At 70.3% G+C, this 57366-nt stretch carries 50 protein-coding genes and 1 pseudogene (2 of these 51 only partly in view); 21 read left to right on the forward strand and 30 right to left on the reverse strand.

Features of this window, described 5'->3' with window-relative positions:
* Positions 1-1030 carry the 3' portion of a trypsin-like serine peptidase gene (locus tag ACFPQ9_RS43025; protein ID WP_380865575.1) on the forward strand. 191 nt of this gene lie to the left of the window's left edge, so 1030 of the gene's 1221 nt are visible here — the last part of the coding sequence; its start codon lies beyond the left edge, outside the window; it ends in the stop codon at positions 1028-1030.
* A 283-nt stretch (positions 1031-1313) separates the two neighbouring features.
* Positions 1314-2534 carry a trypsin-like serine peptidase gene (locus ACFPQ9_RS43030; protein WP_380865578.1) on the forward strand — a complete coding sequence of 407 codons (1221 nt, stop codon included), beginning with the start codon at positions 1314-1316 and terminating at the stop codon, positions 2532-2534.
* Between the two features lie 84 nt (positions 2535-2618).
* Here the strand turns inward: ACFPQ9_RS43030 and hflX are convergent, their stop codons facing one another.
* The 6 genes from hflX to miaA form a co-directional block, all read right to left on the reverse strand.
* On the reverse strand, positions 2619-4112 hold the full coding sequence (gene hflX / locus ACFPQ9_RS43035; RefSeq protein WP_380865581.1) for a GTPase HflX: 1494 nt from the start codon (positions 4110-4112) through the stop codon (positions 2619-2621).
* Positions 4113-4385: 273 nt separating this feature from the next.
* Positions 4386-6005 carry a M1 family metallopeptidase gene (locus ACFPQ9_RS43040; protein WP_380865583.1) on the reverse strand — a complete coding sequence of 540 codons (1620 nt, stop codon included), beginning with the start codon at positions 6003-6005 and terminating at the stop codon, positions 4386-4388.
* A gap of 128 nt (positions 6006-6133) precedes the next feature.
* Complete coding sequence (locus tag ACFPQ9_RS43045; RefSeq protein WP_380865586.1) at positions 6134-8305, reverse strand: RelA/SpoT family protein; 2172 nt, start codon at positions 8303-8305, stop codon at positions 6134-6136.
* Positions 8306-8603: 298 nt separating this feature from the next.
* Positions 8604-9479, reverse strand: a complete 876-nt coding sequence (gene dapF / locus ACFPQ9_RS43050; RefSeq protein ID WP_380865589.1) for a diaminopimelate epimerase — start codon at positions 9477-9479, stop codon at positions 8604-8606.
* Positions 9480-9604: 125 nt separating this feature from the next.
* Entirely contained in the window at positions 9605-10108 is a 504-nt protein-coding gene (locus ACFPQ9_RS43055) for a hypothetical protein (protein ID WP_380865701.1), read from the reverse strand.
* A gap of 108 nt (positions 10109-10216) precedes the next feature.
* The gene (miaA, locus tag ACFPQ9_RS43060; RefSeq protein ID WP_380865591.1) at positions 10217-11155 is read right to left on the reverse strand and encodes a tRNA (adenosine(37)-N6)-dimethylallyltransferase MiaA; all 939 of its coding nucleotides are present in this window, start codon (positions 11153-11155) and stop codon (positions 10217-10219) included.
* A 182-nt stretch (positions 11156-11337) separates the two neighbouring features.
* Between miaA and ACFPQ9_RS43065 the strand changes: the two genes are divergently transcribed.
* Together ACFPQ9_RS43065 and ACFPQ9_RS43070 are read left to right on the forward strand one after the other, a co-directional pair.
* A complete protein-coding gene (locus tag ACFPQ9_RS43065; protein ID WP_380865594.1) occupies positions 11338-11607 on the forward strand; it encodes a hypothetical protein in 270 nt (89 codons plus the stop codon).
* A gap of 24 nt (positions 11608-11631) precedes the next feature.
* Complete coding sequence (locus tag ACFPQ9_RS43070; RefSeq protein ID WP_380865597.1) at positions 11632-11904, forward strand: antitoxin; 273 nt, start codon at positions 11632-11634, stop codon at positions 11902-11904.
* A gap of 102 nt (positions 11905-12006) precedes the next feature.
* Here the strand turns inward: ACFPQ9_RS43070 and ACFPQ9_RS43075 are convergent, their stop codons facing one another.
* From ACFPQ9_RS43075 to ACFPQ9_RS43090, 4 genes are all read right to left on the reverse strand, one after another.
* Positions 12007-12735, reverse strand: coding sequence for a class III extradiol dioxygenase subunit B-like domain-containing protein (locus ACFPQ9_RS43075; RefSeq protein WP_380865600.1), 729 nt, complete (start codon positions 12733-12735; stop codon positions 12007-12009).
* A 34-nt stretch (positions 12736-12769) separates the two neighbouring features.
* Entirely contained in the window at positions 12770-13039 is a 270-nt protein-coding gene (locus tag ACFPQ9_RS43080) for a hypothetical protein (RefSeq protein WP_380865603.1), read from the reverse strand.
* A 36-nt stretch (positions 13040-13075) separates the two neighbouring features.
* Positions 13076-14605, reverse strand: coding sequence for a tRNA (N6-isopentenyl adenosine(37)-C2)-methylthiotransferase MiaB (gene miaB, locus ACFPQ9_RS43085; protein ID WP_380865606.1), 1530 nt, complete (start codon positions 14603-14605; stop codon positions 13076-13078).
* 110 nt (positions 14606-14715) lie between these two features.
* Positions 14716-15192, reverse strand: a complete 477-nt coding sequence (locus tag ACFPQ9_RS43090; RefSeq protein WP_380865609.1) for a MarR family winged helix-turn-helix transcriptional regulator — start codon at positions 15190-15192, stop codon at positions 14716-14718.
* A gap of 165 nt (positions 15193-15357) precedes the next feature.
* Between ACFPQ9_RS43090 and ACFPQ9_RS43095 the strand changes: the two genes are divergently transcribed.
* Together ACFPQ9_RS43095 and ACFPQ9_RS43100 are read left to right on the forward strand one after the other, a co-directional pair.
* Positions 15358-16053: a GTP cyclohydrolase II gene (locus tag ACFPQ9_RS43095; protein WP_380865612.1), complete on the forward strand. Its 696-nt coding sequence runs from the start codon at positions 15358-15360 to the stop codon at positions 16051-16053.
* Between the two features lie 50 nt (positions 16054-16103).
* Positions 16104-16418, forward strand: coding sequence for a DUF2218 domain-containing protein (locus tag ACFPQ9_RS43100; protein WP_380865615.1), 315 nt, complete (start codon positions 16104-16106; stop codon positions 16416-16418).
* A 236-nt stretch (positions 16419-16654) separates the two neighbouring features.
* Here ACFPQ9_RS43100 and ACFPQ9_RS43105 read toward each other — a convergent pair whose 3' ends face one another.
* Positions 16655-17059, reverse strand: coding sequence for a pyrophosphohydrolase domain-containing protein (locus ACFPQ9_RS43105; protein WP_380865617.1), 405 nt, complete (start codon positions 17057-17059; stop codon positions 16655-16657).
* Positions 17060-17190: 131 nt separating this feature from the next.
* Here ACFPQ9_RS43105 and ACFPQ9_RS43110 point away from each other — a divergent pair, with 131 nt between their 5' ends.
* Positions 17191-18186, forward strand: coding sequence for a TAXI family TRAP transporter solute-binding subunit (locus ACFPQ9_RS43110; protein WP_380865620.1), 996 nt, complete (start codon positions 17191-17193; stop codon positions 18184-18186).
* Positions 18187-18210: 24 nt separating this feature from the next.
* On the opposite strand, the gene ACFPQ9_RS43115 is transcribed toward ACFPQ9_RS43110, so the two are convergent.
* Positions 18211-19602 (reverse strand): sensor histidine kinase, encoded by a 1392-nt coding sequence (locus ACFPQ9_RS43115; RefSeq protein WP_380865622.1) that lies wholly within the window; start codon positions 19600-19602, stop codon positions 18211-18213.
* A gap of 8 nt (positions 19603-19610) precedes the next feature.
* On the reverse strand, positions 19611-20297 hold the full coding sequence (locus ACFPQ9_RS43120; protein WP_380865625.1) for a response regulator transcription factor: 687 nt from the start codon (positions 20295-20297) through the stop codon (positions 19611-19613).
* Positions 20298-20585: 288 nt separating this feature from the next.
* On the opposite strand from ACFPQ9_RS43120, the gene ACFPQ9_RS43125 reads away from it, so the two are divergent.
* The 8 genes from ACFPQ9_RS43125 (at position 20586) to ACFPQ9_RS43160 (ending at position 27814) form a co-directional block, all read left to right on the forward strand.
* Positions 20586-21362: an amino acid ABC transporter ATP-binding protein gene (locus ACFPQ9_RS43125; protein WP_380865628.1), complete on the forward strand. Its 777-nt coding sequence runs from the start codon at positions 20586-20588 to the stop codon at positions 21360-21362.
* Positions 21363-21508: 146 nt separating this feature from the next.
* Complete coding sequence (locus ACFPQ9_RS43130) at positions 21509-22351, forward strand: glutamate ABC transporter substrate-binding protein (protein ID WP_380865631.1); 843 nt, start codon at positions 21509-21511, stop codon at positions 22349-22351.
* A 96-nt stretch (positions 22352-22447) separates the two neighbouring features.
* Positions 22448-23122 (forward strand): amino acid ABC transporter permease, encoded by a 675-nt coding sequence (locus ACFPQ9_RS43135; RefSeq protein WP_380865634.1) that lies wholly within the window; start codon positions 22448-22450, stop codon positions 23120-23122.
* Positions 23119-24051 carry an amino acid ABC transporter permease gene (locus ACFPQ9_RS43140; RefSeq protein WP_380865635.1) on the forward strand — a complete coding sequence of 311 codons (933 nt, stop codon included), beginning with the start codon at positions 23119-23121 and terminating at the stop codon, positions 24049-24051. Before ACFPQ9_RS43135 ends, ACFPQ9_RS43140 begins: the two co-directional genes overlap by 4 nt.
* A 177-nt stretch (positions 24052-24228) precedes the next feature.
* A complete protein-coding gene (locus ACFPQ9_RS43145; RefSeq protein ID WP_380865638.1) occupies positions 24229-25869 on the forward strand; it encodes an FAD-dependent monooxygenase in 1641 nt (546 codons plus the stop codon).
* Positions 25870-26444: 575 nt separating this feature from the next.
* Positions 26445-26516 (forward strand): putative leader peptide, encoded by a 72-nt coding sequence (locus ACFPQ9_RS43150; protein ID WP_309544753.1) that lies wholly within the window; start codon positions 26445-26447, stop codon positions 26514-26516.
* 90 nt (positions 26517-26606) lie between these two features.
* Positions 26607-27203, forward strand: coding sequence for a cupin domain-containing protein (locus tag ACFPQ9_RS43155; RefSeq protein WP_380865641.1), 597 nt, complete (start codon positions 26607-26609; stop codon positions 27201-27203).
* Between the two features lie 122 nt (positions 27204-27325).
* On the forward strand, positions 27326-27814 hold the full coding sequence (locus ACFPQ9_RS43160; protein ID WP_380865705.1) for a rhodanese-like domain-containing protein: 489 nt from the start codon (positions 27326-27328) through the stop codon (positions 27812-27814).
* Between the two features lie 137 nt (positions 27815-27951).
* Here the strand turns inward: ACFPQ9_RS43160 and recX are convergent, their stop codons facing one another.
* The 3 genes from recX to ACFPQ9_RS43175 all read right to left on the reverse strand — a co-directional run bounded on the left by recX (position 27952) and on the right by ACFPQ9_RS43175 (position 30909).
* Positions 27952-28875, reverse strand: a complete 924-nt coding sequence (recX, locus tag ACFPQ9_RS43165; protein WP_380865644.1) for a recombination regulator RecX — start codon at positions 28873-28875, stop codon at positions 27952-27954.
* 3 nt (positions 28876-28878) lie between these two features.
* A complete protein-coding gene (gene recA / locus ACFPQ9_RS43170; RefSeq protein ID WP_380865647.1) occupies positions 28879-30006 on the reverse strand; it encodes a recombinase RecA in 1128 nt (375 codons plus the stop codon).
* 381 nt (positions 30007-30387) lie between these two features.
* Entirely contained in the window at positions 30388-30909 is a 522-nt protein-coding gene (locus ACFPQ9_RS43175) for a GNAT family N-acetyltransferase (RefSeq protein WP_380865649.1), read from the reverse strand.
* On the opposite strand from ACFPQ9_RS43175, the gene ACFPQ9_RS43180 reads away from it, so the two are divergent.
* Complete coding sequence (locus ACFPQ9_RS43180; RefSeq protein ID WP_380865652.1) at positions 30908-31498, forward strand: helix-turn-helix domain-containing protein; 591 nt, start codon at positions 30908-30910, stop codon at positions 31496-31498. The two genes, ACFPQ9_RS43175 and ACFPQ9_RS43180, sit on opposite strands and share 2 nt — an antisense overlap.
* Positions 31495-32661, forward strand: coding sequence for an MFS transporter (locus ACFPQ9_RS43185; RefSeq protein WP_380865655.1), 1167 nt, complete (start codon positions 31495-31497; stop codon positions 32659-32661). The genes ACFPQ9_RS43180 and ACFPQ9_RS43185 overlap by 4 nt, the downstream gene beginning before the upstream one ends.
* Here ACFPQ9_RS43185 and ACFPQ9_RS43190 read toward each other — a convergent pair.
* Both ACFPQ9_RS43190 and ACFPQ9_RS43195 read right to left on the reverse strand, forming a co-directional pair.
* Positions 32656-33957 carry an AI-2E family transporter gene (locus ACFPQ9_RS43190; protein ID WP_380865658.1) on the reverse strand — a complete coding sequence of 434 codons (1302 nt, stop codon included), beginning with the start codon at positions 33955-33957 and terminating at the stop codon, positions 32656-32658. The two genes, ACFPQ9_RS43185 and ACFPQ9_RS43190, sit on opposite strands and share 6 nt — an antisense overlap.
* Positions 33958-34017: 60 nt before the next feature.
* Positions 34018-34212 carry a DUF3046 domain-containing protein gene (locus tag ACFPQ9_RS43195; protein WP_380865660.1) on the reverse strand — a complete coding sequence of 65 codons (195 nt, stop codon included), beginning with the start codon at positions 34210-34212 and terminating at the stop codon, positions 34018-34020.
* Between the two features lie 80 nt (positions 34213-34292).
* Here ACFPQ9_RS43195 and ACFPQ9_RS43200 point away from each other — a divergent pair, with 80 nt between their 5' ends.
* Positions 34293-35237 carry a hypothetical protein gene (locus ACFPQ9_RS43200; protein WP_380865663.1) on the forward strand — a complete coding sequence of 315 codons (945 nt, stop codon included), beginning with the start codon at positions 34293-34295 and terminating at the stop codon, positions 35235-35237.
* 6 nt (positions 35238-35243) lie between these two features.
* Here ACFPQ9_RS43200 and ACFPQ9_RS43205 read toward each other — a convergent pair whose 3' ends face one another.
* The 3 genes and pseudogenes from ACFPQ9_RS43205 to ACFPQ9_RS43215 form a co-directional block, all read right to left on the reverse strand.
* Entirely contained in the window at positions 35244-35552 is a 309-nt protein-coding gene (locus ACFPQ9_RS43205; RefSeq protein WP_380865665.1) for an AzlD domain-containing protein, read from the reverse strand.
* Complete coding sequence (locus tag ACFPQ9_RS43210) at positions 35549-36268, reverse strand: AzlC family ABC transporter permease (RefSeq protein ID WP_380865666.1); 720 nt, start codon at positions 36266-36268, stop codon at positions 35549-35551. The genes ACFPQ9_RS43205 and ACFPQ9_RS43210 overlap by 4 nt, the downstream gene beginning before the upstream one ends.
* A gap of 31 nt (positions 36269-36299) precedes the next feature.
* Positions 36300-37127, reverse strand: a pseudogene (locus tag ACFPQ9_RS43215) (AraC family transcriptional regulator); the annotation flags it as partial.
* Between the two features lie 436 nt (positions 37128-37563).
* Here ACFPQ9_RS43215 and ACFPQ9_RS43220 point away from each other — a divergent pair.
* From ACFPQ9_RS43220 to ACFPQ9_RS43230, 3 genes are all read left to right on the forward strand, one after another.
* A complete protein-coding gene (locus tag ACFPQ9_RS43220; protein WP_380865669.1) occupies positions 37564-42534 on the forward strand; it encodes an ATP-dependent helicase in 4971 nt (1656 codons plus the stop codon).
* A gap of 205 nt (positions 42535-42739) precedes the next feature.
* The gene (locus ACFPQ9_RS43225) at positions 42740-43654 is read left to right on the forward strand and encodes a DNA-formamidopyrimidine glycosylase family protein (protein ID WP_380865672.1); all 915 of its coding nucleotides are present in this window, start codon (positions 42740-42742) and stop codon (positions 43652-43654) included.
* Positions 43655-43686: 32 nt separating this feature from the next.
* A complete protein-coding gene (locus ACFPQ9_RS43230; protein WP_380865674.1) occupies positions 43687-44451 on the forward strand; it encodes an SDR family NAD(P)-dependent oxidoreductase in 765 nt (254 codons plus the stop codon).
* On the opposite strand, the gene ACFPQ9_RS43235 is transcribed toward ACFPQ9_RS43230, so the two are convergent.
* From ACFPQ9_RS43235 to ACFPQ9_RS43275, 9 genes are all read right to left on the reverse strand, one after another.
* Complete coding sequence (locus ACFPQ9_RS43235) at positions 44399-44686, reverse strand: hypothetical protein (RefSeq protein WP_380865677.1); 288 nt, start codon at positions 44684-44686, stop codon at positions 44399-44401. The two genes, ACFPQ9_RS43230 and ACFPQ9_RS43235, sit on opposite strands and share 53 nt — an antisense overlap.
* Before the next feature lie 332 nt (positions 44687-45018).
* Positions 45019-45399 (reverse strand): helix-turn-helix domain-containing protein, encoded by a 381-nt coding sequence (locus ACFPQ9_RS43240; protein ID WP_030046881.1) that lies wholly within the window; start codon positions 45397-45399, stop codon positions 45019-45021.
* Positions 45400-45508: 109 nt separating this feature from the next.
* Complete coding sequence (locus ACFPQ9_RS43245; protein ID WP_380865680.1) at positions 45509-46054, reverse strand: CinA family protein; 546 nt, start codon at positions 46052-46054, stop codon at positions 45509-45511.
* Positions 46051-46842 carry a CDP-diacylglycerol--glycerol-3-phosphate 3-phosphatidyltransferase gene (gene pgsA, locus ACFPQ9_RS43250; protein ID WP_380865682.1) on the reverse strand — a complete coding sequence of 264 codons (792 nt, stop codon included), beginning with the start codon at positions 46840-46842 and terminating at the stop codon, positions 46051-46053. The genes ACFPQ9_RS43245 and pgsA overlap by 4 nt, the downstream gene beginning before the upstream one ends.
* Complete coding sequence (gene rimO, locus ACFPQ9_RS43255; protein ID WP_380865685.1) at positions 46839-48320, reverse strand: 30S ribosomal protein S12 methylthiotransferase RimO; 1482 nt, start codon at positions 48318-48320, stop codon at positions 46839-46841. The genes pgsA and rimO overlap by 4 nt, the downstream gene beginning before the upstream one ends.
* A gap of 94 nt (positions 48321-48414) precedes the next feature.
* Entirely contained in the window at positions 48415-49248 is an 834-nt protein-coding gene (locus ACFPQ9_RS43260) for a helix-turn-helix domain-containing protein (protein WP_380865687.1), read from the reverse strand.
* Between the two features lie 281 nt (positions 49249-49529).
* Positions 49530-52268, reverse strand: a complete 2739-nt coding sequence (locus ACFPQ9_RS43265; RefSeq protein ID WP_380865690.1) for a DNA translocase FtsK — start codon at positions 52266-52268, stop codon at positions 49530-49532.
* Between the two features lie 161 nt (positions 52269-52429).
* Positions 52430-53113, reverse strand: a complete 684-nt coding sequence (locus ACFPQ9_RS43270; RefSeq protein WP_380865692.1) for a response regulator — start codon at positions 53111-53113, stop codon at positions 52430-52432.
* Positions 53114-53357: 244 nt separating this feature from the next.
* Positions 53358-57366 carry the 3' portion of a HAMP domain-containing protein gene (locus ACFPQ9_RS43275; protein ID WP_380865695.1) on the reverse strand. 1466 nt of this gene lie beyond the right edge of the window, so only the last 4009 of its 5475 coding nucleotides appear in the window; the start codon falls outside the window, past its right edge — the gene reads right to left on this strand; the stop codon is at positions 53358-53360.

A 57366-nucleotide genomic window follows, 5' to 3' on the forward strand; every position in this document is an offset into this window, starting at 1 on the left:
CCCGGACGACATCAAGGACCAGCTCAAGGAACACGGGATCGATCTCGACAAGTGGAAGGACGGCGCCTGGAAGAACTGGGACCGGGACGACTGGCTGCGCGAGGCCAAGGACTACATCAACCCGATCATCGAAGGTCTGTGGGACCCGGACCGCATGCGCGACGCTGAGGACCCGGACCGGGGCGTCGACGACAACGACCTCTCCGGTGACCAGGGTGTGACCGACCCGACGCCAGAGCCAGTGGACGCGAAGGCCGTGTCGCCCACGTACCACGCCAACGCGCCCGAGGCCGGCAAGGTGTTCTTCGACTCCCCCGAAGGCACGATGGTCTGCTCGGCGACGGTCGTACAGGATCCGGCCAATCCCGGTAAGTCCAACATGGTGTGGACGGCGGGCCACTGTGTGCATGCCGGCAAGAGCGGCGGCTGGTACCGCAACATCGCGTTCGTCCCGTCGTACAACGACAAGGCCCTGGGGGCGGCCGCGATGGAGAACGCCACCAAGGAGCAGGCCGCGCCGTACGGCGTCTGGTGGGCGGACTGGGCGCAGACCTCGGACCAGTGGATCGCGCAGGGCGGTCCGACGGGCGGGGACGGCGCGCCGTACGACTTCGCCGTGCTCCATGTGAAGCCGGAGGCGGGCGGCAGCGGTAAGTCCCTGGAGGAGACGGTCGGTTCGGCCCTCCCTGTGGACTTCAACGTGCCGGCCGTCCCCGACGTGGACAGCATCAAGGCCGTCGGCTACCCGGCTGCCGCGCCGTTCGACGGCCAGAAGCTGTACCAGTGCGAGGACCAGCCGGGTCGGCTGTCTCTCAGGGCGTCCGACCCGACCATGTACCGCATCGGTTGCACGATGACCGGCGGTTCGTCCGGTGGCGGCTGGATCGCGGCGGGCTCGGACGGCAAGCCGGCGCTGGTGTCCAACACCTCGATCGGGCCGGTGGACGCGGGCTGGCTGGCGGGTCCGCGGCTGGGCAAGGAGGCCAAGGCCGTGTTCGACGGGGTGAGCGAGAAGTTCACCGGTCAGTGATGCGCACGGAAACTCGGAGTTGACAGCGACGACGGCGGTGGGACGGTAGGGGACCTCAACGGTGGAACCACGGCTCCCCGGGGAACCCGGCGCCTGGAAGCAGGCGTCACCAGGGTGAAACCTTCACCTTCTCACCGCCGTTCGATCTCAACTCCACGGGCATAGTGGGTTGTCGCGTCCGGGGGGCCGCGCAGAAATGGCAGAGGGCCCCCTGCGGGGCGAGCAAGCATCCGCCATCAAGGCGCCCATCGCAGCACCACGCTTCAACGGGGGTTACAGCACCATGCGTTCCACGCGTTCCGTACCATCGCCTGCCGCTCCACATCGCGGGCGGCGTTCCCTCCTCGCCGCCACCGGCCTGGTCGCCGCGCTGGCGCTGACCGCGACCGCCTGTGGCGGCTCGGCCGGGGACTCCACGAGCGACCGGGCCGGCGCCGCCGCCTCGCGGGCCGCCGGGGCCGAAGACGCCGGTGGCGGCATCCAGATCCCGTCCGAGATCGCGGACAAGCTCAAGGAGCACGGGATCGACGTCGACGAGTGGAAGGACGGCGCCTGGAAGGACTGGGACAAGGACAAGTGGCTCAGTGAGGCCGAGGACTTCGTCAACCCGGTCATCGAGGGCCTGTGGAAGCCTGAGCGGATGCAGTCCGCGAAGGAGGCCAACAAGACGGTCACCACGCAGGACGACGCCGCCGATCAGGGCGTGAGCGATCCGGAGCCGGCGCCCGTCCAGGCCACGGCCGAGAAGACGCCGTACCACGAGAACGCCGCGCCCGTCGGCAAGGTCTTCTTCGACACCCCCGACGGCCCGGCCGTCTGCTCGGGCACCGTCGTCAAGGACGTCAACCACCCCGGCAAGTCCAACCTCGTCTGGACGGCGGGCCACTGTGTGCACGCCGGCCAGGGCGGTGGCTGGTACCGCAACATCGCCTTCGTCCCGGCGTACAACGACCTCGGCAAGTCCGAGGCGGAGCTGGGCAATGCCACGACCACGGAGATCGCCCCCTACGGCAACTGGTGGGCCGACTGGGTCTCGACCTCCAGCGAGTGGATCCAGGGCGGCTCGGAGACGGGCGGCGCGGGGGCCGCGTACGACTACGCGGTGCTGCATGTGAAGCCGGAGTCCGGCGCGAAGTCCCTGGAGGAGACCACCGGCGCCCTGGACGTCGACTTCACCGCCCCGTCCGCGACGGAGGTCGACACGATGGGTGCCTGGGGCTACCCGGCGGCGCCGCCGTTCAACGGGCTGAAGATGTTCAAGTGCGTCGACCGTCCGGGCCGTCTCTCGCTGAGCCCGGCCCTGCCGACGATGTACCGCATCGGCTGCACCATGACCGGCGGTTCCTCGGGCGGCGGCTGGTTCCGGGTCGTCAATGGCGACACCAAGCTGGTGTCGAACACCTCGATCGGCCCGGAGGACAACACCTGGCTCGCGGGCCCCCAGCTCGGAGCGGGAGCCGAGACGCTGTACCAGAACATGAGCAGGACATACGGCGGCCGGTGACCAGCGCGCACTGAGCACACACGGAAGGCCCGCCCCCCTGCGACAGGGGGCGGGCCTTCCTCAGTTCTGGCGGTTGTGGCCGGCTCAGGCAGTCGGCGCCGGAACGTACGGTGCGAGATCCGCCGCCAGTTCCTCGTGCACCCGGACCTTGAGCAGTGTGCCCTCCGGGGTGTGCTCCTCGGAGATCACCTCGCCCTCGGTGTGGGCGCGGGCGACCAGCTTGCCGTGGGTGTACGGCACCAGGGCCTCGATCTCGACGGACGGCCGCGGCAGCTCGTTGTCGATCAGGGCCAGCAGTTCGTCGATGCCCTGGCCGGTGCGTGCCGAGACCGCGATGGAGCGCGTCTCGATCCGCATCAGGCGCTGAAGGGTCAGCGGGTCGGCCGCGTCCGCCTTGTTGATCACGACGATCTCCGGTACGTCGACCGCACCGACGTCCCTGATCACCTCGCGCACGGCGGCCAGCTGCTCCTCCGGGTTCGGGTGCGAGCCGTCCACCACGTGCAGGATCAGGTCGGACTCGCCGACCTCCTCCATGGTGGAGCGGAACGCCTCGACCAGGTGGTGCGGCAGGTGCCGTACAAAACCGACCGTGTCCGCCAGCGTGTACAGGCGGCCGCTCGGGGTCTCGGCCCGGCGCACGGTCGGGTCCAGGGTCGCGAACAGGGCGTTCTCGACCAGGACGCCGGCGCCGGTGAGACGGTTGAGCAGGGAGGACTTGCCGGCGTTGGTGTAGCCGGCGATGGCGACCGAGGGCACCTTGTGGCGCTTGCGCTCCTGGCGCTTGATCTCGCGGCCGGTCTTCATGTCCGCGATCTCCCGGCGCATCTTGGCCATCTTTTCGCGGATCCGTCGCCGGTCCGTCTCGATCTTGGTCTCACCGGGACCACGGGTGGCGAGGCCGCCGCCCTTGCCGCCGCCCATCTGCCGGGACAGCGACTGGCCCCAGCCGCGCAGCCTCGGCAGCATGTACTGCATCTGCGCGAGCGCGACCTGCGCCTTGCCCTCTCGGGACTTGGCGTGCTGGGCGAAGATGTCGAGGATCAGCGCCGTGCGGTCGATGACCTTGACCTTGACGACGTCCTCGAGGTGGATGAGCTGGCCCGGGCTGAGCTCACCGTCGCAGATGACGGTGTCGGCGCCGGACTCCAGCACGATGTCCCTGAGCTCGTAGGCCTTGCCGGAGCCGATGTAGGTGGCCGCGTCGGGCTTGTCGCGGCGCTGGATCACGCCGTCGAGCACGAGCGCGCCCGCGGTCTCGGCGAGGGCGGCGAGCTCCGTCAGTGAGTTCTCCGCGTCCTGCGCGGTCCCCGAGGTCCAGACACCGACGAGCACGACCCGCTCCAGTCGGAGCTGGCGGTACTCGACCTCGGTGACGTCCTCGAGCTCGGTGGAGAGGCCCGCCACGCGGCGCAGAGCCGCACGCTCGGAGCGGTCGAACTGATCGCCGTCCCGCTCTCCGTCGATCTCGTGGCTCCAGGCGACGTCCTCTTCCATCAGGGCATCGGCCCGACGGCCGTCGGCATAGGTGTGCGCGAAACGCTGCGTGTCCTGGGAAAAGGAAGAAGAGGAGGTCATTGGGTCCTTACGTCGATCGGGAATCCATTTACGGCGGCGGTGGCAGCGGCACCGCGGTACGAATCCGAGGCACCCGGAGATCTGATCCGTCACTGCTCACAACGCACGAGCGCCCCGGGAGATTCCCGCGGGCCGTGCCGCGCCGACCCGATGATGGTCGCACGGCACGGCCCGTCTCGTCACCGCCTTATTTCCCGGCCGAACCGGTCCCACTCCCCGGCCGCCTGACCGGCCACCGGTCCTACTTCCCGACCGCCTTCCGGGCCACCGGTCCTACTTCCCGGCCGCCTTCCCGGCCGCCTTCCCGGCCGTCTTGCCCGCCGCCTTGCCGATCGCTTTCCCGGCGGTCTTCCCGGCGGTCTTCCCTGCCGTCTCCTTCGCCGCCTTCTTGACCGCCTTCTTGACCGCCTCCGAGGGGTCCACGGACTTCCACTCGGGCCGGCCGGGCATCGGCGGGGTCTTCTCGCCGTACAGCCAGGCGTTCATGAACCCGTCGAGGTGGCGTCCGGAGACCTCCTCCGCGAGCGCGACGAAGTCCGCGGTCGAGGCGGAGTCGTCGCGGAAGCGGCTCACCCAGAGGCGTTCCAGCCGCTCGAAGGCCGGTGCGCCGATCTCCTGGCGCAGGGCGTACAGGACCAGGGCCGCGCCGTCGTAGACGTTGGGCCGGAAGATCCCGTTCTTCTTGCCCGGCGCGGGCACCTTGGGCGCCGCGGGGGGTCCGCCGGCAGCGCGCCAGCGGTCGGACGCGGCGTACGCGGCCTTCATCCGGGCCTCGAACGGGCGGTCCGCCTTCTCCGCCGAGTACAAAGCCTCGTACCAGGTGGCGTGCCCCTCGCTGAGCCACAGATCGGACCAGGTGCGCGGGCTGACGCTGTCGCCGAACCACTGGTGCGCCAGCTCATGCACCATGATCGACTCGACGTACCACCGGGGGAACGCGGTCTGTGTGAAGAGTTCCCGCTCGAACAGCGACAGGGTCTGCGTCTCCAGCTCGAAGCCCGTGTTGGCATGGGCCATGAGCAGGCCGTACGTCTCGAACGGGTATCGCCCGACCTTCTTCTCCATCCAGGCGATCTGACCGGGGGTCTTCTTCAGCCACGGTTCGAGCCGCTCGCGGTCCTCGGCGGCCACGACGTCCCGTACGGGCAGTCCGTGCGGTCCGTCGCGATGCACCACCTTGGAGCGGCCGATGGACACCTGGGCGAGCTCGGTGGCCATGGGGTGCCGGGTCCGGTACGTCCAGGTCGTCGAGCCGCCCGCGCGGTCCACGTCGGTCGGCAGACCGTTGGCGACGGCGGTGTAGCCGTTGGGCGCGGTGACCCGGATGGTGAACAGCGCCTTGTCGGAGGGGTGGTCGTTGCACGGGAACACCACGTGCGCGGCGTCGGCCTGGTTGGCCATGGCCAGCCCGTCCGTCGTCCGAACCCAGCCTCCCTCGCGCTCCTTGCCGTAGACGGGGTCGCTGGTGTGCTTCACGGTGATCCGCATCCAGCTGCCGTCGGGCAGCGGCTGTCCGGGTGTGACCACGAGGTCCTCACCGGCGCTGCGGAACGACGCGGGCTCTCCGTCGACCTCGACGGAGTGGACCTTGCCGTGAGCGAAGTCCAGATTGACCCGCTCCAGATCCTCGGTCGTCCAGGCGTCGATGGTGGTGACGGCCTGAAGGGGCTTGTCGTTGGCGCCTGGATAGGTGAAGGACAGGTCGTACGACGCCACGTCGTAGCCGGGGTTGCCCAGATGCGGGTAGAGACGGTCACCGACGCCCAGGGGCGCGGCCGGAGCACTGGCGGCGAGCAGGCTGAGGGAGACAGCACCGGCGAGCATCGCGGGCACCTTGAGACGCCGGCGAGGACGGGCGGCGCGCTGAGCCTTGTTGCGGGGGTTGTGCAGCATGGACCAGGGCTATCAGCGCACAAGCACAGGACGTCGACGACGCGCAACCGCCCCACTCGAACGGGTATGTCAGGTGGGTGCACATCCGAACGCGCATGTCAGTGCGCCGCACTCCCGGCTGCGCGCCTTCACGCCCCCTGTGTCTGCGGCTGGGCCCTGCTGACGTCGTACACACCGGCCACATTGCGCATGGCACGCATGAGTCCCGGAAGCAGTGCGGCGTCCGGGAGTTGGACCGTGTAGGTGTGACGCACCCGCTGCTGCGACGGGGGTTCGACGGTCGCCGAGACGATTTCCGCGCCCTCCTGGGCCATCGCTTCGGTGAGGTCGGCCAGGAGATGCGGGCGAACGAACGATTCGGCGACCAGGGTGACCCGGCATTCCGCGGTCTCTCCCCAGCGCACTCCGATCTCCGCGCGCCCCGCACCCTTCATACGCTCCACCGCTGCGCACTCGACGCGATGAACCGTCACCACTCCCCCGCGGACGGAGAACCCGGTGACCTCGTCGGGTGGCACGGGCGTACAGCAGCCGGCGAGACGCACACTCGCGCCGGGCCGGTCGACAAGTGCGTTGGCGGCGGAGCGGCCGACTGAGGGCACGGGCGAGCCCTCCGCGGCGGCCGCCGGGCTCGCGTGCCCGTCCGCCTCGCCCCGGAAGGCCACGTCGGCGTCCTTGGCCCCCGCGGTCGCGTGCGTGGGATGCGCGGCCAGCCACCGCTGGATGGCGATCCGGGCGGCGGGCGTGTGGGCGTGCTCCAGCCACTCCCTGGAGGGCTCCGAGGCCGGATCCTGCCCCATGAGCAGCTGAACGGTGTCGCCGTCCCGCAGCACGGTGCTGAGGGTCGCCAGCCGCCCGTTGACCCGGGCCCCGATGCACGCGTGCGCGTCCTCGCCGTACTGCGCGTACGCGGCGTCCACACAGGTCGCGCCCTCGGGCAGCCCCAGGGTGCCGCCGTCGGGCCGGAAGACGGCGATCTCGCGGTCCTGGGCGAGGTCCTCGCGCAGCGTGGACCAGAAGGTGTCCGGATCCGGCGCCGCCTCCTGCCAGTCGAGGAGGCGCGACAGCCAGCCGGGCCGCGTCGGGTCGGCGCGCTCACCGTCGCCGGCGACGGCCTGCTCCTCCCCGGAGGGCGCGTAGGGGTTGCCGAGCGCGACGACACCGGCCTCGGCGACCTTGTGCATCTGGTGGGTGCGGATGAGGACTTCGGTGACTTGTCCGTCCTCGCGGGCGACCGCTGTGTGCAGCGACTGGTACAGGTTGAACTTGGGGACCGCGATGAAGTCCTTGAACTCCGAGACGACGGGGGTCATACAGGTGTGCAACTCGCCCAGTACGCCGTAGCAGTCGGCGTCCTCGTTCACCAGCACCAGCAGCCGTCCGAAGTCGGCCCCGCGCAGCCGTCCGCGCTTGCGGGACACACGGTGCACGGAGACGAAGTGCCGTGGCCGGATGAGGACTTCGGCCTGGATGTCGGCCTCGCGCAGGACACCGCGCATCTGTTCGGCCATCTCCGCGAGCGGGTCGTCGTCGCGGGAGGCGTTCTCGACGATCAGCTCCCTGGTGTGCTCGTACTCCTCGGGATGCAGGATCGCGAAGACGAGGTCTTCCAGCTCCGTCTTGAGCGCCTGGACGCCGAGCCGTTCGGCGAGCGGGATGAGCACGTCACGGGTGACCTTGGCGATGCGCGCCTGTTTCTCGGGGCGCATCACGCCGAGCGTGCGCATGTTGTGCAGCCGGTCGGCGAGTTTGATCGACATCACGCGGACGTCGTTGCCGGTGGCGACGAGCATCTTGCGGAAAGTCTCGGGCTCGGCGGCGGCGCCGTAGTCGACCTTCTCCAGTTTCGTGACGCCGTCGACGAGGAAGCGCACCTCCGCGCCGAACTCGGCACCGACCTGATCGAGTGTCACATCGGTGTCCTCGACGGTGTCGTGCAGCAGAGAGGCCGTCAAGGTCGTGGTCTCGGCACCGAGTTCGGCGAGGATCAGGGTCACCGCGAGGGGATGCGTGATGTACGGCTCGCCGCTCTTGCGCATCTGGCCGCGGTGCGAGGACTCGGCCAGCACATAGGCGCGGCGCAGTGGTTCGAGGTCCGCGTCGGCGTGGTGCGCGCGGTGGGCGTCGACGACATGGCCGATCGCGTCGGGCAGCCGGTCGCGTGAGGCGGGGCCGAGCAGCGCCGCCCGGCCGAGGCGGCGCAGGTCGAGGCGGGCGCGGGCCTTCCTGCGGGGCACGGCAGGCGGGACAGGGCCTGCTACCGGGCCTGGCGTCGCGGAATTCGTTGCCTCCGCACTCATGGGCACCTCCGGCTGCGTTAACCGGCGGACGGGGTACCCCATGGCGGACACGGCTCAGGGGATGGCGGCTTGTCCCCCGTCCGGGCCGGTGCTTGATGCTACCGAGCCCACCACGCGCGACCGACCGCCTCTGGCCGAGCGTGAAACGGATCACCCATTCGAGCGAGGGTTTGCAGGTTTACGATTTTGCGCCACGCAACCAGCCGGAGTTCGCATTTTCCAACGCTGTCAGGGCGTCAGAACCCCTACTCCCCAACCACAGATGCCTCAAGGCCGCACTTCCCGGCCCCGCGACCACTCAGCGAGCGATCGTTTCCAGCCACTCCGGGTCGAGCTCGCCCTCGGCCACGATCACCGCGGGACCGGTCATCTCGATCTCGCCGTCGGGCCGCTCGGTGATCACCAGGGTGCCGCCGGGCACCTCGACGGTGTACGTGACGGGTGCACCGGTCACTGCCGGGTCGGTGCCGTCCCGGCGCGCGGTGGCCACGGCGACGGCGCACGCGCCCGTGCCGCACGACCGGGTCTCACCGGAGCCGCGCTCGTGCACGCGCAGGGCGACATGCCGGGGTCCGCGGTCGACGACGAACTCGACGTTGACCCCGTCCGGGTAGGCCGAGGCCGGGCTGAACGGCGGCGGGGAGTACAGGTCGCCGGCGTGCGCGAGGTCGTCCACGAAGGCGACGGCGTGCGGGTTGCCCATGTTCACGTTCCGTGCGGGCCAGCTGCGCTCGCCGACACTCACCGTCACGTCGCCCTCGGGAAGACGCGCCTTGCCCATACCGACGGTGACGTCGCCGTCCTTCGCGATGTGCACGCTCTTCACGCCCCCGCGCGTGGCGATCGCGAGGTCGCCCTCGGTGGTGTGACCGGCGTGCTGGAGGTAGCGCGCGAAGACGCGTACGCCGTTTCCGCACATCTCCGCGATCGAGCCGTCGCTGTTGCGGTAGTCCATGAACCACTCCGCCTCGGCCGCCATGTCCTTGGCCTCGGGGTGCGCCGCGGACCGCACCACGTGCAGCAGTCCGTCACCGCCGATACCGGCGCGGCGGTCGCACAGGGCGGCGACGGCGGCCGGGGACAGGTCGATGACGTTGTCCGGGTCCGGGACGATCACGAAGTCGTTCTCGGTGCCGTGGCCCTTGAGGAAGGCGATGCGCGTGCGCGTGCTCATGCATCGATCGTAAGTGAAGGCGGTTCCTCGCTGCGGGCCGGTCACGCCCACCTCGCTGCGGGCCGGTCGCGCCCACGCGGTGGAGCCGCACATCGGCACGGCCCCGCACCCCGTCCGGGGACGCCTCAGCGCAGCCTTGCCACCCGCCACACCGCGAGAACCACCACTGCGGCGACGACCAGGACGTATGCCAGCACCACGCGCCAGTCGGGTCTGCGCCCGGAGCCGCGCTGCGGCAGCCCGGGCCAGGTGTAGCCGACCCGGCGGGCGGCCATCATGCCCCAGCCGGCCGCGCAGGAGCAGATGAGGAGCCCCAGCATGGCGATCACGGCCCCGCTGTCGCCGAAGTCGAAGGCCAGCGGGAAGGCGAACATCAGGGAGCCGACGGCGGCCAGGCCCACGATGGGCGCCAGCTGCCAGATGCGCAGTCGGCGCTGCGGGCGCAGCTCGACCTCGACCTCGGGACCGCTCGCGTACATCTCCTCGGGCTCGGGACCGTCGTCGGTGACGCCGACCTCGGTCTCGTCGGGCCCGTCCGAGCTCAGACGGTCGCCTTCCGGTTCCCGCTCACCCGTGTCGGTGGTGACGTTCTCGGTGCCTTGTGCGGTGTCGCGAGGGCCGGCCTCCATCGCCACGCGCCCTCCCAACTCGGACTCCACTTGGTCGATCGAAGCTCGATGATGGCATGGCGTCGGAGGCCGGGAAGACGGCCGGAGCGTCCCGATGCCATCACGTGATCAGGCTGTAACCGGTCGTTCGACCAACGCCAGTGCGAGATGCGGAAGTTCTGTGAGATCTGCCGCAGCCCCACTGAGCCAGTGCACCCGGGGGTCGCGCCTGAACCATGAATCCTGGCGGCGCGCGAAGCGTTTGGTGGCACGGACGGTCTCGGCCTGCGCGGCTTCGAGGGTGCATTCACCGGCGAGCGCCGCGAGCACCTGCTGGTAGCCGAGCGCGCGCGAGGCCGTACGCCCCTCACGCAACCCCTGCGCCTCCAGTGCGCGCACTTCGTCCACGAGCCCGGCGTCCCACATCCGGTCCACCCGGCGCGCGATGCGCTCGTCCAGCTCGGGGCGGGCCACGTCGACGCCGATCTGGACGGTGTCGTAGACCGAGTCATGGCCCGGGAGGTTGGCGGTGAAGGGTCGGCCGGTGATCTCGATCACTTCGAGTGCCCGGACGATACGGCGGCCGTTGCTGGGCAGGATCGCGTGCGCGGCCTCGGGGTCGGCGGCGGCCAGGCGGGCGTGCAGCGCCCCGGAGCCGCGCAGCGCGAGCTCCTCCTCGAGACGGGCCCTGACCTCGGGGTCGGTGCCGGGGAACTCCAGGTTGTCGACGGCACCGCGGACGTACAGCCCGGAGCCGCCGACCAGGATCGGCCAGCGGCCCTCGGCGAGCAGGGCGTCGATCCGCTCCCGTGCGAGGCGCTGGTACTCGGCGACGGACGCCGTGACCGTCACGTCCCAGATGTCCAGGAGGTGGTGCGGGACTCCCTCGCGCTCCTCGGGCGTCAGTTTGGCGGTGCCGATGTCCATCCCTCGGTAGAGCTGCATGGAGTCGGCGTTGACGACTTCGCCGCCGAGTTGCCGGGCCAGGAAAACGCCCAGATCGGACTTTCCGGCCGCGGTGGGTCCGACTACGGCGATGACGCGCGGGGCGGGGGGTGCACTGCTCACCGCCCCAGTCTCGCAAACCTCACGGGGTGGCCTCGAACGAGTTACGTGACGGCACGCGCGCGGGGTCGTTGCGTGTTGCGAGGTTTTCGCCGCCGGTTTCACGGAGGCGGCCACCCGGGGGCGCGATGGAACGCACCGGACGACGCGGGATTTCGCCCGCACGAGTAATGTATGGAGTGGATATGGGCGTTTTCGCACGACTTTTCCGGCGGTCGAAGGCCACGGAAGAGGCGTCAACCGTCGAGGCTCAGGCCGACACACCAACGGCCGAGCAGGCGGAGGAGGAGACGGCAGAGGCGAAGGGGTCGGCCGAGGCCAAGTCCGAGGAGGCGGCCCAGTCGGCTGCGGAGGAGTCCGTCGAGGCCGACGGTGACGACGGGGTCGAGATCCCCAAGCAGCAGTCCGCCGACGATGCCGCCGACAGCGAGGCCGGTGAGAGCGCCCGCACGTAACTGCCCCGCGCGGGAAGGTGAACGATGGGTCTGATGGACAATTTGAAAGCCAAACTCGCCCCGGCCAAGGGCAAGGTCTCCGACTTCGCGCAGCGGCACGAGGAGCAGGTGCACCACGGCCTCGACCGGGCCGCGCGGGCCGTCGACGAACGGACCAAGGGCAAGTACAGCGAGAAGATCCACACGGGCACGGGCAAGGCCAAGGGCGCCATGGGCCGTATCGCGCACCACAAGGGCGACGACCCGGCAGCCGGTGGCAGCACGCCGCCGCAGGATTCACCCCCGCCTACCACCTGAAACGGCACTTCGACGGACGGCCGCGGAGCTTCACGGCTCCCGGCCGTCCGCCGTTTTGCGTCTCCGGTGCGGCGGCGCCTCGGCGGGCTCACCGCCCCGTGCCTACGACCAGGTGGCGACCAGGTACCCGACCCCGTACGGCGCGTCCTCGTACAGCAGGGCCCCGGACAGTCCCGCTTCCTCGGCGGCGCCCGCGAGGACCTGCCAAGGTGCGCGGCCCGAGACCTTCAGTTCGTGCGCGAGTTCGGTGTCCAGCGTCTTGAGCGCGGCCAGGTCCGCCTTGCCCAGCGCTCGCGCGACGGACTCGTCGAAGGGTGCCGCGCGCTCGTCGAGGTAGCCGGGAGCCTTGAGCGTGCGGCAGGCGCTGGCGTCGCCCATCACCAGCAGCGCCACCCGTTCGGCCCGGGCGGCGACACCCCTTCCGATTTCAATACACCGCTCGGGCGTCAGAGGTTCCCCCACTGCGAGTCCCTCGATCGGGGCGTCCGCCCAACCGGTCCGCTCCAGCAGCCACGCGGCGACGGCCAGCGAGGTCGGGAGCGGGCGTTCCGACGGCACGGAAGCGTCGGTGTCCGCCTCGGGCCGTCCCAGCCGGACGTCGATGTCCACGCCGAAGCCGTGGAAGGAACCCCGCGCCCCCTCGGCGTACGCCCCGTGCTCGCTCTCGTCGCCTGGCCCCACGACCACGAGCAGGTCCGGCCGGGCCGCCGCGAGCAGGCCCAGCGCGTCCGTGCAGGCGGCGCGCGCGGGGTCGAGCTCGGGTGCGGCACCCGCGGCGACGCCGGGCACGAGGAGCGGGGGGCAGGGGCAGACTGCGGCGGCGACGAGCATGATCGGCAGGGTAACGCCGTACAGCCGCCGAGTGTCAGTCCTCGATCAGCACGTCGGAGAGGTCGATCAGTGTGAGGAGGAGAACGACGAGCTTGCCGTCGCTGATCACGTACTCGACGAAGAGGTTGCGCGAGAGGGCGATCTCCCGTGTCGACTCGTCGCCGCGGACGGGGTGGGAGAGCTTGTGCCGCGGGTCGGTCACCAGTATGGCCAGGCCGCGTTCCAGCACGTCACGCCGTTCGGCGGGCAGGCTGTCACGCACTTGAGCGGCTTCTTCGGTGAACGCGACTCGGTACGGCAACATCTGATACTCCTCTCCTCCCCGCATTGTGGCAGGCGGTCAGTCGCAGCCGCAGCCACTCCCGGTGGCCACCGGCAACGGCGCCGGAACCCCGATCTTCGGCAGTCCCAGCATCACGCCCGCCGGCTTGGCGGCCTCGGCGGTGTTCCGCTTCTCCCAGGCGTCGCCCGCGCGTGTGCGGCGCACGTCGAGGACGGCACCCTCGGCGAGGAGGTGGTGCGGGGCGGCGTAGGTGATCTCGACGGTGACTACGTCGCCGGGGCGGACCTCCTGGTCGGGCTTGGTGAAGTGGACCAGGCGGTTGTCGGGGGCGCGGCCGGACAGGCGGTGCGTGGCGCCGTCCTTGCGGCCCTCGCCCTCGGCGACCATCAGCTCCAGGGTGCGGCCGATCTGTGCCTTGTTCTCCTCCCAGGAGATCTCCTCCTGAAGGGCCACGAGACGCTCGTAACGCTCCTGGACGACCTTCTTGGGGATCTGGTCCTCCATGGTCGCGGCCGGGGTGCCGGGGCGCTTGGAGTACTGGAAGGTGAAGGCCTGCGCGAACCGCGCCTCGCGGACGACGTGCAGCGTCTGCTCGAAGTCCTCCTCGGTCTCACCGGGGAAGCCGACGATGATGTCGGTGGTGATCGCGGCGTGCGGGATGGCGGCGCGGACCTTCTCGATGATCCCCAGGTATCGCTCCTGACGGTAGGAGCGGCGCATCGCCTTCAGGACCGTGTCCGAGCCGGACTGGAGCGGCATGTGGAGCTGCGGCATGACGTTGGGCGTCTCGGCCATCGCCGCGATCACGTCGTCGGTGAAGTCGCGCGGGTGCGGCGAGGTGAAGCGGACGCGCTCCAGGCCGTCGATCTTTCCGCAGGCCCGCAGTAGCTTGCTGAACGCCTCGCGGTCGCCGATGTCGGAGCCGTAGGCGTTGACGTTCTGGCCGAGCAGCGTGATCTCGCTGACGCCCTCGGCGACCAGGGCCTCGATCTCGGCGAGGATGTCGCCGGTGCGGCGGTCCTTCTCCTTGCCGCGCAGGGCCGGGACGATGCAGAAGGTGCAGGTGTTGTTGCAGCCGACGGAGATCGACACCCAGGCCGCGTAGGCGCTCTCGCGCCGGGTCGGCAGCGTGGAGGGGAACGCCTCCAGCGACTCGGCGATCTCGACCTGCGCCTCCTCCTGCACGCGTGCGCGCTCCAGCAGGACCGGCAGCTTGCCGATGTTGTGCGTGCCGAAGACGACGTCCACCCAGGGCGCCCGCTTCACGATGGTGTCGCGGTCCTTCTGCGCCAGGCAGCCGCCGACCGCGATCTGCATGCCGGGCCGGCTCGCCTTCTTCGGGGCGAGGTGGCCGAGGTTGCCGTACAGCTTGTTGTCGGCGTTCTCGCGGACCGCGCAGGTGTTGAAGACGACGACGTCCGCGTCGCCGTCGGAGCCCTCGGGCGCACGCACGTAACCGGCGTCCTCGAGCAGGCCGGACAATCGCTCGGAATCGTGGACGTTCATCTGACACCCGTAAGTGCGCACCTCATAGGTGAGATTTCCGCGGGCTTCCACTGCCGGGCTCCGGTCACTGCTGCTGGTCATGCGTTCAAGGGTAGGCGGTCGGCGGAGGGCCCTTGTCCCGTACTCCGGTCGGCGAAGGAGCCTTGTCCCTCACTCCGGTCGGCCGTACGACACCGGGCACCGGGTGATCCCTACCTGGCGGCTCCGGGTTCGCCGTCCTGTATGCGCCGCACGACCTCCCCGAGCCCGTCGGCGACGGTCGCGAGCTGCTGGGGTGTCAGGACGTCGATGAGCAGCTTGCGCACGAGGGCGACATGGTCCGGCGCGGCCCGCTCCAGCATCCTGCGGCCGGCGTCGGTGAGGACGGCGTAGACCGCGCGTACGTCGCTCGTGCAGGAGCGCCGGGTGACCAGGCCGGCCTTCTCCAGCTGGGTGATCTGGTACGTCAGACCGCTCTTGGAGTTGAGGAGCGCGTCGGCGAGGCCGCTCATGCGCATCTCGCGGTCCTGGGCGGCTTCGAGGCGCACGAGGATCTCGTACTGGAGGTGTGTGATCCCCACGTCGTCCTTGAGCTGCTGATCCAGCCGGCGGTTGACGAGCGAGCCGGCGGCCACGAAGGCGTGCCAGGCGCGCTTCTCTTCCTCGTTCAACCACTGGGGTTCGACCATGCGTCAACGTTAGCGCGGTGGTTCACATTCGAACTCGGCGTCGGGTGCGGCCGCCGGGTGTGATCGGCGCAACACGAAGCAACTTGCTCAAAATTTGAAACTTCACGCTAGGGTCGAGGCATCGGGTTCAAATTTGAACCTGCCGGGCCCACGCAAGGAGTACTCATGGACGCCGCCCCCTCAGCAGGTCACTCCCGCTCCTCCGGCCACTCCTCCCCCACCGCTTCGATCCGCACCCGCGTGACCATCCCGCTCCGGTTCGCCGACGGCTATGAGGTCACCGCCGACGCGGTCACCTTCCACGGCCTGGCGGACGGCGAGGAGCATGTGGCGCTGGTCCTCGGCGATCCCACGGCCACGCCCGCCCCGCTGGTGCGACTGCACTCGGAGTGCCTGACCGGGGATGTGTTCGGCTCCGCCCGCTGCGACTGCGGCCCGCAGCTGCGCGAGGCCGTGGAGCGCATCGCGACCACCGGCGGCGTCCTGCTCTACCTCCGCCAGGAGGGCCGCGGCATCGGTCTCTACAACAAGCTCGACGCCTATGCCCTCCAGGACGCCGGCCTGGACACCTACGAGGCCAACACCGCGCTGGGCCTGCCCGAGGACGGCCGCGACTACACCGCCGCCGCCCAGATGCTCACCGCCCTCGGCATCGGCGACCTGGATCTGCTCACCAACAATCCCGACAAGGCGGGGCAGTTGCGCGACCTGGGCGTCTCCGTGCGCCATGTGCGGCCGACCGGCGTCTTCGCCACCGACAGCAACGTCCGCTATCTGCACGCCAAGGCCGAGCGGACCCACCACACCATCGCGCTGCCCGAGCAGGCCGGTCCGGGCGCGTTCTCCACGCTGGCCGGCTGACCGTCCCGGCCCGGCAGGAACGGGCCCGTCCCCTCCCCGGAGCACTCCCCATGCCCTCTTCCCTCGCCCGTGTCGCCACCGACGCCGCCCCGCGCTACGCCAAGCAGCTCGCCTCCCACTTCGGCCGGAAGATCCCCGTCGAGGAAACACCGGACGGCGGCCACCGCCTCACCTTCCAGAACACCGACGTCGTCCTCGAACCACGGCCCGCGCACCTGCTGATCCGCGTCACCGCACCCGACCCGGCCACGCTCACCGCCATCCGGGACGTCGTGGGCAGCCACCTCGAACGCTTCGGGCGGCGCAACGAGCTGATCGTCGCCTGGGACGAGCCCACCGCTCAGGAGAACCCCGCTCAGGACTGACGCGCCCGCGCCGTTGGCTCGCGCGGCAAGACGGTCATCCTGCTCTGACGCCGCCCGGCGCCGTACGCTCACGCGCCGTCGACCGCCGCGCATGCGGGCGCCGTACGGTCATGCGCGTTCGGCCACCGCCGCCGTCAGGGCCGTGGACCTTCGGCCACCGGCGCCGCCATGGCTATGCGCCTTCGGCCACCGATGCCGCCAGGACTATGCGCCTTGGTCCACCGGCGCCGCCAGGGCTATGCGCCCTCGGCCGCCCACCCCTGGCGGCGCAGCACTCCCGACACGTCCGGTGCCTCGTAGTGCTCGCCTTTGAGGACCTTGCCGTCGGCCCGGCGGGCGACCTGGCCGTCGGGGCCCAGCTTGGTCATGTTGGAGCGGTGGATCTCGGCCAGGACGGCGTCGAGGTCGATCCCATGGACAAGGGCCGTGCCGTACGCGACGTAGACGACGTCCGCCAGCTCGTGCGCGAGCCTGTCGAGCGGGCCGGTGACGGAAACCTCGGCGACTTCCGCGGCCTCCTCGGCGAGCAGCTCTCCTCGGTGGGCGGCGAGGTCCTCGGACACCTCGGTCGGCGTACTGCGCGCGGCCAGCCCGAAGGCGAGGTGGAATTCACGGACCAGGTCTGCGGGCGAGGAACTCATGCGGCGACTGTATCGACCGGGCGGGTCGGTCCCGGCCGCCGCCCCGATCATGGTGGCCGTAGGTCACAGTGACCGCTCCCTGTGACCTCGGCCCTGGTCAGCACCGCGTACCGGCTGGCAGGATCGCGGCCATGTCCAAGGCACTCGACCGCATCAGCAGGAGCCGGGCCGTGCAGGCCGCGGTGGCCGGGGCCGTGGCCCTGGGGCTGCCGCTGTGGTGGCTGCTGCCCCTGGGGGAGGATCCGCCGAGCGGGACGATCACGTTCAGTACCGGCACGCGCGCGGGGGTCTACCAGGAGTACGGCGAGCTCCTGCGCAACGAGCTCGCCAAGGACATGCCGCAGTTGAAGGTGAAGCTGCTGACGAGCGCCGGCTCCCAGGAGAACGTCGCACGCGTGGCCACCGGCAAGGCCGACTTCACCATCGCCGCCGCCGACGCCGTGGACACGTACAAGATGAGCGGCAAGCCCGTCACCGACCGGCTGCGCGGAGTCGCCCGCCTCTACGACGACTACGTACAGCTCGTCGTCCCGCCGGACTCGGACATCCGCTCCGTGGCGGACCTCAAGGGCAAGCGGGTGGCCATAGGGCTGCCGAACTCCGGCGTACGGCTGATCGCCACCCGTGTCCTGGAGGCCGCCGGCATCGACCCGGAGAAGGACATCACGCCCAGGTCGGACGGCATCGACACCGGGCCCAAGCGGCTCGGGCACGAACTCGACGCCTTCTTCTGGTCGGGCGGTGTGCCGACGGACGGGCTGGAGAAGATCGCCGAGTCGTCCGCGTTCCGGTTCGTGCCGATCGACGCCGATCTGGTGGCCAAGGTGCACGCGCAGGGCGACACGGCGCACTTCTACCGCGCGACCAACATGCCGGAGTCGGCGTATCCGACCGTGCAGAACGGCGACACGGTGCCGACGATCGCCGTCTCCAACCTGCTGATCACCCGCAAGGACATGGACCCCCGCCTCACCGAGTGGCTCACCCGCACGGTGATCAAGAGCCGCGACGGCATCGGCGCCCACGTCCACTCCGCCCAGCTCGTCGACCTGCGCACGGCGATCTACACCGACCCGCTGACGCTGCACGACGGGGCCCGGCGGTACTACCGCTCGGTCAAGCCGTAGCCGACACGGCCGGGGCACACAGGCTCAGGCGGACGGCCCCGACCTCGGCACCGTCACGGTCACCCGCAGCCCGCTCGGCTCGTGATGGCCGTATGTGAGGGAGCCGCCGCCCGCCGAGAGCAGCACCCGGGAGATCGACAGGCCCAGGCCGGAGCCCTTGATGTTCTGGTGGCGGCCGCTGCGCCAGAAGCGGTCGCCGATGCGGGCGAGTTCCTCGTCGGTGAGGCCGGGACCGTTGTCGACCACCTCGATCGTCGACATGGCGCCGTTGGAGGCGACGGACACCTCGACCCTCTCGTCCTTCGGCGTGAACTTGACCGCGTTGTCGATCACCGCGTCCAGCGCGCTGGACAGTGCGACCGGGTCGGCCCAGGCCGTGGTGGGCGGGCAGCTCCCGACCAGCCGGACCCCCTTGGCCTCGGCGGTCGGCGCCCACGCCGCGACGCGCTCGGCGGCCAGCGCGCCGACGTCGGTCAGCCGCAGGTCGGCCGCGGTGTGCTCGGCTAGGGCCAGGTCGAGCAGGTCGTCCAGGACCTGGGCGAGGCGCTTGCCCTCGGCCTGGACCGACGCGATCTCCTCATTGCCCTCCGGTAGTTCGAAAGCGAGCAGTTCGATGCGCAGCAGCAGCGCCGCGAGCGGGTTGCGCAACTGGTGCGAGGCGTCGGCGACGAAGGCGCGCTGCTGCTCCAGCACGTCCTCGACGTTGTCCGCCATCTCGTTGAACGACCGGGCAAGGCGCCGGAGTTCCGGCGGACCGCTGGCCACCGCGACCCGTGACTTCAGCCGACCGCTGGCGATCTCGTGCGTGGTGACGTCCAGCACGCGCACCGGTCGGAGCACCCAGCCGGTCAACCGTAGCGCGGCGCCGACGGCCACCAGCATCGCGGCCGTGAGACCGCCGGCGATGATCAGCCAGCCGTTCAGGATCCGTGAGCGCATCTCGCCGGTGGGCGAGTCGGTGACGACGACCGCGACGACATCTCCGTCCCGGATCACCGGCGAGGCGACCACGAGCCGCCCGCGCTGCCAGGGCCACACCTGCTTGGGGTCGTGGCTGCGGCGGCTGAGCAGCGACTCCTCGAAGGCGTCGCGCACCTCGCCGGTCTCGGGCAGGAACCAGGTCGTCGGTCCGTTGGCGAGCGGCGTGTCGTTCGGCAGGAAGACGCCGGCCCGGATGCCGTAGACGTCGTAGTAGCTCTCCAGTTCCCGGCTCAGGATGCGCAGGTCGTCACGGGACCCGGAGGTGACGTCCGCGGCGGGCCGCGCGATGGCCGCGAAGTACGCCGTGTCGTCGATCCGGTCGACGACCACGTTCTGCTGCTGTGCCGAGGCAAGGCTGATGCCCAGCGGCACGCCGAGCGCGAGCAGCACGGCCGCCATCAGAACGATGAGCAGCGGAAGGAGTCGAGTGCGCACCGTGCCCGCTACGAGGCCGGGGCGACGAGCCGGTAGCCGACGCCGCGCACGGTCTCGATCAGGGCCGGCATGCGCAGCTTGGCGCGCAGGGACGCCACATGCACCTCAAGAGTGCGCCCGGTCCCCTCCCAGCTCGTGCGCCACACCTCGCTGATGATCTGCTCCCGGCGGAAGACCACCCCGGGACGCTGGGCCAGCAGCGCGAGCAGATCGAACTCCTTGCGGGTCAGCTGGACGACCGAACCGTCGACACTGACCTGGCGGGTGGGCAGTTCGATGTGCACGGCGCCCAGGCGCAGCACACCGTCGCCGCCCGTTCCGGTGTCCTCGGGGGCGGTGCGCCGGCTGACGGCGTGGATCCGGGCCAGCAGCTCCCCGGTGTCGTACGGCTTGACCACGTAGTCGTCGGCCCCGAGGTTGAGGCCATGGATGCGGGAGCGCACATCCGAGCGCGCGGTGACCATGATCACCGGGGTGCTGGTGCGCTTGCGGATCTTGCCGCAGACCTCGTAGCCGTCCTGGTCGGGCAGGCCGAGGTCGAGGAGGACGACGCCGAAGCCGTTCCCCTCGGGGACGAGCGCCTGAAGGGCCTCCTCGCCGCTGCGCGCGTGCGTGACGTCGAAGCCGTGCCGTGCCAGCACCGCGGACAGCGCGGCAGCGACATGGTTGTCGTCCTCGACGAGGAGGAGTCTCATCCCGGCCTCCCTCAGTTCACCGGCCGTACGATTCGGATAGATACACAGTGCGTGCGCACGCGCGCGTGCACCATGAGAGTCACGCTGATGGACGAGGACGCAGTCAAGAGGGTTCCGGTTGCGGGCGGCTTCCGTTATGGACCCGGTACGCGCGCAGGTGGCAAGTGCTACGACATGTGTCCGATTGCTATCGGATCGTGATGCTCAGATTCCCCTCAGAACTAATGACGCAGGTCGGATACGGTTATTAAGGTCCTCCGAAACCGAGGAGGACGGAGCCTGAGAGCGATGACCGAAGTATCGGTGGCCAAGGAAGATGTGGCCGCGACCGGCGACCTGGTCGTCCTGAAGAACGTCAACAAGCACTTCGGCGCGTTGCACGTGCTGCAGGACATCGATCTGACGATCGCCCGCGGTGAGGTCGTCGTGGTCATCGGACCCTCCGGGTCCGGGAAGTCCACCCTGTGCCGCACCATCAACCGCCTCGAGACGATCGACTCCGGCGCGATCGCCATCGACGGCAAGCCGCTGCCCGCAGAAGGCAAGGAACTGGCCCGGCTGCGCGCCGACGTCGGGATGGTCTTCCAGTCCTTCAACCTCTTCGCGCACAAGACCGTGCTCGAGAACGTGATGCTGGGGCAGATCAAGGTCCGCAAGACGGACAAGAAGAAGGCCGAGGAGAAGGCCCGCGCCCTGTTGGACCGCGTGGGTGTGGGTACTCAGGCGGACAAGTACCCCGCACAGCTCTCCGGCGGTCAGCAGCAGCGCGTGGCCATCGCCCGGGCTCTGGCCATGGACCCCAAGGTCATGCTCTTCGACGAGCCCACGTCGGCTCTCGACCCGGAGATGATCAATGAGGTCCTGGAGGTCATGCAGCAACTCGCACGCGACGGTATGACCATGATCGTCGTCACCCACGAGATGGGCTTCGCCCGTTCGGCCGCCAACCGGGTGGTCTTCATGGCGGACGGAAAGATCGTCGAGGAAGCCGTACCGGACCAGTTCTTCAGCAATCCGCGCAGCGACCGCGCGAAGGACTTCCTGTCCAAGATCCTTCACCACTGAGGGATCCCGCACCACAGACGGAGTGCGCACCCGCTCCACTGACGGACTGCGTCACCACTGACGGACTGCGTCTCGCAGCCGACGACCTGCGTCACCCCGCCGCTCCTGGCGGTACGCATCTCTTCTCCACACAAAGGATGTTCACCATGAAGCTCCGCAAGGTCTCCGCCGCGGCGGCCGCCGCCCTCGTCCTCTCCCTCACCGCCACCGCGTGTGGCGGCGACGGCGACAGCGACAGCGGGTCGGGTTCCGGTGGTGGCGACAAGATCAAAATCGGCATCAAGTACGACCAGCCCGGTCTCGGCCTGAAGGAGCCCGACGGCACCTTCTCCGGCTTCGACGTCGACGTCGCCACGTACGTGGCCAAGGAGCTCGGCTACGAGCCCGACCAGATCGAGTTCGTCGAGACGAAGAGCGCGGACCGTGAGAACGCGCTGGCGCGTGGCGACGTCAAGATCATCGCGGCCACCTACTCGATCACCGACGAGCGCAAGCAGAAGGTCGACTTCGCCGGCCCGTACCTGCTGGCCCACCAGGACCTGCTGGTCAAGACGGACTCGGACATCACCGAGGCCACGGACCTCAACGGCAAGAACCTGTGTTCGGTGGTCGGCTCCACCTCGGCGCAGAACGTCAAGAACGACTTCGCGCCGAAGGCCAACCTGAAGGAGAACAGCACCTACTCGGAGTGCATCTCCTCGCTGCAGAGCGGCACCGTGGACGCCCTGACCACGGACGACTCGATCCTCGCCGGTTACGCCGCGCAGGAGCAGTACAAGGGCAAGTTCAAGCTCGCCGGCCTCAAGCTGAGCAACGAGAACTACGGCATCGGTGTGAAGAAGGGTGACACCGAGACCGTGAACAAGGTCAACGCCGCCCTGGAGAAGATGGTCAAGGACGGCGCCTGGCAGAAGGCGGTCGACGCGAACTTCGGTCCGGCCAACTACAAGAACGAGCCCGCGCCGAAGATCGGCGTCATCGTCCAGTAGCGCAAGGATCCACCGGCGCGCCGCCGTCCACCGCGATCAGGGCGGCGGCGCGTCGCGCTATCCACATACGCCACTCACCCGGAAGCGCGGGAGATCGTGTTCGACTTTCTTTCTGACTATGACAACCCAACCCTGTTGGGTGCCTTCTGGATGACGGTGAAACTCACCGCCGTCTCCGGCCTCGGTTCCCTGATCTGGGGCACTCTGCTGGCCGCGATGCGGGTCAGCCCGGTCCCGCTCATGCGTGGGTTCGGCACGGCCTATGTGAACATCGTCCGGAACATTCCGCTGACGGTCATCATCATCTTCACCTCGCTCGGCCTCGCCGATGTCTTCGGCGTGACGATGGGCGCCTCCGACTTCAAGGTCCAGGGCTTCCGCCTGGCGATCCTCGGCCTCGTCGCCTACACCGCGGCCTTCGTCTGCGAGGCGCTCCGTTCCGGCATCAACACCGTGCCGATGGGCCAGGCCGAGGCGGCCCGCGCCATCGGGCTGACCTTCACTCAGACCCTCCGGCTCATCATCCTGCCGCAGGCCTTCCGCTCGGTCATCGGCCCGCTGGCCAACGTGTTGATCGCGCTCACCAAGAACACCACGGTGGCGGCCGCGATCGGTGTGGCCGAAGCCGCCTACCTGATGAAGGCAATGATCGAGAACGAGGCTCAGACGCTGCTCATCGGCGCGGTCTTCGCCTTCGGTTTCGTGGTACTGACCCTGCCCACCGGCCTCTTCCTCGGCTGGCTGAGCAAGCGACTGGCGGTGAAGCGATGAGTTCCGTTCTCTACGACGCCCCGGGCCCTCGCGCCAAACGGCGCAATGTGGTCATCTCGGTGCTCTTCTTCGCCCTGCTCGCCCTGCTCGTGTGGTTCGTCTGGGACGCCATGGACGGCAAGGGCCAGCTGGAGTGGACCCTGTGGAAACCGTTCACGGAGTCCAACGCCTGGACGACGTATCTGCTGCCGGGACTCGCCAACACGCTCAAGGCCGCGGCCCTGGCCATGCTGATCGCCCTTCCGCTGGGCGCGGTCTTCGGCATCTCGCGCCTCTCCGACCACCTGTCGGTGCGGCTTCCGGCCGCCTGGGTGGTGGAGTTCTTCCGGGCGATCCCGGTCCTGCTCCTGATGCTGTTCGCGAACGAGTTCTACGACCGTTGGACGAACGTCACGACCGAGCAGCGGCCGATCTACGCGGTCGTCACCGGCCTGGTGCTCTACAACGCGTCCGTCCTCGCCGAGATCGTGCGCGCCGGCATCCTCGCCCTTCCCAAGGGACAGTCCGAGGCCGCGATGGCGATCGGCCTGCGCAAGAACCAGACGATGCGGACCATCCTGCTGCCGCAGGCCGTCACCGCCATGCTGCCGGCCATCGTCAGCCAGCTCGTGGTCATCGTGAAGGACACCGCGCTGGGCGGCGTGATGATCGGGTTCACCGAGCTGCTCAACGCACGCGGCACCCTGGCGGCCAACTACGGCAACGCCATTCCCAGCTTCGTCGTGGTGGCGGTCCTCTACATCATCCTGAACTTCATCCTCACCAGCTTCGCGAGCTGGCTGGAGAAGCGGCTGCGGCGCAGCAAGCGGGGCACGGGTGCGGTGCTCAGCGCCGAGGACATGGAGGAGCTGAACCCCGCTGCGGTGGGTGGCAGCTTCGGGACCGGCGGCGAAGGCGGCGCTCTGCCGGGCAGCAGGACTTACACCTGACGTCCAGTCAAACAGCATGAGCGACACGGAGGGCAGTGGCATGATCGCCACTGCCCTCCGTCACTTGACGCAAGCACCGGCAATCTGTTGCATACGTTCTGTGATCGTGCACCCTGCTCCAACTTTCTGTTCACTTGCGTTCCTGGGGACACCGCTGCGGGCAGGGGGCGCCGCGCCGTGGACCCGGTGATCATCGTCGGAGCGGGGCCCGTCGGGCTCACGCTCGCCCTGGCACTGGCCCGTCAGGAAGTCCCGAGCGTCGTCCTCGACGAGGGCCCCGGCAAGGACGAACCCCGCCTCGCACGCTCTGTCGTCCTGCGCGAGGACACCACGACCCTCGTCGAACGTCTGACCGGTGTGCCGCTCGGTGAGACCGGGACCCGCTGGGCCGGATGGCGGTCGATGCGGCGCAAGCAGGTGATGCGCGAGGTCACGTTCAAGGACACCGCCACGGAGGAGTCGGAGGGCCTCGCGCCCCCTGCCCCCCTGCACATCGCCCAGCACGTCCTCACCGGCGCCCTGCGCACCGCCCTCTCCGGCGAGCCGCTCGTCAAGATCGCCGTGGACAGCCGACTGGACGCCATCGAGCAGGAGTCCTCGGGCGTCACCGTGCACACCCGCGGCCCGAAGGGCACCTGGTGGCGCGGCAGCTACGCGGTCGGGTGCGACGGCCCACGCTCCACCGTGCGCAAGCTCATGGACATCCGCTTCCCCGGCCGGACGGCGGTGGAGCGACACGCCGTGGCCGCGCTGCGCGTGGAACTTCCGTGGGAGGGCCAGGCGTTGCTCCATCGGATGCCGCCGTGGCGGACGTCCGGACCCTCGGGCGGGGAGGTCACCGGACGGCCGCTCCCGGAGGGGGTGTGGCGCCTGGACTGGCTGCTGCCACCGGGCAAGGACCTGGTCACACCCGAGCTGCTCGTGGGGCACGTCCGCGAGACGCTCGCCGGCTGGTCCGAGGGACCGACACCGTCGTACGAACTCCTCGACACCGGGGTTCACACGGTCCACCACCGCCTGGCGCGCCGCTGGCGCGTGCGCCGCGTCTTCATCGCCGGGGACGCGGCCCACTGCCTCGGCACACTCGGCACGCACGGACTCGACGAGGGCCTGCGGGACGCCGACAACCTCGCGTGGAAGCTGGCGTCCGCCTGGCACCACGGTCCGCACGAGTCGCTGCTCGACAGCTATCAGACCGAGCGGCGCGCGGTGGTCGCCGCCCGGCTGCGCGCGGCCGACCAGGCGTTGCCGCTGCTGCGCGCGGGCAGCGGGCTGCGCTCGTACGTGCGCGGCTCCGCCCGGGGCGTGGACGCCCTGCTCACGGACGGCCACCTGGGGCAGGGAGCGATCGGTTCGCCCGGCACCTACGCCGAGTCGCCGCTCGCGCCCCCGCAGCTGGAGGGCGAGGTCCCGGTGGACACGCCACGGGGTGCGCCGGTCGCGGATGTACGGGTCACCGCGGAGGACGGCTCCTTCGTCCAGCTGCGGGACCGGCTCGGGCGCGGTGCGCTACTGGTCCTGCTCATCGCGCCGGGCACCGGTGTGTGGGAGCGCAAGCACTGGGCGACCGCCGGGATCATGCCCCGGCTCGCGGCCGCGGTGACAGCGCTGCCGTATCCGGCCGAGCTGCTCGTCGCGGAGAGCTATCCGGGCGCGGCGGCGCACTCGGTCCTGCTGGTGCGGCCCGACGGCCACCTGGTGACGGCGTTGAGCGGGGTACGGCCCGCCGATCTGTACACGGCGGCCGAGGCGACACTCGGCGGGCCGGTCAAGGCGAGCGCGGCGGAGGAGGCGAGCGCGACGGCCGGCTCGCGCTGACGCCGCGCGTCGTCTGGGGCCGTCTCTGTCCCGGGGGCCCTCCCGTTCGGAGCCATCTGCGTCGCGGGGCCCCTCTCCGTCGGGGGGCCTCCCCGTCCCGGGGCGGTCTCCGTCCCGGGGCGGTCTCCGTCCCGGGGCGGCCTCCGTCCCGGGGGTCGCCTCCGTCCCGGGGCGGCCTCCGTCCCGGGGCGGTCTCCGTCCCGGGGCGGCCTCCGTCCCGGGGGTCGCCTCCGTCCCGGGGCGGCCTCCGTCCCGGGGGTCGCCTCCGTCCCGGGGGTCGCCTCTCGCGGCTCGTCGCCCGTCTCGCGGCTCATCGCCCGGGGCGTTCCTTCCCCACCCACCCCTCGTCGCACAGCGCCCACCGGTCACCGCCCGCCGCTTACCGCCCGCGGCCCGCCGCCCGTCGTCCGCCGCCCGCCGGGCAGAACAGGCACCCATCCGGGTAGCAGGTGATCATCCGCAGCGCCGATCACGCCTCAAAACAGCACTCACCGTCACTGTGTGGTCCGCATAGTGACAGTGAGTTGACCGGCCCGCACCGGCATGGTGTACTCCGGATCGTGACCGACACCTGTGTGCGCCTGTGGCGGAGGGTCCATATGGACCTCGTCCGCTATGCGGGCTGCGTGTGTCGCCCGTCCTGCTGAATTCGCATCCCCCTTCTTCTTCCCGCACGTGCCGCGCCCCTGGCCGGTGCCGTAGCGGGCTCTTCGCGAACTCTCTTCAGGACGGTGCCCGTGTCTGTCTCTTCTGCCGCCGTCGGCGCTTCCGAACCGGTTGCCACGCCGAACCCCCCTTCGGATCCCGCTCCCCACTGCCCTGCGAACCCAGCTCCGAGCTCCGCTCCGAAGCAGGCGGACCTTCTCGACTTCGTACGGCGCACCGCCGCCGACACCGAGCTGATCGCCTCGCTCCCGCTCGATCCCGAGGGCCGTACCTGGGTACGGCTCGAAGGCCCCGGCGGCAGCGAGGCCTGGCTGATCGGCTGGCCGCCCGGGACCGGCACCGGCTGGCACGACCACGCCGACTCGGTCGGGGCCTTCGTGACGGCGGCCGGTGAGCTCAAGGAGCACTCCCTCGCCGTCCGGCTGCCGGCCGACGGCTGGAAGACCCTGGAACTGGCGGACGACGTGGACCGCTCACGCCGTCTGTCCGCGGGAAAGGGCCGCGCCTTCGGCCGTCACCATGTGCACGAGGTACTCAACGAGTCCACCGACCGACACGCGATCTCCGTCCACGCCTACTACCCGCCCCTGCCACAGATGCGCCGCTTCAGCCGCAGCGGACCGATCCTGCGCCTGGAGCAGGTGGAACGTCCGGAGGACTGGCAGTGAGCGGGGCGGGAGGCACATCCGTGGTGCATGGCGTTGGCGAACGACCCGCTGGCGGACCGGAGTGGAAGGGCGGCGGCGTGAACGGTGGGAGCGAGCGGCAGGTCGTCGGCAGCGAATCGCCGGTGGACGTCGACGGCACGGCTGCTGAACAGCCGGTCGGCATCGACGAGTTCCTGGAGCGGGTGCGCGCGGGCTACGAGCGGATCGAGCCCCGGGACGCGTACGAGGCCGCCGAGGGCGGCGAGGCTCTGCTGGTCGATATCCGGTACGCGGCCCTGCGCGAGCGGGACGGCTTGATCCCCGGCGCCCTCGTCGTCGAGCGCAACGAACTGGAGTGGCGGCTCGACCCTCAGGGCAGCCACCGCGCCCCCGAGGCGACGAGTCATGATCTGCGGGTCGTGGTGATCTGCAACGAGGGATACGCGTCGAGCCTGGCGGTCGAGTCGCTACGGCGACTGGGGCTGCGCCGGGCCACCGATCTGATCGGCGGATTCCAGGCCTGGCGGGCGGAGGGGTTGCCGGTCACCACGAAGGTGGGACCGCCTCTACCGCCCCGTGCCGTGCACGCCCCTGATGCATTGGTTCAGGCGCCAGACAACCGGGACCACTGACCGATCACCGCGCCCCCACGCACTTCCAGACGCCGGTCCCGGCCCGGAACGCGATGGGCGCCCCCGCGCGTCCACCGTGCTCGGACCGGGATCCTGCGGCTCGGTCGGTCTGTCAGTGGGCGGGCGGGGAGTGACGCTCAGAAGCCGTCGTCCCCCAGGAACTCCGTGTCCTCGCCCTCTTCCTCCAGCGCCTGCCGGACCACCCGCAGGGCCATGCCCTCGGGATAGCCCTTGCGGGCGAGCATGCCCGCCAAGCGGCGCAGGCGTTTGTCGCGGTCGAGGCCCCGCGTGGAGCGGAGCTTGCGGTCGACGAGTTCGCGGGCGGTCACCTCTTCCTGCTCGGAGTCGAGCTGGGCGACGGCCACATCGATCAGTGTGGAGTCGACGCCCTTGGTGCGCAGTTCCTGGGCGAGCGCGCGCCGCGCCAGCCCTCGGCCGTGGTGCCGGGACTCCACCCAGGCGTCCGCGAACGCACTGTCGTTGATGAGGCCGACCTCCTCGAACCTCGACAGCACCTCCTCGGCTGCGTCGTCCGGGATCTCCCGCTTGCGCAGGGCGTCCGCGAGTTGCTTCCGCGTGCGCGGGGTCCCGGTGAGCAGGCGCAGACAGATCGCCCGCGCCTGCTCCACCGGGTCCGCTGGGGGCATCCTCTCCTCGGCCCTCGACGAGGAAGAGGCACCTCCGTCCTCACCGGACGGCTCGGTACGACCGCGTCTACGACGCCCCCGCCCCCGTGAGCCGTCCGTGCCCCGAGTCCCCACGCGACGACCGCGCCCCGAGCCACCATCGGAGGCACCGGCGCCGTACGCCGGGCCCGAGTCGTCGCCGTAATCGCCGTATCCCCCGTGCGAGCCACTCTCGTCGTACGAGTCGCCCGTGCCGTACGGATCGTCCGCTCCGTACGGCGCCGTGCCGTCCTTCCCCCCGTCCGCGTCATGGGTCGCGTCTCCTCCGGAGGTGTGGCCGCCCCTACCGGAGGAGCCCTCGTCGCCGCCTCTCCCCCGCCCTCGCGGGGCGTCCGGGTAGGCGGTGTACTCGGCCCAGTCGGTTCGCCGTGTCACAGATCAGCTCTTGGCGGTCGCGGCCTTGGTCTTGGCTGCCTTGGTCGCAGCCGGTGCCGGAACCGTCTTCGCGGCGTCGTCCGGGGTGGCGGAGACCGCGGCGTCCGCGCCCGGCTCGGCGGCCGGCTCCTCGGGCCGTACTCCGACGCCCAGCTTCTCCTTGATCTTCTTCTCGATCTCGTTGGCCAGGTCGGGGTTGTCCTTCAGGAAGTTGCGCGCGTTCTCCTTGCCCTGGCCGAGCTGGTCGCCCTCGTACGTGTACCAGGCGCCGGCCTTGCGCACGAAGCCGTGCTCCACGCCCATGTCGATCAGACCGCCCTCGCGGCTGATGCCCTGGCCGTAGAGGATGTCGAACTCGGCCTGCTTGAAGGGCGGCGCGACCTTGTTCTTGACGACCTTGCAGCGGGTGCGGTTACCGACCGCCTCCGTGCCGTCCTTCAGGGTCTCGATACGTCGGATGTCGATACGCACCGAGGCGTAGAACTTCAGCGCCCGGCCACCGGTCGTGGTCTCCGGGGAGCCGAACATCACGCCGATCTTCTCGCGGAGCTGGTTGATGAAGATCGCGGTGGTCTTGGACTGGTTGAGCGCACTGGTGATCTTCCGCAGCGCCTGGCTCATCAGACGGGCCTGCAGACCGACGTGGCTGTCACCCATCTCGCCCTCGATCTCCGCGCGCGGGACGAGCGCGGCGACGGAGTCGATGACGATGAGGTCGAGGGCGCCGGAGCGGACCAGCATGTCCACGATCTCCAGGGCCTGCTCGCCGTTGTCGGGCTGGGAGAGGATCAGGTTGTCGATGTCGACGCCGAGCTTCTTGGCGTACTCGGGGTCGAGGGCGTGTTCCGCGTCCACGAACGCGACCTGACCGCCGGCCTTCTGTGCGTTGGCCACGGCGTGCAGGGTCAGCGTGGTCTTACCGGAGGACTCCGGTCCGTAGATCTCCACGACGCGGCCGCGCGGCAGGCCGCCGACGCCGAGAGCCACGTCGAGCGCGGTCGACCCGGTCGAGATGACCTCGATGGGCTCCATCGACCGCTCGCCCATGCGCATGACCGCGCCCTTGCCGAATTGCCGTTCAATCTGTGCGAGTGCGGCATCCAGGGCCTTCTCGCGGTCGGTTCCTGCCATGGGTTCCACCCGGTTTGCTTGAGTCGATCGCTTCACGTCAAAGACGCTAACGCCTGCCACTGACAATGCGCCCCGACGCCCGTCCGGCCTGTGGATAACTCGGGCACTTCTCCGTCGAAACCATGGCGAAATGCCTGCCGAGCGCCTCGCCGGCACTTCCATAAGAATGGATGTTCGATTTTCGTGTCAAGCGCACCACGCGGCACCTGCGCACACCCGCGACACGGCACCTGCCCACACGCCGCGACGCGGCCGGCGCAGACCACGACCGGGCACACCGGCGCACCGGGCGGGCCAGTTGGGCGTCACCTGCGACCCGGCGCAGGCCCACCCATCACCACCGAGGTCCACACGGACGGCGCCCCGACTCGACCCGCCGGCTCAGGACAGCGCCAGCCTCATGAGCGTCAGGTCGAGCCACCGGCCGAACTTCGTACCCACCTCCGGGATCACGCCGACGCGCTGGAACCCGAATCGTTCGTGCAGCCGGATCGACGAGGTGTTCTCCGCTTCGATACCGGCGATGACGACATGGTGACCCGCCTCGCGCGCGGCGGTGATCAGCGCGGCGAGGAGCGCGGAGCCGATGCCGAGTCCGTGCCGGCCTTCGCGGACGTAGACCGAGTCCTCCACCGTGTGGCGGTAGCCGTCCAGCGCCCGCCACGGCCCGTAGACCGCGAAGCCGGCCACCTCGCCGTCCGCCTCGGCCACGAAGGCCGAGCCGCGCTCCAAGTGGGCGGCCAGCCAGGTCGCAGCCTCGGCGGAGGACTGCGGGGTCTGCGTCCACAGGGCCGTCGAGTGCTCGATCGCGTGGTTGCGGATCGCGCGGATGACCTCCACGTCACCGGAGCGGGCCGGACGCACTGTCACGGCCGACCGCTCTCTCTCGTATATTGGATTCATGTCCAACATAGTAGATCCTCTGGTCGGGCAGATCGCGTCCCGCATCCGCACCGAACGGGAGCGCCGCCGCTGGACGCTGGCCCAGCTCGCGGATGCCTCCGGCGTCTCGCAGGCCATGATCAGCAGGATCGAGCGCGGCGAGAGCAGCCCCACCGCCGTCGTCCTCGGCAAACTGTCAGCCGCCTTCCAGCTCAGCGTCTCCTCCCTGCTCGCCCTTGCCGAAGGAGCGCGGGAGGAGACGGACGGACTCGGGGAGGTGCGCCGACAGGCCGAGGCCGCCGAGTGGCGCGACCCCGCGACCGGCTACCGACGCCGCCAAATCACCAGCCCGCAGTTCCCCGCGGAGATCGCCGAGATCCGTCTGCCCGCGGGGGCGCGCGTGCCGTATCCGGCGGCGGCCTTCGCCTTCGTCCGGCAGGTCGTCTGGGTCCTGGACGGCCGTCTGACCTTCCACGACGGCGACACGGTCCACGAACTCGACGCGGGCGACACCATCGAGCTCGGGGAGCCCACCGAGCGCGTCTTCGCCAACACCACCGACACCGCGTGCCGTTACGCCGTCGTCCTCACCCGCGGCATCCAGCCGTGACCCGGCCCCTTCCCCGGGTCGGCACGTTCCTTCTGGCCTCCATAGCCGGTACGGCGATCGCGAACAACTACGCCATCCAGCCCGCGCTCACGGCCGTGGCCGCCGACCTGGACGTCCCCGCGTCGGTGATCGGCCTCGTCCCCACAGCCGCGCTGGTCGGCTGCATGATCGGCTTCGCCGTCCTGCTGCCCCTCACCGACCATGTCGCCCCGGCCCACCTACTCACCGCGCAGCTCGGCGCGTTGGCCGCCGCCCTCACCTTCGCCGCGGCCGCACCCGGCCCGGTCCCACTGCTGGCGGCCTACCTGCTCATCGGCGCCTCCGCCGGCGTCGCCGCCCAGGCCGGCAACATCGCGGGCCGGCACGCCCCGCCCGGACGCCGTGGAACGGGCGTCGCCACCGTGGCCGCCGGCATGTCGGCCGGCATCCTGCTCAGCCGTCTGGTCGGCGGGGCGCTCACCGACCTCGTCGGGTGGCGGCGGATGCTTCTCGTCTTCGCCGCACTCGCCCTGCTCGGGGCGATCGCCGCCCGCACCCTCCTGCCCCGGCAGCACCCCCGGCCGGACCGCGGCTACGGCGCCACTCTCGCCTCGCTCCCCCCGCTCCTGCGCCGCCATCGGCAACTGCGCCGCGCCGTGGCCACCGGCGGCCTGTGGTACCTCGCCTTCAACCTCATATGGGTCGCTCTCGCCCTCGCACTTGCTCGGCCGCCCCACTCCCTGGACTCGACCGCGATCGGCCTGTACGGCCTGGCCGGACTCCTCGGTTTCGCCGCGCTCCCCGTCACCGGACGCCTCACCGACCGGTACACACCCCAGACCGTGATCACCCTCTGCATGCTGACCGCCGCGGCGGGAACGGCCCTGCTCGCCACCGGCCTGGGCAGCCCGTCGACCACGGCCCTCGGGCTCGCTCTCTTCGACGCCGGCTGCTTCGCCGCCCAGGCCGCCAACCAGAGCCGCGTCATCGCCCTCGACCCCCGCCGGTCGGGCGGCCTCAGCAGCGTCTATCTGGTGCTCTACTTCACCATCGGCGCCATCGGCACCGCCCTCGCCGCACCCCTGCTCGACACCATCGGCTGGCGGGGCACCGCACTGACCGCCATCTCGGCGCTCCTCCTCGCCGCCGCCCTCGGCCGCGCGCCCGCTTCGCCAACCTCATGACCCGTCGGGCGACCGACCGGCCCCAGACCCTTCCGTCCCCTCAGTTCCCTCCGGGGGCTTCTGCCCGGGCTGCCCCGGCCGGCGTATCCACAGCTCACGCGCGCGTGCGAACAGGTTGCGCCCCGTCCCCCGCTCCCGGTGCCCGTGGACGCGGGGGTCGTCGGTGACGTCGTAGCGCTTCACATAGGCGCCCAGGAACGCCTGCAACGTGGCGACGGCAGGGATGGCGATCAGCGCGCCCACCGCGCCGAGGAGCGCGGTGCCCGCGATGACCGAACCGAAAGCGACGGCTGGGTGGATGTCGACGGTCCTGGCGGTCAGCTTGGGCTGGAGCACATAGTTCTCGAACTGCTGATAGACCACGACGAAGATCAGCACCCACAGCGCGTACCAGGGGTCGACCGTGAACGCGATCAGCATGGGCAGGGCGCCCGCGAGATACGTGCCGATGGTGGGGATGAACTGCGACACCAAACCGACCCACACCGCGAGCACGGGCGCGTACGGCACATCCAGGATCTCCAGCAGGACGTAGTGGGCTATGCCGGAGATGAGCGCCATCAGGCCGCGCGAGTACAGATAACCGCCGGTCTTGATGACGGCGATCTCCCAGGCGCGCAGCACCTCGGCCTGCCTGGCGGGCGGCAGTACCGAGCACAGCGCGCGGCGCAGCCGGGGGCCGTCGGCGGCGAAGTAGAACGAGAACAGCGTGATCGTCAGCAGCTGGAAGAGGCCGCCGAGGACCTGGGCGGACACATCCAGTACGCCGGTGGCGCTGTTCTGCACGTAGTTGCGCAGCCAGTCGGACTTGAGCAGACCCTCCTGGACGTCGACCCGGCGCAGATCGGTGTGGAAGTGCGCGTTGATCCAGTTGATGACGGAGTCGAGATAGTTCGGAAAATCCTCGACGATCTTGATGATCTGGCCCGCGAGCATGGACCCCAGCAAGGTCACGAACCCGGCGGACACGATGATCACGGCGAAGAAGACGAGGGCGGTGGCCAGTCCACGGCGCAGGCCGCGCGAGGCCATCCAGCTCACTGCGGGCTCGATGGCGAGGGCCAGGAAGAACGCGATGAGGATGTTGACCAGCAGCCCGGTGAGCTGGTGAAAGGCCCAGCTGCCCAGCTGGAACACGCCGACGAGCGCCAGCGCGAGCACCATGGCGCGCGGCAGCCAGCGCGGCATACGGCCGTTCGACCCGACGTCGCCCCCGCCCGGAGGCGGATCGGGCGGCGTCGTGCCGAACGGGGACCCGTGCCGGGCGATCTCCCCGGTCTCGTCAGTGCGTGCCACGGAGCAAGTCTCGCCCACGCCACTGACAATCGGGCCCGGACCTTCGATCTTCGTTACCGGTCAGCGCCTCTCCCCCGGAACATTCATCACGGCACAGACCACTCGCCATACGTCCTTCGCCTCCCAGCCCGCGTCCAGCGCCTGGTGCACCGTGCGCCCACCGAGCTCCGCCATCACGTGGTCGCGCGCGAAGGTGTCGGCGTACCCCGGACCGAAGTGTTCCGCCATCCGCTGCCAGAAGACCGTCAACCGCATGCGTCCAGTATCCCGCCCCTGGGGGTGGGCCTGCCCCGGGACAGCTTGCCGAGACCGCTTTCCGCCCTACGGTCTGACGCATGCCCGAATCCGGAGCTTCCCCACTCCCATCGACGCCCCCGGCGCACTCCCCGCTGTTCCGCGCCGAGCAGTTCGTCTGGCTCACCGCGCGCGTGCTGGAACAGCGCCTCTTCGCGTACCACTTCCTGAACGGCGCCGCCGACCCGGTGGAAACCGCTCTGGACGCCTATCGCAACGAGGACGGCGGCTACGGCCACGCCCTGGAGCCTGATCTGCGCGGCCCGGTCAGCCAGCCGCTGCACATCGGTCACGCCCTCCAGGTCCTGGACGCCGTCGAGCGCTGCGGCGGACAGCGCGTGGACCGCGTGTGCCGCTATCTGACGTCGGTCTCCACCCCGGACGGCGCCCTCCCCGCGGTCGGCACCGGCCAGCGCGGCTACCCCGCGGCCCCGTTCATCCCGATCGAGGACGACCCGCCCAGCTCGCTCCTCGCGACCGGTCCGGTGGTCGGTCTGCTGCACCGCAACGAGGTGTGGCACGCGTGGCTGTTCCGGGCCACGGACTTCTGCTGGCAGGCGGTGGAGTCCCTGGAGAAGTCCCATCCGTACGAGATCGAGGCCGCCGTGGCCTTCCTGGACTCCGCTCCCGACCGTCCGCGCGCGGAGACGGCCGCAGACCGACTGGGCCGCCTGGTACGCGACCAGCGCCTGGCGGTACTGGACCCGGAAGACCTCGACTCCTACCCCATCCCGCCCGGCTACGCCCCGGGCGAGCACCACTTCCCGCACGACTACGCGCGTACACCGCGCTCGCTGGCGCGCGCGTGGTTCACGGACGCCGAGATGAGCCGCTCCCTCGACCGCCTCGCCGGCGAGCAGCAGGAGGACGGCGGCTGGCCCGTCCGCCGGCGCCAGTGGACACCGGGCATCCTGCTGGAGGCCCGCCCCATGGTGACCATCCAGGCGCTGCGCACCCTCCGGGCGTACGGCCGCCACATCGGCTGACCCGCCTCACCCGCCCAGGGCCCGCACCCCGGCGGTCACCACCACGGCCGCTCCGACCACGACCAGGAACGGCGCCCTGAGGACGAGCGCCACGGCAGCCGCGCCGACCCCTGCCGCCCTCGCGTCCAGCACCAGCGCCTGCCCGTCGCCGAACGTCTGCTGGGCCGTGAGGGCGGCAAGCAGGGCGACGGGCAGCAGGGCGGCAAGACGCCGTACGAGAGGCTTCTCCAGCGCACCTGCGGGCACCAGCAGGCCGATGAGCTTGACGGCGTAGCAGCCGACGACGGTGGCGCCGATGGCGATCCAGGTGTTCACCGTGCCTCCTCCACACGCCGCCCCTGCACCCACAGCACAAGCGGCGCAGCGAGCGCGGCCACCAGCACGGGCACCCCGCCAGGCAGCACGGGCAGCAGCCCGAGCCCCAGAACGACCGCCACCGCGGCAACGGCACGCTCGGTGCCGGACTTCAGCATCGGTGCGAGCAGCGCCAGGAACACGGCGGGCCCGGCCGCGTCGAGCCCCCAGACAGCCGTGTCACCGATGGCCTCGGCGCCGAGCGCACCCAGCAGCGTCGTGAGATTCCACAGCACATACAGGCTCAGCCCGGTCACGACGAACCCGATCCGCGCACTGCGCCGTGTGGGCTGTGCCAGCGCGACGGCCGTCGTCTCGTCGATCACCCACTGCGCGGCGAACGGCCGCCACGCGCGCGTGAGGCGCAGCACCTGGGACAGCCGGAGCCCGTAGAAGGCGTTGCGCACCCCCAGGAAGAAGGCCCCGGCCGCCGCGGTGAACGGGCTGCCACCGGCCGCGAGCGCCCCCACGAGCGCGAACTGCGACGCCCCCGTGAACACCAGCAGGCTGAGCACACAGGTCTGCAGGAGCGTGAACCCACTGCCCGCCGACGTCACCCCGAAGGCGAACCCGGACAGCCCGACGGCAACCCCGACGCCGAGGGCGTCCCGTACGACGACCGCATCGGGCTTGTCCCGGCCGACGTGAAGATCAGTGAGAGCGTTCTGTTCTGGCACATCCTCGACGCTAGGCAAGCCACTACCGCAAGTCTTGTACGTTCTTGCGCTCCCGTTGATAGGCGCCCGGCGGCACGCCGATGATCCGGGCGAAGTGCCGATTGAGATGCGGCTGGTCGGTGAACCCCACGACAAGCGCCGCCTCGGCCGGCGAGACCCCGTCATCCAGCAGACGCCGAGCCCGCCGCACCCGCGCGTCGGTCAGCCAGGTGTGCGGCGGCATCCCGTACACATCCCGAAAGGCACGCAGCAAGGCGAACGGCCCGGTATCGAGATCGGCAGCCAGCTGCTCCAAACTGGGCGGCTCGGCCATCCGCCCCTCCAACACCTCACGCGCGCGTACGGCGACCTGAGCCCCGGCCGTACGCACCTCCCGCTGCGGCAGCGCCCCACCGTTCAACCGCAGCAACCGCGTCACGGCAACCCGCAGCAAGGTATCGGCAGCCAGGGCGTTGCCCTCATCGGCGGCCCGCAACACCTGATGCACCAGCGCCACCGCATAAGCGTCATCGAGCACCGGCCGCACGAACCCCGGAGTACCCCGCACAGAGGTGGTCTCGGCCGCGATCTCCGCCACAAGCTCCGGCGAAGGATAAACAGCCCCGTACTGCCACCCCTCGGGCACCCCCGCCCGCCCCGTATGCGGCGTATCAGGATTGACCAACGCAAGCGCACCGGCCCCCGCGTACTGGTCGGCCCCCCGATGATGAAAGACCTCCAGCCCCTCCGCGATCGCAGCGATCACAAAGTGCTCATGGGTATGCCGCACAAACGTCTTCCGTATGTACCGGGCCCGCAGCAGATCAACACCGGGCAACTCGGCATACCGCCAATGCCGCGCCCGCTCCCGAGAACCCATACCCCCATTGTCCGCACCCCCGCAGACCCGCAAGCCAGACCCCCACCCCACAGCCCCCGGGCACGGCGCCAGCCCCACACCGCGACACCCACGCACGGCGGCCACGGGACGTGCCGGGGGTGGACGCAGCACCCGCGTACGGCGGCAAGGGAACGCACCGGGGGTAGGCACAACACCCGCGCACGGCGGCAAGGGGACGTGCCGGGGGGTGTCCGCCCGCAGCGGCGGGCGTCAAAAAACAGCACCCCCCTGAGAACAGCAACCGCCCGACCGAGGACGGACACCCCCGGCACGGCCCCGACCCACCACACACACCGCAGGCGCTACCCGCACCCCCACTCACACCAGCGGGCCGCCGAGGCATCCCGGCCCGCACCCAGCGCCAGCGTTCCCGCAGCTCAGCCCGATTGTCAGTCCCCGGGTGCAGGATGGACGCATGGTCAGCAACCCACACCGAGCCTTGACCGGCTTCTCCCCCGCAACCCGCGGCTGGTTCACGGGCGCCTTCTCCGCGCCCACCCCGGCCCAGGCAGGCGCGTGGCAGGCCATCAACGAGGGCTCGGACGTGCTGGTAGTAGCCCCCACCGGCTCCGGCAAGACCCTCGCCGCCTTCCTCGCCGCCCTCGACCAGCTGGCCTCCACACCCCCACCGGCCGACCCCAAGAAGCGCTGCCGGGTCCTCTACGTCTCCCCCCTCAAGGCCCTGGCCGTGGACGTGGAGCGCAACCTCCGCAGCCCCCTCACCGGCATCCGCCAGGAATCCGTACGCCTGGGCCTCCCCGAACCCGAGGTGAAGGTAGGCATCCGCTCCGGCGACACTCCCCCCGCAGAGCGCCGAGCCCTCTCGACCCGCCCCCCGGACATCCTCATCACGACCCCCGAGTCCCTCTTCCTGATGCTGACGTCGGCCACCCGAGACGCCCTGACCGGCATCGAGACAGTGATCCTGGACGAGGTCCACGCCGTGGCCGGCACCAAGCGCGGCGCCCACCTCGCCCTCACCCTGGAGCGCCTCGACGAGCTCCTCCCGAAGCCGGCCCGCCGCATCGGCCTCTCCGCGACCGTCCGCCCGGTCGACGAGATCGCCCGCTATCTCTCCCCCCGCCGCAAGGTGGAGATCGTCCAGCCGAAGTCGGGCAAGGAGTTCGACCTCTCGGTAGTCGTCCCTGTGGAGGACCTCGGCGAACTGGGGGGCTCCCCGGTCGCCGACGGCTCGGAGGGAGGCGCGGAACGCCCCTCGATCTGGCCGCACGTCGAGGAGCGCATCACCGACCTGGTCCAGTCCCACCGCTCCACGATCGTCTTCGCCAACTCCCGCCGCCTCGCGGAACGCCTCTGCAACCGCCTCAACGAGATCGCCTACGAGCGCGCCACCGGCGAAACCCTGGACGAACACCATGCCCCGGCGGAACTCATGGGCGGCTCAGGAGCAGCCCAGGGCGCACCCCAGGTCATCGCCCGAGCCCACCACGGCTCGGTTTCCAAGGAACAACGGGCTCTCGTCGAAGAGGACCTCAAAGCAGGACGCCTCCCCGCCGTCGTAGCCACGTCCAGCCTCGAACTCGGTATCGACATGGGCGCGGTGGACCTGGTCGTCCAGGTCGAATCACCCCCCTCCGTGGCCTCAGGCCTCCAGCGCGTGGGCCGCGCGGGCCACCAGGTCGGCGCCGTCTCGACCGGCGTGGTGTTCCCGAAGTACCGCGGCGACCTGGTCCAGGCGGCAGTGGTCACCGAGCGCATGCGCACGGGCTCGATCGAGTCCCTCAGGGTCCCCGCCAACCCCCTCGACGTCCTGGCGCAGCAGATCGTCGCGATGACGGCGATGGACACGTGGCAGTTCGACGACCTCCTCGGCACGGTCCGCCGGGCCGCGCCCTTCGCCTCCCTCCCCGAGTCCGCCTTCACCGCGGTCCTCGACATGCTCGCCGGCCGCTACCCGTCCGACGCCTTCGCGGAACTGCGCCCGCGCGTGGTCTGGGACCGCGTCGCCGGCACGATCACCGGCCGCCCCGGCGCCCAGCGCCTCGCCGTCACCTCCGGCGGCACCATCCCCGACCGCGGCCTCTTCGGTGTCTTCCTCGCCGGATCCGACCCCAAGAAGGGCGGCGGCCGGGTCGGCGAGCTCGACGAGGAGATGGTCTACGAGTCCCGCGTCGGCGACGTCTTCACGCTGGGCACGAGTTCCTGGCGCATCGAGGACATCACCCGCGACCGCGTCCTGGTCTCCCCGGCACCGGGCGTACCGGGCCGCCTGCCCTTCTGGAAGGGCGATCAGCTGGGCCGCCCACTGGAACTGGGCCGCGCGGTGGGCGCGTTCCTGCGCGAGGTCGGCTCGCTGCCCAAGGAGGACGCCCGTCTGCGCCTGCTCGCCGCGGGCCTGGACGCATGGGCGGCGGACAACGTCCTCTCCTACCTCGACGAGCAGCGCGAGGCCTGCGGCCACGTCCCGGACGACCGCACGATCGTCGTCGAGCGGTTCCGCGACGAGCTCGGCGACTGGCGCGTCGTCGTGCACTCCCCCTTCGGCGCCCAGGTCCACGCCCCGTGGGCGCTGGCCCTCGGCGCGAAGCTCTCCGAGCGCTACGGCATGGACGCGCAGGTCATGCACGCCGACGACGGCATCGTGCTGCGCCTGCCCGACGCCGATCTGATGGGCCTAGACCTGCTGGACCAGGAGCCACGCAAGGCCGGCACGGAGTACGACGCCGACCAGGCGCCCGTCGGCGCGGCGGACGTCGTCTTCGACAAGGGCGACGTCGACCAGATGGTCACCGACCAGGTCGGCGGCTCGGCCCTGTTCGCGTCCCGGTTCCGCGAGTGCGCCGCCCGCGCGCTGCTGCTGCCGCGCCGCAACCCCGGCAAGCGCACCCCGCTGTGGCAGCAGCGCCAGCGTGCCGCCCAACTGCTCCAGGTGGCCAGCGAGTTCGGCTCGTTCCCGATCGTCCTGGAAGCGGTCCGCGAGTGCCTCCAGGATGTCTTCGACGTGCCCGGACTCGTCGAGCTGATGGGCGACCTGGAGTCCCGCAAGGTGCGCCTCGTCGAGGTCACCACCCCCGAGCCGTCCCCCTTCGCCCGCTCCCTCCTCTTCGGGTACGTCGCCCAGTTCCTGTACGAGGGGGACTCCCCGCTCGCCGAGCGCCGGGCCGCCGCCCTGTCGCTGGACTCGCGGCTGCTCGCCGAGCTGCTCGGCCAGGCGGAGCTGCGTGAGCTGCTCGACGCCGAGGTGCTGACCGAGCTCGAGCGCGAACTCCAGTGGCTCACCGAGGACCGCCGCGTGAAGGACGCCGAGGGAGTGGCGGATCTCCTCCGCCTCCTGGGCCCGCTCACCGACGCCGAGTTGGCCGAGCGGGGCGCCGAGCCGCACTGGGCCCAGGAGCTGGCCGGCGCCCGCCGCGCCATCAAGGTCCGTGTCGCCGGCACCGACCACTGGGCGGCGATCGAGGACGCGGGCCGCCTGCGCGACGCGCTCGGCACCGCTCTGCCGGTCGGCGTCCCCGAGGCCTTCACCGAGCCGGTCAAGGATCCACTCGGCGACCTCCTCGCCCGCTATGCCCGCACGCACGGCCCGTTCACCTCGGCCACGGCGGCGGCCCGCTTCGGCCTGGGCGTGGCGATCACCGACGGCGCCCTGCAGCGACTGGCGGCCGGCGGGCGCGTCGTACAAGGCGAGTTCCATCCGGCCGGCATCGGCCAGGAGTGGTGCGACGCGACGGTCCTGCGTCGGTTGCGCCGCCGTTCCCTCGCCGCGCTGCGGCACGAGCTGGAGCCGGTGCCGCCGGCCGCGCTCGCGCAGTTCCTGCCCCAGTGGCAGCACATCGGCAAGGGCCACGGGCTGCGTGGCATCGACGGACTGGTCCGCGCCATCGAGCAGTTGCAGGGCGCGTCCGTGCCCGCGTCCGCCCTGGAGAAGCTCGTTCTGCCGTCACGCGTCGCCGGCTACACCCCCGCGATGCTCGACGAGCTCACCTCGGCCGGCGAGGTCGTCTGGGCCGGGGCCGGCTCGCTCCCCGGCAAGGACGGCTGGGTCTCCCTCTATATGGCGGACGCAGCCCCCCTGCTCCTGCCGCAGCCCCACCCCCTGGAGCTGACGGCACTGCACCAGTCCGTCCTGGACACCCTCTCCGGCGGTTACGGCCTGTTCTTCCGCCAGATCGCCGACCAGGTCCGCGCCACCACCCACCCCGACGCCACCGATCCCCAACTCGCCGACGCCCTCTGGGATCTGGCCTGGTCGGGCCGTCTGACCAACGACACGCTCGCCCCCATGCGCTCCCTGCTGGGTTCGGGCCGCACCGCGGGCTCCACGGCCCACCGCGCCAAGCGCACCATCCCGCGGGGCCGCTACGGCTCCCTCACATCCGCCGCCCGCCCAGCGTCACGCACCGGCCCGCCGACCGTCGCCGGCCGCTGGTCCGTGCTCCCGGCACACGAACCCGACCCCACCGTCCGCGCACACGCCCTGGCGCGCACCCTCCTCGACCGGCACGGCGTGGTGACCCGTGGAGCGGTCGGCGCGGAGGGCGTCGAGGGCGGCTTCTCGGCGACGTACCGCATCCTGTCCGCCTTCGAGGAGAGCGGTCAGGCGCGGCGCGGCTATGTGGTGGAGGGGCTCGGCGCCGCCCAGTTCGCGATGGACGGCGCGGTGGACCGCCTCCGCGCGGTGTCCAACGCCCGCGACCGCGGCGAGGACCTTCCGGGCCCTGGCACCCCGGACGGCTTCGGCCCAAGTGCCCCCTACGGCAGCCCAGGTATCGCCGGCGCCGACCAGGCCGACCCGTCGGCGCACGACAACCCCGACGGCACGCTCACCCCCGCCCCCACGTACGACATCCCCGACCTCGACCACGACTTCCTGGACGCCCACCTCGGTCCGAGCGAATGGGTCTCGCCCCGCGACCTCGCCCCGGAGAACGGCCGACGCACCTCACAAGGGCCGGCATGGCAGAACGGCGGATCCCAGTACCGCCCAGGACCAGGCCCCGGATCCGCCTCCCGGCGCACCCGACCCACTCCCGACACCAGAACCGTCGTCCTCGCCGCCGCCGACCCGGCGAACGCCTACGGCGCCGCACTCGGCTGGCCCGAGCCCCCCACCGGCGCCGGACACAAGCCGGGCCGCAAGGCGGGCTCCCTGGTGGTCCTCGTCGACGGCGAGCTGACCCTCTACATGGAGCGCGGCGGCAAGACCCTACTGGCCTGGCCCTCGACCCCGGACACAGAACCGACGGACGACCCCCGCCTGCACACCGCGGCGGAGGCCCTCGCCTCGGCCGCCCGCGCGGGCTCTCTCGGCACGGTCACGGTGGAACGCGTGAACGGTGCCTCAGCGCTGACGTCCCCCATAGGCGCCCTCCTGGAAGGAGCAGGCTTCATCGCGACGCCCAGAGGCCTGCGCCTACGCGCCTGAGACCAGATGCCTGACGCCAGATCCCTGACACCGCATGTCCGACACCCGCCCGGTCCGCGAGTCCCGGAGTCCCCGAGTCCCCGAGTCCCCGAGTCCCCACCAGCCTGCCCGTCCGCGCAGGCACACCCACGCACGCACACCAACGCACGCCCGCCCACGAACGCACTCCCGCCCACGCACCCCCACCCCATGCCACCCTTGACCCATGCCCGAAGGAGACACGGTCTGGCAGACCGCGCAGCGGCTCCACACCGCCCTCGCCGGCGGGGTGCTGTCCCGTAGCGACTTCCGGGTGCCCAAGTACGCCACGGTCGACCTCACGGGCCGTACCGTCCTGGACGTCACCCCCCGCGGCAAACACCTCCTCACCCGCGTCGAAGGCGGCCTGACCATCCACTCGCACCTCGGGATGGAAGGCTCCTGGAAGGTGTTCACCGACCAGCAGCGCTGGACAGGCGGCCCCGCCCACCAGATCCGCGTGGTACTCACCACCACCCCTGCCCCGGGCACCCTGGACACCCGGGACACCCGAGGTGCCCGGGAGACCCCCGACACCCGCCCCGCCCACACAGCCGTCGGCTACCGCCTCCCCGTCCTCGAACTCCTCCGCACCACCGAGGAAGACCGTGCCATCGGCCACCTCGGCCCCGACCTGCTGGGCCCGGACTGGGACCCCGACCTCGCCCTCGCCAACCTCCTCAAGGACCCCGCCCGCCCCCTCGGCGAGGCCCTCCTGGACCAGCGCAACCTCGCCGGCATCGGCAATGTCTACAAGAGCGAGCTCTGCTTCCTGCTCCGCGTCACCCCCTGGCTCCCCCTCGGCGCGCTCCCCGCCGAGCACACCGCGCAACTGCCGCTCCTCGCCAAGAAGCTGTTGGAAGCCAACCGCGACCGCCCGATCCGCAACACGACGGGCCGCCGCGGCCAGGACGTCTTCGTCTACGGCCGCGCCCGCCGCCCCTGTCTGCGCTGCTCCACCCCGATCCGCGCGGCCGACCAGGGCGACGGCTCCCGCGAGCGCCCCACCTACTGGTGCCCCAACTGCCAGGCGGGCCCGACCCCGACCCAGCCGCGCGGCACCGCCTCGCCCCACAGAACCCAACACCGTACGACTAATTGACGGTCCGTCAGATTCACTCGTACCGTCCCTTCATGGCCGTAAAGGCGTACGACCTCACCGGACGGACCGCATTCGTCACAGGCGCCGCCAGCGGCATCGGCCGCGCGTCGGCCGTGCTGCTCGCCGAGGCCGGCGCGGCCGTGCACTGCGCCGACCGTGACGAGCAGGGTCTGCACGAGACGGCGACTCTGATCAAGGCGAGCGGCGGCACCGCCCACGTCCACCACCTCGACGTCACCGACCGCGCACAGCTCCGCCAGGCCGTAGCGGCCTGCGAGCGGCTGGACGTGATGGCCGCGGTCGCCGGGATCATGCACAGCAGCCCGGTATTGGAGACCCGAGACGAGGACCTCGACCGGGTACTGACTGTCAACTTCAAAGGTGTGCTGTACGCCTGCCAGGAGGCGGCCCGCGCGATGCTCGCCCAGCAGGTCCGGGGCAGCATCGTCACCATGGCCTCGGGCGCCGTGGACACCGGCGGCCCTGGTCTGCTCTGCTACGGCGCGGCCAAGGCGGCCGTCGTACAGCTCACGAAGACGCTGGCCACGGAGATGGGGCCGCACGGGATCCGCGTCAACGCCGTCGCCCCGGGCTGGATCCGCACTCCCATGACCGACCGCCACGACGTCGCGGCGCAGACTCACACCGAGACGTTCATGGCACGGATGTCGCCGCTGGGCCGGGTCGGTGAAGCGGAGGACGTCGCGCACGCGGTGCTGCACCTGGCGTCCGACGCCTCGTCCTTCACCACGGGCCAGATCCTGCGTCCGAACGGTGGTGTGGCGATGCCGTGGTAGTCGCGGCGGCTCGCCCTGCCCGCCAGGCCCGCACCCACCGCCGCGGATCGACGGCTCCCACGGCCCGCGCCTTCGGCACACAGTGCACCGGCAACAGGCTCAGCCCCCACCCCCCGGCGGCGACACCTGCCTCCAGTGCCCCCGCGTCCGGTACCAGCGCGAGCCGCAGCACGGCCCACCACCACAGCGCCCCGAACCCGAGAGCCGCCCCCCAGCGCGCTATCGGCCGTGCCATCCGCTCACCTCCAGCCCGAGGCTAGGCCGCCCGCACACCGGCCGGGAGGGCGCGTCAACGGCACACAGTGAAGGCGCAGGCCAACGCCTTCACGCCGCCCCGGGCGCCGTCACAACCTCCACCATGACCGCGCGATCACCCCCCGGCAAACGGACCCGAGGGCGACGTCAGGCCCCGCCACCCTCGTCAAAGACACCGGCCCCGGCACCGCCCCCGAGCCCGGACAGCACGAAACCCCGGCCGCTCTCTCCCAGGTCTCCCTGGAGAAGCCCCGACCGGGGTCCCACACAATTCCTCAGCGCATGGTCAGCCCATGCGCACCTGCGTCACCGTCACGCGGCGACCACGTCCACCGCCTCTGAAGGCGCCTTGATGGTCACCCGTTCCGGTGGCACACCGGTCACCGACACGGAACCCAGCATCGGACGGACCGACGCGGGTACAGGCTCGCTGGGTGTGGCCGCAGCAGACTGGGCCAGCTCGGCGAGGGCGAGCTCGTCGCTCACTTCCCGCATGAGCTCGGACATCCGTACGTCCAGCGCGTCGCAAATCGCGGCGAGCAGCTCGGAGGAAGCCTCCTTCTGCCCCCGCTCCACCTCGGAGAGATAGCCGAGTGAGACTCGGGCGGACGAGGAGACTTCGCGCAGAGTACGGCCCTGGCGCTGGCGCTGCCGACGCAGCACGTCACCCAGCAGGCGACGGAGCAGAATCATCGGTGGCTCCCTCCTCGGACCGCGTAGCCGCATCCTTCACGCCCCACCGTACCGCCTTGCGCCGCGGCCGTGCGGGGAGCGATGTCGTGTTCACTCAGGGCTGCAAACATCAAAACCCCCCGTTCCGTTCCGTATCCTGTGCCCGCTCATTCCCACTGTGTTCGCCCGCAAGCTCCTTCAGGAGCAGTGCGAGTACGCTCCGTACACTCTCCATACGAATTTCCTCGCGGCCGCCGTTCAACCGCAGGGCCTCCACTTTTCCGCCACCGGCAGAACCGGAACCAGGACCGATCGGCCCGTCCAGGGCGACGAAAACGGTCCCTACGGGGTGCCCGTCCTGCATGTCGGGCCCCGCCACACCGGTCGTGGCGATACCCCAGTCAGCTCCCAGCGCCTTCCGCACACCGGCGGCCATCTGGGCCGCGACCTGCGGATTCACCGCACCGTGCTGCTCCAGCAGGGTGGCGTCGACGCCGAGGAGCCGGTGCTTCAGCTCGGTGGCGTAGGCGGTCACCGACCCCCGGAAGACCTTTGATGCCCCCGGGACGGTTGTGATGTCCGCCGCAACCAGTCCGCCCGTCAGCGACTCGGCCACAGCGAGCGTCTCACCACTCACTGTGAGTAGTCGCACCACGTCGGTGGCCCGGGAACTCACGCTTCCGTCTCCTCCAACGCGGCCTTGCGCTCAGCGATTCCCTGCCTGCGCAGCACAATGGCTTGTCTCACATAGTCGAGCCCGGTCAGCACGGTCAGGACGACCGCCCCGGCCATCACCCACCACCTCAGGGTGGCCAGCCACCCCGTCAGCGCCAGGATGTACATCCCGACGGCCACGCCCTGCGTGAGCGTCTTGAGCTTGCCGCCGCGGCTGGCCGGGATCACGCCGTACCGGATGACCAGGAAACGCAGGAGCGTGATCCCGAGTTCCCGGCCGAGGATGACGATGGTCACCCACCACGGCAGATCGTCCAGAGCCGACAGACAGATCAGCGCCGCGCCCATGATCGCCTTGTCGGCGATGGGGTCGGCGATCTTCCCGAAGTCGGTGACGAGGTTGTAGGTGCGCGCCAGATGGCCGTCGAACAGGTCCGTGATCATGGCGATGGCGAAGGCAGCCCAGGCGAGTGAGCGCCACGCCGGGTCGTACCCGCCGTCGGCCAGCATCAGCGCGACGAACGCGGGCACGAGGACCAGCCGGAGCATGGTCAGGAGGTTGGCGATGTTCCAGACGCTGGCCTGGTTGACGGCCGCGGCCGCGATCTTCCCGCCGCGCGGCGATTTCGCCCCGCCCTGGGCAGCGCTCTCGGCGCCGCCCGCCTTCGAGCCGCCCGCCTTCGAGCCGACGCCCTTGGACGAGCCGGCCTTGGACGAGCCCACCGCGCTCGCCTGGCCCGCCGCACCCGCCTGGGAGCCGCCAGCGGCGGACGCCGGAACTCCGGTCATCTGTCCGCCTCCTCACTACACGCGAGCGAGCCCAGCAGCGGCTCGGCCACCAGATCGACACCTTCCGTACCGACCACCTTCGCCTCGACCATACGACCGACGCTCAGCCCCTCGCCGCTCGTGAGCAGCACCTGGCCGTCCGTCTCCGGCGCCTGATGCGCCCCGCGGCCGTACGCGCCGTCCGCCGAGTCCTCGTCGCCCACCGACTCGACCAGCACGTGCACGGTCTCCCCGAGGCGCTCCTCGGACCGCTGCGAGACGAGCTCCTCGGCCAGCCTGGAGACGCGTGCCAGCCGTTCGGCGACGACGTCCTCGTCGAGCTTGTTGTCGTACGTGGCCGCCTCGGTGCCCTCCTCGTCGGAGTAGCCGAAGACGCCGATGGCGTCCAGCCGCGCGTGGTTCAGGAAGCGCTCCAGCTCGGCCAGGTCGGCCTCGCTCTCGCCGGGGAAGCCGACGATGAAGTTGGAGCGCACACCGGCCTGCGGGGCCTTGCTGCGGATGGTGTCGAGCAGTTCCAGGAACCGGTCGGTGTCACCGAAGCGGCGCATCGCGCGCAGCACGTCCGGCGCGGAGTGCTGGAAGGACAGGTCGAAGTAGGGGGCGACCTTCGGCGTGGACGTCAGCACGTCGATCAGTCCGGGCCGCATCTCGGCCGGCTGGAGGTAGCTGACGCGGACGCGCTCGATGCCGTCGACCTCGGCGAGCTCCGGCAGCAGGGACTCCAGCAGGCGGATGTCGCCCAGGTCCTTGCCGTAGGAGGTGTTGTTCTCGGAGACCAGCATGATCTCCTTCACGCCCTGTTCGGCCAGCCACCGCGTCTCGTTCAGCACGTCGCTGGGCCGGCGCGAGATGAAGGAGCCGCGGAAGGACGGGATGGCGCAGAAGGAGCAGCGCCGGTCGCAGCCGGAGGCGAGCTTCACCGAGGCGACCGGGGCGCCGTCGAGGCGACGGCGCAGGGGCGCACGCGGACCGGAGGCCGGAGCGAGCCCCTGCGGAAGGTCGACGGGAGCGTGCCCGGGGAGCGCGACGTCGGCCGCGGACTCCTGCCGCTCGGCCGGGCTGATCGGCAGCAGCTTGCGCCGGTCGCGCGGGGTGTGCGAGGCGTGGACGCCACCGGACAGGATGGTCTGAAGGCGATCCGAGATGTCCGCGTAGTCGTCGAAGCCGAGCACTCCGTCGGCCTCGGGGAGGGCCTCGGCGAGATCCTTGCCGTACCGCTCGGCCATGCAGCCCACCGCCACGACGGCCTGGGTTCTTCCATGGCCCTTGAGGTCGTTGGCCTCGAGCAGGGCGTCGACGGAGTCCTTCTTGGCGGCGTCGACGAATCCGCAGGTGTTGACGACCGCGACGTCCGCGTTCGCGGCGTCCTCCACGAGGTCCCAGCCGTCCGCCTCCAAGCGGCCTGCGAGCTCCTCCGAGTCCACCTCGTTACGGGCGCAGCCAAGAGTGACGAGTGCGACGGTACGGCGTTCAGGCATGGGCTCAAGACTACTTTGTCTCACTGACAGCCCACGTCGACGGGGTTGGCCGATCTTGGCCAACCCCGTCCTCAGCTCGACCGTTCAGCCGGACTTATCCCGCCTGCGGGTCGCCCTTGGTGTACGTGAGGCGCTCCACGGCGCCGGGCTGCCAGTCGTCCTCGATCTTCTTGCCGTTGACGTAGAGGTCGATCGCGCCCGCGTCGCCGAGGACGAGGTTGATCTTCTCGCTGTCCTGGAAGGTCTTGGAGTCGCCCTGCTTGAGCAGGCCGTCGAAGAGCAGTCGGCCGTTGTGGTCCTTGGCCGCGACCCAGCTCCTGCCGTCGGCGGCGCTGACCTGAACGGTCACCTTGTCCTGCGGTACGGCGGCGATGGCGCTGTCCGACGGCTGGGGCTTGGGGTCCTTGGGCTTGTCCGTCTTCGGGGTGGATGCGGTCTTGTCGGACGTCGGCGTCGAGCCGCCCTCGGCGACCGCCGACTTGCCGCCGTCGTCGCCCTTGAAGGCGGTGAATCCGACGAACCCGATCACCGCGACGATCGCGGCGACCATGGCCGCGGTCCAGTTGGGTCCGCGCCGCTCGGGACGGATGCGCTCCGCCTCGAACAGGGGGGCGGCGGGGGTCGGCGCCGGTCGTCCGCCGTGCGAGGCGTCGTACTGGGCGAGCAGCGGGGCCGGATCGAGGTGGACGGCCTTGGCCAGGGTTCGGATGTGACCACGGGCGTACACGTCGCCGCCGCAGGGGGCGAAGTTGTCCGCCTCGATGGCTTGCACGATGGCGATGCGGACCCTGGTGGCGTTGGTGACGTCGTCGACGGTCAGCCCGGCATCGAGGCGCGCCTGCCTCAGGGCACGGCCGATCGAGGGTCGGGCTTCCTCGGATACGTCTTCGAACGGACGCTCGTCTTCAGGGGAGTTGCCGATGGACACGGGGGCGCCTTTCGAGCGTTTAAGCCACCTGTGCTGGAGGTTCAGTCTAGGGGGGTAACGAAAGGGTGGGGCAACCGGGCGGTGGGACTTTGTACGCCATCGGTATGGCCGGGCACACCGATGGTGGGGCACGAGTTTGTCGCTTCCCTCAACTTGACGTACGCCGAAGGGGAACGGTTGCTCAATGATCCCTTACGGGTGAGTCACGATCGGGCATCGGCCCCGCGCCCACCCACCCGCGAGACGACCACTGAAATCCCGTATTCCGCGTCGGGCTCGCTTTATGCCTCCCCGCGGATCACCACGAGCACTCCGTCCAGCTCATCAGGTTTCACAAGAACGTCACGAGCCTTGGAACCCTCGCTCGGACCGACGATGCCGCGCGACTCCATGAGGTCCATCAGCCGCCCCGCCTTGGCGAACCCGACGCGCAGCTTGCGCTGGAGCATGGACGTCGAACCGAACTGCGTGGAGACCACCAGTTCCGCGGCCTGGCACAGCAGGTCGAGGTCGTCGCCGATCTCCTCGTCGATCTCCTTCTTCTGCTTCGTCCCGACGGTGACGTCGTCCCGGAAGACGGGCGCCATCTGGTCCTTGCAGTGCTGGACGACGACCGCGACCTCCTCCTCGGTCACGAACGCGCCCTGCATACGCGTGGGCTTGTTGGCGCCCATCGGCAGGAACAGCCCGTCGCCCTTGCCGATCAGCTTCTCGGCGCCGGGCTGGTCGAGGATCACGCGCGAGTCGGCGAGCGAGGAGGTGGCGAAGGCGAGCCGCGAGGGCACGTTCGCCTTGATCAGACCGGTGACGACGTCCACGGAGGGCCGCTGTGTGGCGAGCACCAGGTGGATACCGGCCGCACGCGCGAGCTGCGTGATGCGCACGATCGCGTCCTCGACGTCACGCGGGGCGACCATCATCAGGTCGGCGAGCTCGTCGACGATCACCAGCAGGTACGGGTAGGGCTGGAGCTCGCGCTCGCTGCCCTCCGGCGACTTCACCTTGCCGTTGCGCACGGCCTCGTTGAAGTCGTCGATGTGCCGGTAGCCGTAGGCCGCGAGGTCGTCGTAGCGCAGGTCCATCTCGCGTACGACCCACTGGAGCGCCTCGGCGGCCCGCTTCGGGTTGGTGATGATCGGCGTGATCAGGTGCGGGATGCCCTCGTAGGCGGTCAGCTCGACGCGCTTGGGGTCGACGAGGACCATGCGGACGTCCTCGGGGGTCGCACGCATCATGATCGAAGTGATCAAGCAGTTAATGCACGACGACTTACCGGAACCGGTCGCTCCGGCGACCAGGACGTGCGGCATCTTCGCGATGTTGGCCATCACGTAGCCGCCCTCGACGTCCTTGCCGAGCGCGACCAGCATCGGGTGGTCGTCCTCGGCGGCGGCCGCGAGGCGCAGCACGTCACCGAGGTTGACCATCTCGCGGTCGGTGTTGGGGATCTCGATGCCGACCGCGGACTTGCCGGGGATCGGGCTGATGATCCGCACGTCCGGGCTGGCGACCGCGTACGCGATGTTCTTCGTCAGCGCGGTGATCCGCTCCACCTTCACGGCGGGCCCGAGCTCGACCTCGTAGCGCGTCACCGTCGGCCCGCGCGTGAAGCCGGTGACGCGGGCGTCGACCTTGAACTCGGAGAAGACGGTGGTGAGCGAGTCGACGATGGCGTCGTTCGCGGCGCTGCGCGACTTGCCCGGACCGCCGCGCTCCAGGAGGTCGAGCGACGGCAGCGAGTACGTGATGTCGCCGGACAGCTGGAGCTGTTCGGCGCGCGGCGGCAGGTCGCGCATCTCGTCGGGCGCGGCCTTGGTGAGGTCGGGCACCCCGGACTTGGTGAGGTCAGCGACGTCGGTTTTCGGGAGCTTCTCCTGCTTGGGCCGCGCGGCGGGGACCGGTGTCGGCACCGGGGTGGTCTCCGCGCGGTCGCCCACGCTGACGCCCTGGGTGAGGTCGGCGACGATCGGCGACGGGGGCATCCCGTGCAGGACGGCGCCGTCGAGCGCGGCAGCGGCGGCCGCCGCGACGTCCACAGCGTCCATGGGACGGTCCATCTCGGGCTGCGGCACTGCGGAGCGCCTCGGCCGCCCGCGACGCCGCGAGAGGGCCTCCTGCTCGGCGCCCTCGGGGTCGTACGCCTCACGCGCCGGAGCGCGCTTGCGTCCGCGCGACGCCGGCAGCGCTTCGCGCCACTGGTCGTCGTAGCGCTCGTCGTCGTCGGAGTACTCGTCGTCCTCTTCGGGGTCGGGCAGGATGCCGAGCTTGATGCCCAACTGCCGCAGCCGCTGCGGGATGGCGTTGACCGGGGTGGCGGTGACCACCAGCAGACCGAAGATCGTCAGCAGCACGAGCAGCGGCACGGCGAGGACGTCGCCCATGGTGTGCGTCAGCGGGGTCGCCGCGCCCCAGCCGATCAGCCCGCCCGCGTCCCTTATGGCCTGCATGCCTTCGCTGCGGGCGGGCGAGCCGACGGCGATGTGGACCTGGCCGAGCACCCCGATGACGAGCGCGGACAGGCCGATGACGATACGGCCGTTGGCCTCGGGCTTCTCGGGGTGCCGGATGAACCGCACGGCGATGACCGCGAGCAGTATCGGCACGAGCAGGTCGAGCCGGCCGAAGGCGCCGGTCACGATGATCTCGACGAGATCGCCGACGGGACCGCGCAGATTCGACCAGGTGCCGGCGGCGACGATCAGCGCGAGGCCGAGCAGCAGCAGCGCGATGCCGTCCTTGCGATGGGCGGGGTCGAGGTTCTTCGCGCCCTGCCCTATGCCGCGGAACACGGCGCCGACCGCGTGCGCGAGTCCGAGCCAGACGGCGCGCACGAGCCGGTACACGCCCCCGGTGGGGTTGGGCGCGGGCTTCGGCGGCGCGGCTTTCTTGGCCGCGGCCTTCTTCGCCGGCGCCTTTTTCGCGGGGGCTTTCTTGGCGGCGGCCTTCTTCGCCGGAGCCTTCGCGGAAGCGGCCGCCTTCTTCGCGGGCGGCTTCTTGGCTGCGGAGGAACGTGAGGCCATGGGTGTGAGGTTACCGGTGGAGAAGACAGTGGACACGTGTGCCCACTGCTTCACCCGTTCGTGTCGCCCTTGTGTGGGCGGCGAACTGACGCCGGTTCACGGGCCGGTCACGCGCAGGACGGTCGGACGCCGCCCGCCCGCCAACCGGAACCGACACGGGGTCAGTTCTGCGACGACACCGACGACGTGCTCCCGGTGCCGGGCTCCAGCGCGTCCAGCGCCCGCCGCAGTCCGGTGAGTTTGCGTTCGAGATGAGCCGCAGTGGCCACCGCCGCCGCGTCCGCGGACTCGTCGTCCAGTTGCTTGGACAGCGCCTCCGCCTGCTCCTCGACGGCCGCGAGCCGCGCCGACAGCTCGGCCAGCAGTCCCGCCGGCTCCTTGGAGTCGGCGCCCGCGGCCTTGCCGCCACCGCCCTCCAACTGGAGCCGCAGCAGCGCCGCCTGCTCCCGAAGCTGGCAGTTCTTCATGTACAGCTCGACGAACACGGAGACCTTCGCCCGCAGCACCCACGGGTCGAACGGCTTGGAGATGTAGTCCACCGCGCCTGCCGCGTAGCCGCGGAACGTGTGATGCGGGCCGTGGTTGATCGCGGTGAGGAAGATGATCGGGATGTCCCTGGTCCGTTCCCGCCGCTTGATGTGCGCGGCGGTCTCGAAACCGTCCATTCCCGGCATCTGGACATCCAGCAGAATGACCGCGAAGTCGTCCGTCAGAAGTGCCTTGAGCGCTTCCTCCCCGGACGATGCCCGCACCAGGGTCTGATCGAGCGCAGAGAGGATCGCCTCCAGCGCCAGCAGATTCTCCGGCCGGTCATCGACCAGGAGGATCTTGGCCTTCTGCACCATGGCCCGCCCTCCTCGCCCCGGCAGTGCACCGGGCTCCGCCCCAGGGGACGACTCCCTTACGCCGCCCGCCCTCGTGCCGGTCATGGTAGCCGCACCCCGCCTGTCGCCACACCCTGTCACCGCGATGTCACTGTGCACGTAGCAGAAACGCGGCAGGAGACCAGAAGGTTCCCCGAATCCCGCACTTCTACACGGCTTCGAGCACACTGAGTCAGCAACTCCGTGTGAACACTTTCAGCCCTCGTCACTGGTCCCTCATCCACTGGTCCATCACCGCCAGGAGATGATCGGGATCGACCGGCTTCGTCACATAATCGGAAGCACCGGACTCGATCGCCTTCTCCCGATCGCCCTTCATCGCCTTCGCGGTCAGCGCGATGATCGGAAGCCCGGCGAACTGCGGCATCCGGCGGATCGCCGTGGTGGTCGCGTATCCGTCCATCTCCGGCATCATGATGTCCATCAGCACGACCGCCACGTCGTCGTGCTGTTCCAGGACCTCGATGCCCTCACGGCCGTTCTCGGCGTACAGCACCGACAGGCCGTGCTGCTCCAGGACACTGGTCAGCGCGAAGACGTTGCGGATGTCGTCGTCGACGATCAGCACCTTCTCGCCGCCGAACCGGATGCCGCGCCGCGACTTCGGAGCCCTTTCCTGTCGCTCCGGCGCCGACCACTGCTCCTGCTGCACCGGTGCCTGTTCCAGCTCGTGCACGGCCCTGCGACGGCGCCTGAAGAGCGCGGCGGCGCCGTTCTGAGTCTCCCGGTACGACCGCACCTCGGCCGGCGTCTCGATCTCCACGTCGGACAGCTCCGCCAGGTCGGCCGCGGCCACCAGGTCGCCCGCGTTGAGGGCCGGCAGCTGCTGCTGGTAGCCGTGCGGGGGCAGTTCGCTGGGGTGAAGCGGCAGGTACAGCGTGAACGTCGAGCCGCGTCCCGGTTCGCTCTGCGCGTGGATCTCGCCGCCCAGCAGCTGTGCGATCTCCCGCGAGATGGACAGCCCCAGACCCGTACCGCCGTACTTGCGGCTGGTCGTGCCGTCCGCCTGCTTGAACGCCTCGAAGATCACCCGCATCTTGCTCGCCGCGATCCCGATGCCGGTGTCCGTGACGGAGAACGCGATCAGCGGCGCGTCGGCCTCGGTCAGCGAACCGGCCTCCAGCAGCTGCTCCCGGATGATCTGCGGCACGTCCATCCCGGCCGGCCGGATGACCAGCTCGACCGAGCCGGAGTCGGTGAACTTCACCGCGTTCGACAGCAGGTTCCGCAGCACCTGGAGCAGCCGCTGCTCGTCGGTGTGCAGCGTGGCCGGCAGCTCCGGGGAGACCCGTACGGACAGGTCCAGACCCTTCTCCGCGGTGAGCGGCCGGAAAGTGGCCTCCACGTAGTCGACGAGCTGTACGAGCGCGATGCGTGTCGGGGAGACGTCCATCTTGCCCGCCTCGACCTTCGACAGGTCGAGGATGTCGTTGATCAGCTGAAGCAGGTCCGAGCCGGCGCCGTGGATGGTCTCGGCGAACTCGACCTGCTTCGGCGAGAGGTTGCCCTCGGCGTTGTCGGCGAGCAGCTTGGCCAGAATCAGCAGCGAGTTGAGCGGCGTACGCAGCTCGTGGGACATGTTGGCGAGGAACTCGCTCTTGTAGCGCATGGAGACGGCCAGCTGCTCGGCGCGCTCCTCCAGGACCTGCCGCGCCTCCTCGATCTCGGTGTTCTTCACCTCGATGTCGCGGTTCTGCTGGGCCAGCAGTTCGGCCTTCTCCTCCAGCTCGGCGTTGGACGCCTGGAGGGCCTTCTGCCGGTTCTCCAACTCGGCCGACCGCTCCCGCAGTTGCTCGGTCAGCTCCTGCGACTGCTTCAGCAGCACCTCGGTCTTGGTGTTGACCGAGATCGTGTTGACGCTGGTCGCGATCATCTCGGCGATCTGGTTGAGGAAGTCCTTCTGGATCTGCGTGAAGGGGGTGAAGGAGGCCAGCTCGATCACGCCGAGCACCTTGCCCTCGAACAGCACCGGAAGGACGATCACCTGCGCGGGAGGCGCCTCACCGAGCCCCGAGGAGATCTTCAGATAGCCGCTGGGCGCGTTCTCCACGAGGATCGTCCGCTTCTCCTCGGCGGCCGTCCCGATGAGCGCCTCACCCGGCCGGAAGGACGTCGGCATGGAGCCCATCGAATAGCCGTACGACCCGAGCATCCGCAGCTCGTACGCGTCGTCGTTCTCGGCGGCCAGGTCCTTGCCGTCGAGGAGCGGCATCGCGACGAAGAACGCGCCGTGCTGCGCGGTCACCACCGGCGTCAGCTCGCTCATGATCAGCGAGGCCACGTCCGCAAGATCGCGACGGCCCTGCATCAGCGCGGAGATCCGGGCGAGGTTGCCCTTGAGCCAGTCCTGCTCCTTGTTGGCGATCGTGGTGTCGCGCAGGTTGGCGATCATCTTGTTGATGTAGTCCTGGAGCTCCTGGATCTCGCCTGACGCGTCGACGTCGATCTTCAGGTTCAGGTCGCCTCGGGTCACCGCGGTCGCCACGCGCGCGATGGCGCGCACCTGGCGAGTAAGGTTTCCTGCCATTTCGTTCACGGACTCGGTGAGGTCCCGCCACGTTCCGTCCACGTCACGCACGCGTGCCTGGCCGCCGAGCTGCCCTTCGGTGCCCACCTCTCGGGCGACTCGGGTGACCTCCTCGGCGAACGACGACAGCTGGTCGACCATCGTGTTGATCGTCGTCTTGAGCTCGAGGATCTCGCCGCGGGCATCGATGTCGATCTTCTTGGACAGGTCGCCCTTGGCGATCGCTGTCGTGACCAGGGCGATGTTGCGGACCTGACCGGTCAGGTTGGATGCCATCTGGTTCACGGACTCGGTGAGGTCCTTCCACGTACCGGCCACACCCGGTACGTGCGCCTGACCGCCGAGGATCCCGTCCGTGCCCACCTCACGGGCCACCTTGGTGACCTGGTCGGCGAACGAACTCAGCGTCTTCACCATCGTGTTGAAGGTGTCGGCGAGCTGCGCGACCTCGCCGCGCGCCTCGATCGTCACCGTCCGCGTCAGGTCGCCGTTGGCGACGGCCGCCGCGACCTGGGAGATGTTGCGCACCTGCATGGTCAGGTTCTTGGCCATCAGGTTCACGTTGCCGCTGAGGTCCTTCCAGATGCCCGTGACACCCGGAACATGCGCCTGGCCACCCAGGATGCCCTCGGTACCCACCTCACGGGCCACTCGGGTCACCTGCTCGGCGAAGCTGGACAGCTGGTCGACCATCGTGTTGACGGTCGTCACCAGCTCGAGGATCTCGCCCTTGGCGTCGACGGTGATCTTCTTCGACAGGTCACCCTTGGCGACCGCGGTCGTGACCTCGGCGATCTGGCGCACCTGAATGGTCAGGTTGTTCGCCATGAAGTTCACGGACTGGGTGAGGTCCTTCCAGGTACCGGAGACGCCCTGCACCTCGGCCTGACCACCGAGCTGGCCCTCCGTACCCACCTCACGGGCGACCCTGGTGACCTCCTCCGCGAACGACGACAGCTGGTCCACCATCGTGTTCAGCGTGTTCTTCAGCTCCAGGATCTCGCCGCGCGCGTCCACGGTGATCTTCTGCGACAGGTCACCGCGCGCCACCGCGGTGGCGACCTGGGCGATGTTGCGCACCTGGGCCGTAAGGTTTCCTGCCATTCCGTTCACGGAGTCGGTCAGGTCCCGCCACACACCGGCCACACCGGGCACCTGCGCCTGCCCGCCGAGGCGGCCCTCGGTACCCACCTCGCGGGCCACCCTGGTCACCTGGTCGGCGAAGCCGGAGAGCTGGTCGACCATCGTGTTGATGGTGTTCTTCAGCTCCAGGATCTCGCCACGGGCGTCGACGTCGATCTTCTGCGACAGGTCACCCTGCGCGACCGCCGTGGTGACCTGCGCGATGTTGCGCACCTGAGCGGTCAGGTTTCCTGCCATTCCGTTGACGGAGTCGGTCAGCTCCTTCCACGTACCGGCGACACCCGGCACGACCGCCTGACCGCCCAGCCGGCCCTCGGTACCCACGTCCCGGGCCATCCGCGTGACCTGGTCGGCGAAGGACGACAGCTGGTCCACCATCGTGTTCACGGTGTTCTTCAGCTGGAGCATCTCGCCGGAGACGTCCACGGTGACCTTCTGCGACAGATCACCGTTGGCCACGGCCGTCGTCACCTGGGCGATGTTCCTCACCTGTCCGGTGAGATTCCGGAACGCGGTGTTGACGGAGTCCGTCAGGTCCTTCCAC

The organism is Streptomyces coerulescens, from assembly GCF_042657965.1.
GTDB classification, from domain to species: domain Bacteria; phylum Actinomycetota; class Actinomycetes; order Streptomycetales; family Streptomycetaceae; genus Streptomyces; species Streptomyces coerulescens.

Bases quoted from the DNA above. Each gene is read 5' to 3' on its own strand.
- ACFPQ9_RS43030 (WP_380865578.1), top strand. From the start codon at position 1,314: ATGCGTTCCACGCGTTCCGTACCATCGCCTGCCGCTCCACATCGCGGG.
- hflX (WP_380865581.1), bottom strand. From the start codon at position 4,112: ATGACCTCCTCTTCTTCCTTTTCCCAGGACACGCAGCGTTTCGCGCAC.
- ACFPQ9_RS43040 (WP_380865583.1), bottom strand. From the start codon at position 6,005: ATGCTGCACAACCCCCGCAACAAGGCTCAGCGCGCCGCCCGTCCTCGC.
- ACFPQ9_RS43045 (WP_380865586.1), bottom strand. From the start codon at position 8,305: ATGAGTGCGGAGGCAACGAATTCCGCGACGCCAGGCCCGGTAGCAGGC.
- dapF (WP_380865589.1), bottom strand. From the start codon at position 9,479: ATGAGCACGCGCACGCGCATCGCCTTCCTCAAGGGCCACGGCACCGAG.
- ACFPQ9_RS43055 (WP_380865701.1), bottom strand. From the start codon at position 10,108: ATGGAGGCCGGCCCTCGCGACACCGCACAAGGCACCGAGAACGTCACC.
- ACFPQ9_RS43065 (WP_380865594.1), top strand. From the start codon at position 11,338: ATGGGCGTTTTCGCACGACTTTTCCGGCGGTCGAAGGCCACGGAAGAG.
- ACFPQ9_RS43070 (WP_380865597.1), top strand. From the start codon at position 11,632: ATGGGTCTGATGGACAATTTGAAAGCCAAACTCGCCCCGGCCAAGGGC.
- ACFPQ9_RS43075 (WP_380865600.1), bottom strand. From the start codon at position 12,735: ATGCTCGTCGCCGCCGCAGTCTGCCCCTGCCCCCCGCTCCTCGTGCCC.
- ACFPQ9_RS43080 (WP_380865603.1), bottom strand. From the start codon at position 13,039: ATGTTGCCGTACCGAGTCGCGTTCACCGAAGAAGCCGCTCAAGTGCGT.
- miaB (WP_380865606.1), bottom strand. From the start codon at position 14,605: ATGACCAGCAGCAGTGACCGGAGCCCGGCAGTGGAAGCCCGCGGAAAT.
- ACFPQ9_RS43090 (WP_380865609.1), bottom strand. From the start codon at position 15,192: ATGGTCGAACCCCAGTGGTTGAACGAGGAAGAGAAGCGCGCCTGGCAC.
- ACFPQ9_RS43095 (WP_380865612.1), top strand. From the start codon at position 15,358: ATGGACGCCGCCCCCTCAGCAGGTCACTCCCGCTCCTCCGGCCACTCC.
- ACFPQ9_RS43100 (WP_380865615.1), top strand. From the start codon at position 16,104: ATGCCCTCTTCCCTCGCCCGTGTCGCCACCGACGCCGCCCCGCGCTAC.
- ACFPQ9_RS43105 (WP_380865617.1), bottom strand. From the start codon at position 17,059: ATGAGTTCCTCGCCCGCAGACCTGGTCCGTGAATTCCACCTCGCCTTC.
- ACFPQ9_RS43110 (WP_380865620.1), top strand. From the start codon at position 17,191: ATGTCCAAGGCACTCGACCGCATCAGCAGGAGCCGGGCCGTGCAGGCC.
- ACFPQ9_RS43120 (WP_380865625.1), bottom strand. From the start codon at position 20,297: ATGAGACTCCTCCTCGTCGAGGACGACAACCATGTCGCTGCCGCGCTG.
- ACFPQ9_RS43125 (WP_380865628.1), top strand. From the start codon at position 20,586: ATGACCGAAGTATCGGTGGCCAAGGAAGATGTGGCCGCGACCGGCGAC.
- ACFPQ9_RS43130 (WP_380865631.1), top strand. From the start codon at position 21,509: ATGAAGCTCCGCAAGGTCTCCGCCGCGGCGGCCGCCGCCCTCGTCCTC.
- ACFPQ9_RS43140 (WP_380865635.1), top strand. From the start codon at position 23,119: ATGAGTTCCGTTCTCTACGACGCCCCGGGCCCTCGCGCCAAACGGCGC.
- recA (WP_380865647.1), bottom strand. From the start codon at position 30,006: ATGGCAGGAACCGACCGCGAGAAGGCCCTGGATGCCGCACTCGCACAG.
- ACFPQ9_RS43180 (WP_380865652.1), top strand. From the start codon at position 30,908: ATGTCCAACATAGTAGATCCTCTGGTCGGGCAGATCGCGTCCCGCATC.
- ACFPQ9_RS43175 (WP_380865649.1), bottom strand. From the start codon at position 30,909: ATGAATCCAATATACGAGAGAGAGCGGTCGGCCGTGACAGTGCGTCCG.
- ACFPQ9_RS43195 (WP_380865660.1), bottom strand. From the start codon at position 34,212: ATGCGGTTGACGGTCTTCTGGCAGCGGATGGCGGAACACTTCGGTCCG.
- ACFPQ9_RS43200 (WP_380865663.1), top strand. From the start codon at position 34,293: ATGCCCGAATCCGGAGCTTCCCCACTCCCATCGACGCCCCCGGCGCAC.
- ACFPQ9_RS43220 (WP_380865669.1), top strand. From the start codon at position 37,564: ATGGTCAGCAACCCACACCGAGCCTTGACCGGCTTCTCCCCCGCAACC.
- ACFPQ9_RS43225 (WP_380865672.1), top strand. From the start codon at position 42,740: ATGCCCGAAGGAGACACGGTCTGGCAGACCGCGCAGCGGCTCCACACC.
- ACFPQ9_RS43230 (WP_380865674.1), top strand. From the start codon at position 43,687: ATGGCCGTAAAGGCGTACGACCTCACCGGACGGACCGCATTCGTCACA.
- ACFPQ9_RS43235 (WP_380865677.1), bottom strand. From the start codon at position 44,686: ATGGCACGGCCGATAGCGCGCTGGGGGGCGGCTCTCGGGTTCGGGGCG.
- ACFPQ9_RS43240 (WP_030046881.1), bottom strand. From the start codon at position 45,399: ATGATTCTGCTCCGTCGCCTGCTGGGTGACGTGCTGCGTCGGCAGCGC.
- pgsA (WP_380865682.1), bottom strand. From the start codon at position 46,842: ATGACCGGAGTTCCGGCGTCCGCCGCTGGCGGCTCCCAGGCGGGTGCG.
- rimO (WP_380865685.1), bottom strand. From the start codon at position 48,320: ATGCCTGAACGCCGTACCGTCGCACTCGTCACTCTTGGCTGCGCCCGT.
- ACFPQ9_RS43265 (WP_380865690.1), bottom strand. From the start codon at position 52,268: ATGGCCTCACGTTCCTCCGCAGCCAAGAAGCCGCCCGCGAAGAAGGCG.
- ACFPQ9_RS43270 (WP_380865692.1), bottom strand. From the start codon at position 53,113: ATGGTGCAGAAGGCCAAGATCCTCCTGGTCGATGACCGGCCGGAGAAT.